Here is a 57671-nt window from a genome sequence, read left to right as displayed (position 1 = left end):
CTGCTGCCCGAGAACATCGGCAACGTGGCGGGCCTGCAGGCGCTGCAGAACGGATGGTACGGCGGATTGCAGGGCCAGCCCCTCGCCTCGGCGATCTTCGGGGACTACACCGCCCTCGTCTACCTGACGCCGATCCTGGGCGGGATCATCGCCGATCGCTGGCTCGGCCGGCGCACCACGCTGATCCTGGGCGGGGCGGTCATGGCGCTCGGGCACTTCCTGATGGCGTTCGAGGGCGCGTTCCTCTTCGCGCTGCTGTCGCTGGTGGTCGGCGTGGGGCTGTTCAAGGGCAACATCGCCACTCAGGTGGGCGAGCTGTATGGCCCCAGCGACCTCCGGCGTGCCATGGCATTCCAGATCTTCTACATCGCGATTCAGGTCAGCGTGATCGCCGCGCCGCTGGTTTCAGGCACGTTGGGCGAGGAAGTCGGCTGGCATTACGGGTTCGGTTGCGCCGGCGTGGTGATGGTCGCCGGCCTGCTGCTCTATCTCTACGCCAAACCCTGGCTGCCCGCCGACAATCGCGCCCGATCGGCCGCCAGGATGCCGGGCGACAAGCTGCAGCGCCGGGACGTGCCGCGCCTCCTGGTGCTGCTGCTCCTGATCCCGATCCTGGCGCTGGCCCTGATGGTCAACCAGGAGATATTCAACGCCTACCTCGTCTGGGCGGACGAGCACTTCCAGCTGACGTTCTTCGGCCGCACCGTGCCGACCAGCTGGATGATCACTCTCGACGCGACCGCCAGCTTCACCCTGCTCGTCGCCGTCACCGCCTTCTGGAAGTGGCATGCCAACCGCACCGGCAGCGAGCCGGACGAGCTGGGCAAGATGATCATCGGCAGCGCCTTCTCGGTCGCGGGCGCGATGTGCCTGGTCATCGCCGCCGCGACGCAGGGCGAGGGCAAGATCGGCCTGTTCTGGCCGGTCATGTTCCACATCCTCAACTCGATCGGCTTCGCGCATACTCTGCCGGTCAGCCTGGCGCTGTTCACCAAGGTGGCGCCCAAGGCACTGACCGGTACGGTTGTGGGCCTGTACTATCTGGCGTTCTTCGCCACCAACAAGATCGTCGGCACGGTCGGCGGGTGGTACTCGACGATGGACACGGTGCAGTTCTGGCTGCTCCACGCCGGTGCCGCGGCGGTGGGCCTGGTCGCCTTTGCGGTCCTGAAGCTGACGCTCGGCCGCGTCCTGGCCGACTGACGCCGGACACGCCCAAGCGCCCGCGGGCGAGTGCGGGGTACGCCGGAAGGAAGGCCTGAGGGAACATCGGGCCGGCGCCGGGGCGCTCTTCGCAGAGAGCGCGGTGAAAGCCACGTTCGTGCGACCGGCCGATAGGCGTGGGGACCTCGGCTCGACCCTTCGGAGTGCAGGCGGACCGGGCTCTGGGCTCGCAAGGAAGCGCCGGTCGGTGTGAGGCCTGCCTCCGGTGCCAAGCGCTTTGGGGAACGTGACACGATTTCGTCGCATCTCTCCGCCCGCGGCGCCGACCCGAAACGCCGATCCGGGCGTGTACTTTGCCCCGAGCGGATGCGGGGCGTATAACCTAAATGGTTCCAAATGTCAAGGTGTGCTTAGAGAGGGATTATCGCCGGGCAACATCATACGAGACATCCCCAAACCGCCGATGCTGGACAACTCGAAGCAGGAAGCAGGCCGAACCATTCCTCAACCCACCCGTCGCCCCCGCGCAGGCGGGAGCTCCGCTTGTTCTTCCGGAGTGGTCGCCCGCCCGCTACGTGAGGGCGACGAGGTGTTCGTTCAGGTGTTCGCCGATTTACGATTGCTCGGTGTCGCACGTCTATTCAAGAATTTTGCTCTTAATGAGCCCTCACCCGAACAGCGCGATCGACTGCGTGCCGGCAAGCACCGGCTCCCCATCGCTGTTCCACAGCTGCATGCGCTGGCTCGAACACCCTTGGCGCGCGAAATCGGCGGAGGAGCGCAGCAGCCACCACCCATCCTGCGTCTGCGGCGCGGCCGTCAGCAGGTTGACCTGCCAGTGCATGGTGCTGACGGGCACGTAGGCCGAGAGCATCGGCATGACCGCCGGCGGCAGGCCATCGGCAGTCAGCAACAGGGCAAGGGCCGGGTCGAGTCCTTCCGAACTCTTCGGCCGCACCCACCAGCACACATCGGCCGAGCGCCCGTCACGGCGCGGGCGCGCGAAGCGCACGTCGAAATGGTTGCGCAGGAAGGCGGGTGCATTCGGGTTGTCGAACGGCCGAGCCTCGTCGACCGCGATGAGATCGGTCGGCGGCGGAACGTCATCTACCGCGACGCTGCTCTCGACCGGTCGCATGAACACGAAGTTGGCAGCGGTGCCGACGCCTTTGTCGCCGGTGATCTCCGCCGCGATCCAGGTGGCGTTGCGCCCCTCGCGCATGACTCTGGCACTCACCTGCACTTCACCGAAGATCGGCGCCATCATCGCGATCTGGGCGGAGCGCAGCGGCGGCAAGTCGCCGCCGACGTGCATCGCCTGCGCCAAGGTGAGCGCGGACGAGAACCCGCCGTAGGCCGTCCGGCCCTGGTGCCAGCTCTCCGGAACGACGAACGAACCATCGCCGCTGGCGAGAAGCTCGGCGAAGCTCATCGAGCCTCGGCCGTGAAAACCGCAACACGCGCGTGAGCAGGCCGCTCGCTTGGTACCTCAACGATCAACGGCGAACTCCTTCAGAACAAGCGTGAGCCGTTGGGCACGGGCTTGTCGGGTGAGAACAGCACCACCCTGCCCTCCTCGTCCGCGAAGCCGAGCGTCAGCGCTTCGGAGAGCGCCTTGCCGATCTGGCGGGGCGGGAAGTTGACGACGGCCGCCACTTGCCGGCCGACCAGATCCTCGGGCGTGTAGAGCGCGGCGACCTGGCCCACGCTGCGGCGCTCGCCGATGCCCAGGCCGAAGTCGATCCGCAGCTTGAGGCTGGGCTTGCGCGCGCCGTCATGGACTTCGGCGGCGATCACCGTGCCCACGCGTACGTCGACCCGGAGAAAGTCGTCGAACGAGATCGTCTCGCCTGGCGGTGCCTCCGGGTCGTGGTCGAGGTGCATCCTATTCCAGCTCGAGGATCACCGCGTCGACCGCCAAACTCTGCCCGGCCTGTGCGTTGACCGCCTTCACCACGCCCGACTTCTCGGCGCGCAGGATGTTCTCCATCTTCATCGCTTCGATGACCGCAAGCGGCTGGCCCATTTCGACCTTGTCGCCCTCGCCCACGTTCAGCGAGACCAGCAGGCCGGGCATCGGGCAGATCAGGAAGCGCGACAGATCGGGCGCGACTTTCTCGATCATGTGGGCCGACAGCGGCGCGACACGAGTGGGCAGCACGCCGACCTTGTGGATGGCGCCCCTCGTGGTGAGCTTGAAGCCGCCGCGGGTCGGCTCGATCTTCAGGCCGAACAGTTCGCCGTCCACTTCCGCCTCGATCAGGCGATCGCCAGGCGTGTACTCCATTGCAAGGTCGATGCTCTGGCCGTTCACCAGCACTTCGTCCTCGTCGATCTCGACCTCGAAGGCGACCTTGTCGATCGTCACCGTCCATTGCGATGGCGGCGCGAGCGGACCGGCCAGCTGACCATCGACCCGGCGCGAACGATCGGCGCGGGCGGTGGCGACGAAGCCGGCGACCGCGGCGATCTTGGCCTTGATCTCGTCGGAAGCAGCGGCGCCGGTGAACCCTTCCGGGTACTCCTCGGCGATGAAGCCGGTGGTAAGCTCGCCCGAGCGGAAGCGCGGGTGCTGCATGATGGCCGAGACGAAATCGATGTTGTGGCCCAGGCCTTCGATCTCGAACGTGTCGAGCGCCGCGACCTGCTTGTCCGCCGCCTCGTCGCGCGTCGCGCCCCAGGTGATCAGCTTGGCGATCATCGGATCGTAGAACATCGAGACCTGGCCGCCCTCGTAGACGCCGTCATCGACGCGCACGCCATCGATGCCGCGGCGGCCGTTGGCCTCGCCGTCGTCGGTCCAGCCTTCCACCGGCGGCTGGTAGCGCACCAGACGTCCGGTCGAAGGCAGGAACCCACGATAGGGATCCTCGGCATAGACGCGGTTCTCGATCGCCCAGCCATCGATGCCGATGTCTTCCTGCTTGAACGCCAGCTCCTCGCCAGCGGCGACGCGGATCATCTGCTCGACGAGGTCGATGCCGGTGATCGCTTCCGTGACGGGGTGCTCCACCTGCAGGCGGGTGTTCATCTCGAGGAAGTAGAAGCTCTCGCCCGTCGGGTCAGCGCCCGAGACGATCAGCTCCACGGTGCCGGCCGAGTAGTAGCCCACCGCGCGCGACAGGGCGACGCACTGCTCGCCCATCGCCTTGCGCATCCTGGGCGTGACGAAGGGCGATGGCGCTTCTTCCACCACCTTCTGGTGGCGGCGCTGGATCGAGCACTCGCGCTCATTCAGGTAGAGGATGTTGCCGTGCTTATCGCCCAGGATCTGGATCTCGATGTGGCGCGGGTTGAGGATGAACTTCTCGATGAACACGCGGTCGTCGCCGAACGAGTTCAGGCCCTCGCGCTTGGTGGCCTCGAAGCCCTCGCGCACGTCCTGCTCGTTGTAGGCAAGGCGCATGCCCTTGCCGCCGCCGCCGGCCGAGGCCTTCATCATCACCGGGTAGCCGATCTCGTCCGAGATGCGCACGGCATGCTCGGTATCCTCGATCTCGCCGACGAAGCCGGGGACGACGTTAACGCCCGCGGCTTTCGCCAGCTTCTTGGACTCGATCTTGTCACCCATCGCCGCGATCGCGTTCACCGGCGGGCCGACGAAGGCGATGCCCTCCGCGGCCAGCGCCTCGGCGAACGAGGTCCGCTCGGACAGGAAGCCGTAGCCGGGGTGCACCGCGTCGGCGCCGGTCTGCTTGCAGGCGGCGATGATCTTGTCGGCGATCAGGTAGGATTGCGCGGCAGGGGCAGGCCCGATGTGGACGGCCTCGTCGGCCATCTGCACGAAGGGCGCGCGGGCGTCGGCATCGGAATAGACCGCGACGGTCTGGATGCCCATGCGACGGGCGGTCTTGATGACGCGGCAGGCGATCTCGCCGCGGTTGGCAATCAGGATCTTTTTGAACATGGCACCTCGAAGCCCCACTCGGGGTCATGCTTGTTGTCGGTCGGGAACAGGAATTGCAGCGCCTGCGGCGAAAGGGTGTGATAGGCCGTTGCGTGCGTCAGGTCGGTACGCGGCGCAAGGCACACAAGCGGCCCCGCAACGGCAGCGACGCGGTCGGCCGCATCGGACGTCTCCGGCCCCTCGTTGGAATAGGTGAGGAACAGGGCCCCGCGCGGCTGCTTGGCGGCGAGCAGACCGGCTGCCGCCTTGGACAGCGCCTGACCGTCCCACCACAAGCTGGCGTCGATGGCGGCATAGCGGTCGAACAAGGCGGGCTCGCGCAGCCAGGTCTCGACGATGAACAGCCCGGCGAGGGACTCTCCGAGCACGCCGTCCTGACCATTGGCGCGATAGTTCGCCTCGACCAGCGGCTTGACCTTGTCGCGCAGGAACGCACGGAACCGGGCGGACTGCCCGGCGGTGGGATATTGCTTGTGCTGTTCGGCAGTGCCTTGGCTGCCGATCAGTTCGGCGCGGCGATCCTTCGTTTCCACGCCCACGACGATGACCGGCAGCGAACGGCCCCACACGGCATTGAGCGCGCTGGTACCGGCGACGTGCAGGAAGTCCTGCTGAAGTCCGCCATCGATCACGTAGAGCACGGGATAGCGCTCCGTGCCCGTGCGATAGCCATCGGGCAGGTAGACGTTGATCTCGCGGCTGTCGCCGTCCGCGTATACCAGCGTCCGGGCCTCACCGATGGTCAGCGGCGCCGTATGCGGAGCCGGCGCGGCGGCATGGGCCGCCCCGGACAGGAGGCAGGCCAATGCCAGCAGCATCGATCCTGCCAACCGCATCATTCGGCGGCTTCCAGCTTCGCGCAGCCCTTGGGCATGCGCTGAGCTTCGACCTCGGCCGGCCTCAAGTCGATCGCCATCGGCTTGAGGCCGAGACGGGCGAACATCGCCATGTCGGTGTCGTCGCCCGCGTTGGGCGCGGTGAGCAGCTTGTCGCCGGTGAAGATCGAGTTGGCACCGGCGAGGAAGCACATCGCCTGCGTCATCTCGGACATGCTCTCACGCCCGGCCGAGAGCCGCACCATAGAGCCCGGCATGGTGATCCGTGCCACCGCCACGGTGCGCACGAACTCGACATCGTCGATCTTCGCCAGCGGTGTGTCGGCAAGCATGTCGCCCAGCACCGTGCCCTTGACCGGCACCAGCGCGTTGATCGGCACCGATTGCGGGTGATCGGGAAGCGTCGCCAGCGTGTGGATGAAGCCGACGCGGTCCGCGCGCGTCTCGCCCATGCCGACGATGCCGCCCGAGCAGACGTTGATCCCGGCCATGCGCACGTTCGACAGTGTATCGAGCCGGTCGTCCATGGTGCGCGTAGTGATCACCTGGTCGTAGCGCTCAGGCGAGGTGTCGATGTTGTGGTTGTAGTAGTCGAGCCCCGCGTCGCTCAGCATGTCGGCCTGCGCGGGCGTCAGCATGCCCAGCGTCATGCAGGTTTCCATACCCATCGAGCGCACCCCCTTCACCATCTCGATGATGGCGGGCATGTCGCGGTCCTTGGGGTTGCGCCAGGCGGCGCCCATGCAGAAGCGGGTCGAGCCCGCATCGCGCGCCTGGGCCGCGCGCTGGAGGACCTGCTGGACCTCGAGCAGCTTGGTCGCCTTGACACCGCTGTTGGCCGAGACCGACTGCGAGCAGTACCCGCAATCCTCGACACAGCCGCCGGTCTTGATCGACAGCAAAGTCGAGAGCTGAACCTCGGCCGGGTCGAAGCTTTGCCGGTGCACCTCGGCGGCGCGATAGACCAGCTCGGTGAACGGCAGGTCGAACAGCGCGGCGATCTCGTCGCGGGTCCAGTCGGTGCGGGGTTCGGTCATCGTCATTTCCATCACGCAGTTCGCTTCGCCAGCCAAACGCCGAGCGTCATGACCGCTATACCGAGAGCGCGGCGCGGCGTCAGGGCGAAATGGATCGCGCCGAACAGGCCGAAGTGGTCGATCACGGCCGCCGCCACCAGCTGGCCCAGCAGCACGAAGAACACCGCGTTGCCGACGCCGATCCGCGGGCTGAGAAAGGTCACCGCCAGACCGTAGAACACGATGAAGACAGCGCCGGCGAAGTATTGTGGCGGCACCGTGCCCAGCCGCGCCATCGGTGGCAGCGATCCCGTGAACGCCATCGCCGCCGATGTCACCACCAGAGCGACGACAAAGGTGATCACCATGGCCGCCACCGGATTGCCCAGCTGCCGGCCCAGGCCGCCGTTCAGCGCCGCGAAGACCGGAATGCCCAGACCCGACAGGAACATGATCCCGGCAGCTGTCGCAAAGGAGGGCTGAGCGGCCATCGGCGTGGTCTTACTCGGCGGCCTGCAGCGCGTCGCCCACGGGCGGCATATTGTGGCCGAGCAGGCGCAGCACGTCCGCGGCGCACTCGACGACGTTAGAGCCAGGGCCGTAGATGCCTTGCACGCCCGAGCTGCGCAGGTACTCGTAGTCCTGCGGCGGGATGACGCCGCCCGCGATCACCTTGATGTCGCTGCGTCCCGCCTCGCGCAGGCGCTGGATCAGTTCGGGGATCAGCGTCTTGTGGCCGGCCGCGAGACTGGAGGCGCCGACCACGTCGACGTCGTTGTCCAGCGCCAGCACCACGGTCTCCTCAGGCGTCTGGAACAGCGGACCCGAGACGACGTCGAAGCCCATGTCGCCGAATGCAGAGGCGATCACGTTGGCGCCGCGATCATGGCCGTCCTGGCCCATCTTGGCGACGAGCAGCTTGGGCTTGCGACCCAGGCGACGCTCCACCGCGGCGACGCCGTCCAGCACCTGCTGCCAACGGCTGTCGCCTTCGTACGGTGCCGAGTAGACGCCCTTCACCGGGGTGGGCTGCGTGCCGTAGCGATGGAAGCTTTCTTCCATCGCGGACGAGATCTCACCCAGGGTGGCACGGGCGCGGGCGCACTCCACCGCGAGCGCGAGCAGGTTGTTCTCGATGCTCGAAGGCGAGGCCGCACCCTTCCGCAGGGCGTCGAGCGCGGCCTGGCACTTGGCCTCGTCACGTGTCGCCTTGGTCTTGGCGATGCGGGCGATCTGGCCCTCGCGGACCTTGGCGTTGTCGACTTCCAGCGTTTCGAGCAGGTCCTCGCTGGCGAGGCGGTACTTGTTGACGCCGACGATCACGTCGTCGCCGCGGTCGACGCGCGCCTGTCGGGCAGCGGCCGCGGTTTCGATCATCGCCTTGGGCCAGCCGGCTGCGACCGCCTTGGCCATGCCGCCTTCGGCCTGGACTCGCTCGATGATTTCCCAGGCCTGGTCGACCAGTTCCTGCGTCAGCGCCTCGATGTAGTAGGAGCCGCCGAGGGGATCGACCACCTTGGTCATCCCGGTCTCTTCCTGGATGATGATCTGGGTGTTGCGGGCGATGCGCGCCGAGAAGTCGGTCGGCAGCGCGATCGCTTCGTCCAGCGCGTTGGTGTGGAGCGACTGGGTGCCGCCCAGCATCGAGGCCATCGCCTCGATCGTGGTGCGAATGACGTTGTTGTAGGGGTCCTGCTCCTGCAGGGACACGCCCGAGGTCTGGCAATGGGTGCGCAGCATCTTGCTACGCTCATCCTGCGCGCCCAACTGCGTCATCGCGCGGTGCCACAGCACGCGCGCGGCGCGCAGCTTGGCGACTTCCATGAAGAAGTTCATGCCGATCGCGAAGAAGAAGCTGAGGCGCCCGGCGAACTTGTCGATGTCGAGGCCCGAGGCGACGCCGTATTTCACGTATTCCATGCCGTCGGCGATGGTGAAGGCCAGCTCCTGCACCTGCGTCGCGCCGGCTTCCTGCATGTGATAGCCGGAAATCGAGATGGAGTTGAACTTGGGCATCTCGCGGCTGGTGTAGCCGAAGATGTCCGAGATGATCCGCATGCTCGGCTCGGGCGGGTAGATGTAGGTGTTGCGGACCATGAACTCCTTGAGGATGTCGTTCTGGATGGTCCCGTCGAGCAACTTGCGCTCTACGCCCTGCTCTTCCCCGGCTACGATGAAGAACGCGAGAATAGGGATCACCGCGCCGTTCATCGTCATCGAGACCGACATCTTGTCGAGCGGGATGCCGTCGAACAGGATCTTCATGTCCTCGAGCGTATCGATAGCGACGCCAGCCTTGCCGACGTCACCGGTGACGCGCGGGTGGTCGCTGTCATAACCACGATGAGTGGCAAGGTCGAACGCCACCGAGAGGCCCTTCTGGCCCGCCGCAAGGTTGCGCTTGTAGAAGGCGTTCGATTCCTCGGCCGTCGAGAAACCGGCGTACTGGCGGATCGTCCAGGGGCGACCCGCGTACATCGAGGCGCGCACGCCGCGCGTGAACGGCGCGAAACCCGGCAGGCCCGGATCGGCGGTCACGTCCTCGGCGGTATAGAGCGGCTTGACGGCGATGCCCTCGGGCGTGTGCCAGGTGAGATCCTTGCCCTTGACCTCCTTGTCGGCCGCGGCGCGCCACTTCTCGAGATCGGGATTGGACGAGGGCTCGGGCAGCTTGCGCGCATCAGGCGCGGCGCCGCTGTCTTCGCCCAGGTTCGTCTCGATCGTCGGCCCGGTCGTCTTGGGTGTGTCGCTCATCGCCCTCGTTCCTCAATATCGCCTTGGCCGGGAAGATCGCTCCTCCCTGCATCAACTCAGTGCGCCTCTTTGGGCGTTTCCATGATCTCGGTCAGCTGCCCGCCCATGTCCTTGGGGTGCACGAAGAAGATCATCGTGCCATGCGCACCGATGCGCGGCTCGCCCAGTACGCGCTTGCCCAGCTTTTCGAACCAGGCCTTGGCTTCCTGGATGTCGGGCACTTCGTAGCAGATGTGGTGCTGCCCCCCGAGCGGGTTCTTCTCCAGCCACTTGCCTACGGCACTGTCGGCGACGGTGGGCTGCAGAAGCTCGATCTGCGTTCCGGCTGTCCCATTCTCGCCCGGCGTGTTCACGAAGCACACGCGCACCTGCTGGCTTTCCAGCACGAACGGTTCGGTGATGTCAGTCGCGCCCAGCACGTCGCGATAGTGCGCGATCGCTGCGTCGAGATCGGGCGTGGCGACGCCGATGTGGTTGAGACGGCCCAGCTTCATGCCGCCTGCTCCAGCTCGGCTCCTGCCACATTCTCGATCACGAGGGCGATGCCCTGCCCACCGCCGATGCACATCGTGACGAGGCCATAGCGGCCGCCGATGCGCTTCAGCTCGTACATGCACTTGATCGTCAGCATCGTGCCGGTGGCGCCGACCGGGTGACCGATCGAGACGCCAGAGCCGTTGGGGTTGACCTTCTCGGGGTCGAACCCGAGCACCTTGGCGACGGCGCAGGCCTGCGCGGCGAAGGCCTCGTTGCTCTCGATCACGTCCATCTGCTCGAGCGTGAGCCCGGCGCGCTTCAAAGCGATGGGCACGGCCTTGATCGGCCCCTCGCCCATGTATTCGGGCTCGACGCCCGCGTGGCCCCAGGCGACTATCCTGGCGAGCGGCGCAAGGCCGCGCTTCTCGACCTCGCTGGCGGTCGCGAGCACGACGGCAGCGGCGCCGTCGTTGATGCCCGAGGCGTTGCCGGCGGTGACCGTGCCGTCCTTCTTGAAGGCCGCCCGCATCGCGCCAAGCACTTCGGCCGTGGTATCGCCCTTCACGTGCTCGTCGGTGTCGAACACGGTGACGCCCTTGCGCGTCTTGATCTCGACCGGGAGGATCTGCTCCTTGAACCGGCCCTCGGCAATGGCCTTCGCGGCACGCTGGTGGCTGGTGACGGAGGCCGCATCCATGTCGGCCCGAGTCACCTGGTGGCGCTCGGCGACGTTCTCGGCGGTGATGCCCATGTGGTAGCCGCCGATCGCGTCGGACAGGCCGACCGTCAGCGCGTCTTCCTGGGTGTTCGCGCCCATCTTCTTGCCCCAGCGCACACCGTGGTCATGGTAGGGCACGTTCGACATCGACTCCGCGCCGCCGGCCACCGTCAGCGATGCTTCGCCGGTCATCATCAGGCGGGCAGCCGAGACGATCGCCTCGACGCCCGAGCCGCACAGGCGGTTCAGCGTCAACGCGGGCACGTCGGACGGAATGCCCGAATTCAGCGCCATGACGCGGCTGAGCATCTCGTCCTTGGCGCTGGTCGGCATGACCTGGCCGACGACAACGTGCTGCACCGCCTCCGGCTCGACGCTCGCGCGCTTGAGCGCCTCGGTGACGACCATGGTGCCCAACTCCGAGGGCATGAACGACTTGAGCGAGCCGCCGAAATCCCCGACCGGGGTGCGTACGCCGCTGACGATATAGATGTCTTCCATGGCGATCCTCATTGTCCTTCGATTTGCGGCAACGACCCGGCTCCGCGGCTCGCGGCCTCGATCAATGTTTCCATCCTTACGATGCGCAGCTCGAGACCGCCCACCTTGTCGTTGAGGCGTCCAAGACGGCTCGAGATCTCCAGGATTTCGCGCCGGACGACATCGAGCCGCTCCTGCATGAGCACCACGTTCTTCAAGGCCGAAACGGCATCGCTCAAGGTGCTCAAGCCAGGGCCTCCCGATCCAGGAGCTTGTCCATATCCTCGCGAGTATGGCGAAGTGCCTCGATCATCTCGTCGATGGATGCGTTCATCTTGGGCACGGCCTCGTTCACGGCATCGATCAGCATCCGCAACTCGGCCTCCTGAGCCGGGGTGAGATCATCGTCATCCTCTACCTTGCGGCGGATGTACTCCCCGACCGACAGCCCTTGCGCGGCGGCGCGCGAGCAAAGCGCAGCCTTGGCAGCGGGCGTGGTCAGGAAAGTGACGCGTTCGGTCTGCATCGCGATGTCCTTAGCATTATAACCTCATTATAATGCTGCGAACGACCTCCTACAACGGCGGGTTACAACGGGATGTTGTCGTGCTTCTTCCAGGGGTTCTCGAGGCTCTTGTTGCGCAGCTTGCGCAGGCCGAGCGCAATCCGGCGGCGAGTCGAGTGCGGGTAGATCACCTCGTCGATGTAGCCGCGGCTGGCGGCGACGAACGGGTTGGCGAAGCGGTCCTCGTATTCCTTGGTGCGTGCGGCGATACCTTCGGCGTCCTGGCCGCGGAAGATGATCTCCACCGCGCCCTTGGCGCCCATCACCGCGATCTCGGCGGTCGGCCAGGCGTAGTTGAGGTCGCCGCGCAAGTGCTTGGAACTCATCACGTCGTAGGCGCCGCCATAGGCCTTGCGGGTGATCACGGTGATCTTGGGCACGGTCGCCTCGGCATAGGCGAACAGCAGCTTAGCGCCGTGCTTGATGATGCCGTTGTGCTCCTGGTCGGTGCCGGGGAGGAAGCCGGGCACGTCGACGAAGGTGACGATCGGAATGTTGAACGCATCGCAGAAGCGCACGAACCGCGCCGCCTTGCGCGAACTGTCGATGTCGAGCACGCCGGCCAGCACCATCGGCTGGTTGGCGACGACACCCACGGTCTTGCCCTCGACCCGGCCGAAGCCGATCAGGATGTTGCCTGCAAAGGTCGGCTGCAGCTCGAAGAACTCGCCCTCATCCAGGGTCTTACGGATGACCTCGTGCATGTCGTAGGGTTGGCTGGCGAGCGGCGGCACGATCGTGTCGAGGCTGTCCTCCAGGCGATCCCACGGATCGGCGCAGGGACGCTCGGGCACCTCCTCGCGGTTGGATAGCGGCAGGAAATCGAAGAAGTCGCGCGCGGCGAGCAGCGCCTCGATGTCGTTCTCCAGCGCGAGATCGGAAACCGAAGTCTTGCTGGAGTGCGTCACCGCGCCGCCCAGCTCTTCCTGCGTCACGACTTCGTTGGTGACGGTCTTCACCACGTCCGGGCCGGTGACGAACATGTACGAGCTGTCCTTCACCATGAAGATGAAGTCGGTCATCGCCGGCGAGTACACCGCGCCGCCCGCGCACGGGCCCATGATCAGCGAAAGCTGCGGCACCACGCCCGAGGCGAGCACGTTGCGCTGGAAGATCTCCGCATAGCCGCCCAGCGAGGCGACGCCTTCCTGGATGCGCGCACCGCCGGAGTCGTTGAGGCCAATCACCGGCGCCCCGACCTTGAGCGCGGTGTCCATGACCTTGCAGATCTTCATCGCATGCCGCTCGGAAACAGCACCGCCGAACACGGTGAAATCCTGGCTGAAGACGTAAACGAGGCGGCCGTTGATCGTGCCCGATCCGGTGACCACGCCGTCGCCGGGGATCTTGGGCTGCTCGTGCATGCCGAAGTCGACGCAGTTATGCTCGACGTAAGTGTCCATCTCCTCGAAGCTGCCCTCGTCAAGGAGGACCTCGAGCCGCTCACGCGCGGTCAGCTTGCCCTTGGCGTGCTGGGCATCAATGCGGCGCTGGCCGCCGCCCATGCGTGCCGCGGCCCGGCGCTTTTCCATTTCGGCGATGTTGGCTGACATAGCGATCCCCTTGACCCCGCGAGAACTGGTGCCTTGCTAAAGGCAGGAAGCCAACGACACGTCAACAGTTTTAATCGCGCGGTTAACACCCGCTGCTGCAGCGCAGCAGACGATATCGCCGGGGTGAAGGCTGAACTTGTATGCCCAGGCCCGGAGTCGGACCACCAGTCCCGGGTCGAGCCCGGGACGAGGTGGGGCCGGCAAGCCTGGAGGATGGCTACTTGAGCAGCACCAACTCCTCCGCCATCGTCGGATGGATCGCCACGGTGGCGTCGAAATCCGCCTTGGTGAGGCCCGCTTTCACCGCGACGGCAGCGGCCTGCATGATCTCCGGCGCTTCCGGGCCGATCATGTGGATGCCCACGATCTTGCCGGTGTGTTCGTCGCAGATCATCTTGTAGAGCGAGCGCTCGTTGCGCTGAGCCAGCACGTTCTTCATCGGCCTGAAATCGCTTTCGTAGACCTTGACCGAGCCGAGCTTCTGCTTGGCCTGCGCCTCCGTCAAACCGACTCCGGCGAGCGGCGGGTGGCTGAACACCGCGCTCGGGATGCAGGAATAATCGACCGTGTGCGGTTTGTTGCCGAAAACGGTGTCGGCAAACGCCTGCCCCTCGCGGATGGCCACCGGGGTCAGCTGCACGCGGTTGGTCACGTCGCCGATCGCATAGATGTGATCGACCGTGCTCCTGGAGTTCTCGTCCACCACGATCGCGTTCTTGTCGTCGAGCTTGACGCCGACCTCCTCCAGGCCCAGCCCCTCGACATTCGGCACGCGCCCGGTGGCGAAAAGCACAAGGTCCACGTCGATCGGCTCGTGGCTGGTCATCGACACGCGCAGGCAGCCCTCGTCCGTCTTCTCGATCCCGCGGAACTCGGCGTGGAAGCGGAAATCGATACCCTTCATGATCGAGATCTGGAGCAGGCGATCGCGCAGCGATTCGTCATAACCGCGCAGCAGCTGGTCGGTGCGATTGACCAGGGTGACCTTGGCGCCGAACTGGTGGAAGATGCCGGCGAACTCGTTGGCGATATAGCCCGCGCCGGCGATCAGCACGCGCCGCGGGATCGCATCCAGGTGGAACGCCTCGTTGGAGGTGATGCCCAGCTCCGTGCCAGGGCACGAAGGCACATGCGGCCGCGCGCCGGTGGCGACCAGGATCTTGGCCGCGGTCTTCCTGGTCCCGTCCGCGAGCGTGATCTCGTGCGGACCGGTGATGGTGGCACGCTGGTGGATCACCTCAACCCCGGCGTTCTCCAGCGTCTGCGTGTAGATGCCGTTCAGACGGTCGACGTCGTTCAGCACGTTGTCGCGCAGGCGCACCCAATCGAAGGTCGGATTGGGGATGTCCCAGCCGAAGTGCTTGGCGTCCTCCAGGTCCTCGGCGAAGTGCGCGCCGTAGACGAGCATCTTCTTGGGCACGCAGCCGCGGATGACGCAAGTGCCGCCGACCCGATGCTCCTCCGCCACGGCGACACGCGCGCCGTAAGCCGATGCGACCCGAGACGCACGCGTTCCGCCCGAACCTGCGCCGATGGTGAAGAGGTCGTAATCGAATTCAGGCATTTGCGCGCTCCAGCTGGTTGGCTGCGCATATGCGGCGAGACGGGCCGGAATGCCAGACTTCGCTCCCGCTTGCCCCATCGTTCCATCCGCCGCCGCCCGGTGCCAGTCAGACGCAAGAGTATTGTCTATAGTGGAACTAGAGTATATGGCGGTGCGTAGACGGAGGCAGACGCATGTCGCGATCGGTCACCATCGGAGAGCCACCATGTACCCGCGCCTACAGACCGCATCGCAGAGCCCGGCGATCCTCCTTGTGCCGGGACTGTTCGGCAGCGGTCCCGAGCACTGGCAGACGCGGTGGGAGCAGCAGGACGCCGACTGCACCAAGGTCGAGCTGGGCCGCTGGGACGATCCGCATCGCAACACCTGGATCAACAACCTCAACCTGGCGATCCGCCAGGCGGGGCGGCCGGTGGTTCTCGTGGCGCACAGCCTCGGCTGCCTGGCCGTCGCCTGGTGGGCCCGCTATGCGCAGCGCGACGATGAGCAGCCGGTGATCGGCGCGCTCCTGGTTGCCCCGCCTGAGGTCGACTTCTTCCCGCTCGACGAGCGCGTTGCCCGCTTCGCGCCGACGCCGACCGAGACGTTGCCCTTCCCCAGCCGCCTCATCGCCAGCCGCAACGACCCCTGGATGGGGCAGCACACCGCGCAGGCGCTGGCGCGGCGATGGGGCAGCCTCTTCGTCGATGCGGGTGCCTGTGGCCACATCAACGCCGATTCGGACCTGGGCGACTGGAGCTTCGGGCGCGAGCAGCTGGCCGCGCTGCTGAGCGAGGACCTCTCGGGTACCGGCCAGCCTCAGTTGGGACAGCGCAGCACAAGCGCCCAGCTCAAGGCCACGGGGCGCCCCCTTGCACGGCGTGGTCTGGAGCGGTCCGTCTCGAACTGAGCTGAGCCTGGCTCCGCCTACCGCAGCGTCATCCGCCAGGAGGCGAGTGCGCTCCAGTCGCCGCCGCCGGCGTTCGTCGCTGCGGCGAGGCGGAGCGACGAAGCGGCCCCTCCCCGCTCGTATCCCAAGCTCAGCACCGGATCGTAGCGCCCAGTCAGGCCGACACGCTCGCGAGAGTAGACCAGCGAGCGCGACCCCAGGTCGTAGCCGCTGGCATAAGTCAGTTCGCCCGAGCCGGAGAACGCCACCAGCGGCAGCGCCAACCCCATGCGCAGGCGACCGCCGAAGGCCGCATGGCTCGCCGAGAGACCCGCGCGTTGCGACAGGATCGGCTTTGCCGACGTCAGCAGCGTATCGCCGCCGATCTTGAGCCGGGTCGCACCCAGCGACGCATAAGTGTCGAGCGACCAAGCGCCTGCCCGCCACTGGCGCGACAACTCGAGAAAGGCAGTCTGCGCGCCATTGCCGAAGCGCAGCGCACCCGATCCCACGGGTGTGCCGAACAGCGTGCCGTCCTCGGTCAGGTATCCTGCCTTGACCCGTAGCGCCTTGCCGCTCCAGCCCAGCACCCCGCCTCGCGCCGAGCCATAGGCGCCCTCGCTGGAGAGCCCCGACAGGGAGAGGCGTCCACCGGCAAGCGAACGCTCCACGCCCATCGAGAGGTTCGCGCCCGGCGCATAGGCCAGCGTGACGTCGGAAGCCGGCGCGAGGCCCATCGCCTCGTCCTGCACCGCGTCCTGTCCGGCATAGGAACCGATCAACCGTGTGGTGCCCAGCGTCAGCGCGAACTCGCCCGAGGTCATGCGGCCACGCTGGACGGGAGTGTTGGGAATGGTTGCGAAAGTCGTGTAGCCGAAGCGTGCCGCGAAGCCCGGCGCGGCGAAGGAAGAGCTGCCAGCACCCGCGCCCGCCGCGACCTGACGGGCGAAGCTGCCCTCGCGGCGCTCCGGGTACGCGACGAGGCCGGCCAGGCTGCCACGAAAGTCGCGCCCGTAGGCATCGAGAACCGTCACCTTGCCGAGCATGCCCTTGACCGCTGCGCTCGTCGCCGCACCGCCGCCGAGTGCCTCCGGGATGACCATCGACGCCCCGTTGAGCGAAGTCTGCGCGATGCCGTTGGACAGCTTGGGCGAAACGGGCGAGAGCGCCGCCTCCACGTCGATCAGGCCGGCACCGTAGACCGGGTCGATACCCGCGGCGCCCAGGTCGTGCGCGGTGTTCAGGATCACCTGTCCCGCCTCGATGCCCGAGAGCTGCGGCCATTTGCTGAGGATCAGCGCCGCAAGTCCGCTCACCTGCCCGGCGGCCGAACTGGTTCCGCTGAACAGCACCAGTTCACCCTTCACGTCCATGGTCGCATTAGAACCCATGGCGGAGACGCAGCGTGCCATCGCCACCGAGCCGCACTGGTTGGCGTAGTCGGCGAGCGTAACACCCTCCTCGGTCGCATCCAGGGCGGTGACGAACAGCCAGCCGTCGCGGTTCGCGTCGTTGAGGTCGAGGTAGCCCTTTGCGTTCGCCTCGCTCTCGTTGCCGGCCGAGTTCACGAACAGCCCGCCCGAGGCCGCGTAGCGCGCGACCATGTTCGACCAGCCTGCGCTCGGCTGGCTGGCATCGACCTTCGCCAGCGAGGCATTGACGACCTTGATCCCGTTCGCGGCCGCATAGTCGAGCGCGGCCGGCAACGTGCGGCCGAGCGTCTCCTCGTTCGTGGTCGTGTTCACGTCGCTGACCCGCAGCGCGACGATCCTGGCGCCCGGCGCGATGCCCTGGATACCGCTCTCGTCATTGCGGCCCGCGATCACGCCGGCGACCATCGTGCCGTGATCGGAGAACTTGTCGCCCACCACGTTGCGCTGCGTGGTCGTGCTGCCGGTGGTCGTGGTGCCGAAGTCCTTGCTGAGCGCGGACAATTGCCCGGTCAGCTCGGCGTTCTCGAACACGCCATCGTCCACCACGCCGACCAGCACGCCCTGCCCGGTCCAACCGTGATCCAGCGCGTAGAGGGCGTGCACATATTCGAAAGCGTCGTAGTTGCGGCGGAACTCCTCGTCATCGTCCCTCGATCGCACCGCCACGTCTGCCTTGGGCACCAGCGCCGCGATACCGCCCGCGGGGGCCGGAGTGGGCGTGGGCGCTGGTGTCGGACTCGGCGTGGGTGTGGGCGCCGGAGTTGGTGTCGGTGTCGGCGTGGGCGCTGGGGACGGCGCCGGTGTTGGAGCGGGCTTCGGCGTCGGAGCGGGCGTCGGCGACGGTCCCGGAGCCGGCGTGGGGCTCGGGGGCGGAGCAGGCGTGGGAACCGGGGCAGGAGCGGGACCCGGCGTCGGCGTGACACTCGGCGACGGAGATGGCGTGGACACCGGCGCGGGCGTCGAGGCCACCGATCCGCCGCCACCCCCTCCCCCGCCACCGCAAGCCGAGAGAGCCATGGCGCCGGCGCCACAAAGCGCGAAGCTACGAACCGAAGCGAAGTGAATCTGCATAGAACCCAGGTCTCAAGGCTGATGAGCGTTGAGCAGGACCTACCGGGTTATGTTTGCCCCCCGGTTGGCTGGGTTCTACGCGGAATCACAGCAACTTGGTAAACGCTGCTCGCAAATCCGGGGCCTTCTCAGGCGATGCCGGCCAGTTCCAGCAGCGCCTCGGTAGAGGGATCGAAGGTGGTGCCGCCCTTCTCGATCTGCTTGGCGATCTCCTTGCCGAGTTCCACACCGAACTGGTCGAAGGGGTTGATCCCCATCAGCACCGCGTTCGCGAACGTGCGGTGCTCGTGAAAGGCGATCAGCGCGCCGAAGCTGGCGGGCGACACTTCGTCGAGCAGGATGGTCGCGGAAGGGCGATCGCCGGGATAGGCGCGCGCCGGATCGTCGCTCGGCTTGCCGGCCATCAGCGCCGCGCCTTGCGCGAAGCAGTTGGACAGAAGGATGCGATGGTGTGCAGGGTCCAGATCATGGCCGGGCACGATCGCGGCGATGAAGTCGACCGGCACCAGGTTGGTGCCCTGATGCAGCAACTGGAAAACCGCGTGCTGCGCATCGGTGCCGACGCCACCCCAGGTGATCGGCGCCGTCGGCCCATCGACCGGCGAGCCGTCCGCCTTCACCGACTTGCCGTTCGACTCCATCTCCAGCTGCTGGAGATAGTCGGGCAGCAGCGCCAGCCGCTCGTCATAGGCGAAGACGCCGCGCGTCTGGCACCCGCGCAGGCGCGTGTAGTACTGGTCGGCGAAGGCGGCGCGAAGCGGCAGGTTGGCCGCGCCATCGGCGTCGCGGAAATGCCGGTCGATCGTGGCGGCGCCCTCCAGCAGCTCGGCGAAGTCCGGCCAGCCCAGCGCCATCGCCACCGGAAATCCGATCGAGGACCACAACGAATAACGGCCGCCCACGCTTTCCGAAAACGGCAGGATGCGTGTCTCGTCCACGCCCCACTCGACCGCCTTCTCGGGAGAAGCGGTCAGCGCGACGACGCGCCCGTAGGGATCGGTGACGCCGTTCTCCTGCAGCCACTCGATCGCACTCGCGGCGTTGACCATCGTCTCGGTGGTCGTGAAGGTCTTGGACGCGATCGCCAGCATCGTCGTCGCCGGATCACAGGCGTCGAAGGCGGCTTCAAGCGCGGTGCCATCGATGTTGGAAACCACGTGCACGTCGACCATCGCGCCATCGCGCGCCAGCGCCGACACCGCCAGCGCCGGCCCCAGAGCCGAACCGCCGATGCCGATGTGGATCAGATGCCTGACGTCGCCCATCGCACCCTGATGGATCGCCTCGACAACCGCCGCCATGCGCGAGTGATAGCCGTGCGCCAGGGCGACGCTCTCGTCCTTGCCGACGCCCCGCTGTGCCGTATGCTCGGCGGCGCGGCCTTCCGTGGGATTGACGATCTCGCCCGCGAACAGCGCCCGGCGATGCTCGTCGAAGCCGGCCACCTGCGCCAGCTGCTCGAACGCGGCGATATGCGCATCGTCCAGGTGGGTCTTGGACCAATCGAAGCGGATGCCCTGCTCACCCAGGTCGAAGCGGGTCGCCAGTTTGTCGAGCCGCGCGGGATCCTCGGCGAACAGCTGTGCCAGAGTGGGCTTGGGGAGATCCGCCAGCTTCTTCCACACCGAACCCGTAGCCTCGCTCATGCCATTCCCCACTTTGCGCCAGACACGCTGCCCCGCATACGCGCCGCCTTATGCCTGTTGCACCTGCGAGGGCCAAGGCCGATCTTGTGCGGGATCGGCACCACCGTGGTGTCGTTCGCCCGCGCACGCCGCTTGACGAGAGCCATGGCGAGCAACATGGACAGCTTGATGACCGACACGCACAACCTCGCCGATAGCCCGCCCCCCAGCGCGCAACCGATCGGCGCACCGGCCGCTCCCCCCAAGAAGGAGGAAAGCCAGGAAAACTTCTTTGTTTTCCTGCTCAAGCTGGTGGTGCTGGTGGTGGTGTTCCGCAGCTTCATCTTCTCGCCGTTCAATATCCCGAGCGAGTCGATGCTGCCGCGCCTGCTGAACGGCGACTACCTGCTCGCCTCCAAGTGGTCCTACGGCTACTCGAAATATTCGCTGCCGTTCAGCCTGCCGCTGATTCCGGGGCGGATCTTCGCCAGCCAGCCCGACCGCGGCGACGTGGTCATCTTCAAGGCGCCGCCCGGCAACGATATCGACTACATCAAGCGGGTGATCGGCCTGCCTGGCGACAGCGTACAGGTCCGCGGCGGCCAGGTGTTCCTGAATGGCAAGGCCGTGCCCAAGAAGCGCGTCGGCAACTTCATCCTGCCGCTCACGCCGAACACGCGCTGCTATGCGATCGAGTTCGAGACGCAGACGCCGGACGGCCAGATGGCGTGCTCCTACCCGCAGTTCCAGGAGACCCTGCCCGAGGGCAAGAGCTACAACGTGCTCGACCTCGGCACCCAGCCGCAGGACGATACGCAGGTGTTCAAGGTGCCGGCCGGCCACTTGTTCCTGATGGGTGACAACCGCGACAACTCGCTCGACAGCCGCTTCCCGGCGATCGAGGGCGAAGGCATCGGCATCGTCCCCCAGGCGAACCTCGTCGGCAAGGCGTCGGTTATGATGTTCTCCACCGACGGCGGCGCGGAATGGATCAAGCCGTGGACCTGGTTCACCGCCGCGCGCTGGAGCCGGATCGGCGGGACGTTCTGATCTTGCAGTCTTTTCTTGCCCGATCCTCTTGCCCCCTGTCCTCCTTCCTGTCCGGGAGCCTGGCCGAGGATCGGGTCGTACGATGACCCTTTCTCCTGAAAACCTGGACTTCCTTCGCGCGCAGACTGGGTGCGAGCCGCTCGACACGGCTCTGTGGGAAGAGGCGCTGACCCACGCCAGCACCGCGGACAAGCGGAACTACGAGCGGCTCGAATTCCTGGGCGATCGCGTGCTCGGCCTGTCCATCGCCGACTGGCTGTTCGAGCGCGGCGACGGCCCGGAAGGCAAGCTATCGCAGCGCCTGAACGCCCTGGTCAGCCGCGCCACCTGCGCCACCATCGCGCGCAGCATCGGCCTTGCGCCGCACATCCGCCTCGGCAAGCAGGCGCGAGACGACGGCGGCCAGGAAAGCGACAACATCCTCGGCGACGTCATGGAAGCGCTGATCGGCGCCTGCTTCCTGGAGCGTGGCTTCGACGCGGCCCGTGTCATGGTGCGCAAGCTGTGGGAAGAGCCGGTGCTGGGCAAGACCGGCAGCCGCAAGCATCCCAAGTCGGCGCTGCAGGAATGGGCCGCGGGCAACCGCCGCCGCGTGCCGGAATACAAGCTGCTCGACCGCTCGGGCCCGGATCACGCGGCACGCTTCACCGTCGCGGTATCGGTCCACGGTGTCGGCGAAGCGCAGGCGACGGCGAACAGCAAGCAGGACGCCGAGACGCAAGCCGCGGCCGAGTTCATGGCGAGGTTCGGGTGATCCTGGGCGGCATTCGATCCCTTCCCCCAGGCGGGGGGAAGGATACGAAGGCTTGGCGGTTCAGCAGCCTGGCCGCAGTGGGATGGGGGGGCTCCACCCTCTCGGCGTCGAGCCCCCCCATCCAAGCTCCGCTAGCGCCCGCTGGGCGTGAGCTGCGCTATCCTTCCCCCCGCCGGGGTGAAGGGCTTTTCTTCAATCGAAAGCTTTTCCAATGACCCAGAAATGCGGCCTCGTCGCCGTGATCGGCGCGCCGAATGCGGGCAAGTCCACGCTGGTCAACGCACTAGTCGGCCAGAAGGTGGCGATCACCTCGGCCAAGGCGCAGACCACGCGCGCGCGGCTGCTCGGCATCGCGCTGGAGCACTCCGGAGCGGACGAAGTGCAGATCATCCTCGCCGACACGCCCGGCATCTTCGCGCCCAAGCGCCGGCTCGACCGGGCAATGGTCGCCGCCGCCTGGGAAGGCGCGCAAGAGGCCGACGCGATCCTGCTGGTGGTCGACCCTATCAAGCTGCGCAAGCACGAGCTCGAGCCGCTGCTGGAATCGCTCAAGGACCGAAAGGAGCGCAAGCTTCTGGCGCTCAACAAGGTCGACGCGACCGCCAAGGAGCCGCTGCTGGCACTGGCGCAGGACCTGACCGGCAAGGTCGCGTTCGAGGAAGTGTTCTTCGTCTCCGCGCTCACCGGGGACGGCGTGCCGCAGCTCAAGGCGCATCTCGCCGGCCTGATGCCCGAGAGTCCCTGGCACTATCCGGAGGACCAGGTGTCCGACGCCAGCGAGCGCCTGCTGGCCTGCGAAGTGACGCGCGAGCAGCTCTACCGCCAGCTGCACGACGAGCTACCCTACGACACGGCGGTGCGGCACGAGGCCTACACGCCCAAGAAGGACGGCTCGGTGGAGATCCGCCAGCAGATCGTGGTCGCGCGCGAGAGCCAGAAGTCGATCGTGCTGGGTAAGCGCGGGGCCATGATCAAGTCGATCGGCGAGGCCGCGCGCAACGAACTGGCGACGATCCTGGGGCACAAGGTCCACTTGTTCCTCCACGTGAAGGTGGAGGAAAACTGGGCCGAGTCCAAGGACCTCTACGAGGAACTGGGACTCGACTGGGTGAAGTGAGGTTGGACTTCTTGCGTGACGTAGCGCGGTTCCGAGGGTTGGGCCTGAGTGGCATTGACTTGGGCGCCTCCAGACCCATGCAGCTTTAAGAGGAACGAAGCCTCAAGCATTCCACTCCGTCGCCCCCGCGTAGGCGGGGGCCCCGCTTCTTCGACACAAGCGCTGCTTGAGAAAGTTTAAGCGGGGCCCCCGCCTGCGCGGGGGCGACGATGAATAGCTCTTGATCGATAGTTGGGTCGAGCTCGATGGTCTTGGTCACAAACTATTCGCAGACGACGACCTCGATCGAAGTCAGGGCAATTGCTCGGGTAAAGTTAATCCCTGCCCTCGAAGGCTAAGCCCCGTACCGAAGCTCACGCCACCAGCCGCAAGTGGCTGCCGCTGCCCTTGATCGGCTTGATCGAGATCTCGCTGAGGCCCGGTATCTGAGCGAGTTGGTCGGCGAAGTCGCCATCGAGCGCGAAGTCTCGTCCGAGGCGAACCTCCTGCACTTGCTCGTCGTCGATCTGCAGGCGCGCGATGACCTCGCCGCAGCCCTTGAGCCCGGGGCGCAGCAGCAGCGCGAGCTCCTGCACCGCCTCGACCGTGGCGACGTTCAGCTTGAGGCACATCCGCGCATCGGCCTTGAGTTCGGATAGCGGCCGCGCGCCGCGCACGGTGACGCGCGGCGGCTCGTCGGGGCTGGGGCTGTCGAGTTCGACGGTTAGCAGCACGCAAGTGCCATCCTTGGCCCACTTCACGAAGCTGTCGACCAGGCTCTCCTCGAAGCATGAGGCGCTGAACTGGCCGGACTGGTCGGAGAAATCGCCCAGGATGAAGTCCTTGCCCTTGCGCGTCTTGCGCTTCTGGACGTTCTCGACGAGCACCGCCATCGCCGCTCCGGCCCGGCCCGATGTGCCGCCTGCGACCAGGCTGGCGTGGGTGCGCGCGCCGTTCGCAGATGCGACGTTGCGCCATTGCTCGACCGGATGCGCGGCGAAATAGAAGCCGAAGTTCTCGCGCTCCTTGGCCATCTGGTCCATGCGGTTCCACGGCGGGCAATCGACAAGGCGCAGGCCCTGCTTCTCATGCTCGTCACCACCGAACAGCGCGTGCTGGCTGCTCACCCGCTCTCGCGAGGCGCGGTCGGCTTCGGCCAGCAACGTGTCGGCATTGGCGAGCACCTTGGCGCGGTTGGGCTCCAACCCGTCGAACGCACCGGCGGCGGCCAGGCTTTCCAGCTGCCGGCGGTTCATCGAGCCGGCGGGCGCGCGGCGGAACACGTCGTCCAGGCTGACGAACTTGCCGTTCGCCTCTCGCTCCGCGACGATCGCCTCCATCGCCTTCTCGCCGACGTTGCGGATGCCGGCGAGCGCATAGCGCACGGCGTGGCTGTCCGGTGTCTCCTCGACGGTGAACTCGGCTTCCGACATGTTGATGTCGGGTGCGGCGAGCTCGACCCCGTTGCGGCGCGCGTCGTCGACAAAGATCGCCAGCTTCTCCGACTGATGCATGTCGAAGCACATCGACGCGGCGTAGAACTCGTGCGGGTAGTGCGCCTTCAGCCAGGCCGTATGATACGCCAGCAGCGCGTAAGCCGCCGCGTGCGACTTGTTGAAGCCGTAGCCGGCGAACTTGTCGATCAAGTCGAACAGCTCGTTGGCCTTGGCCTTGTCGATCTGCGAGTGCTCGCGGCATCCATCGACGAAGCGCTGGCGCTGCGCGTCCATCTCGGCCTGGACCTTCTTGCCCATGGCGCGGCGCAGCAGGTCGGCATCGCCCAGCGAGTAGCCGGCCAGAATCTGCGCGGCCTGCATCACCTGCTCCTGGTAGACGAAGATGCCGTAAGTTTCGCCGAGGATCACCGCGAGCTTTTCATGCGGGTACTCGATCGGCGCCAGGCCGTTCTTGCGCTGGCCGAACAGCGGGATGTTGTCCATCGGGCCCGGTCGGTAGAGCGAGACGAGCGCGATAATGTCGCCGAAGTTGGTCGGCTTCACCGCCGCCAGCGTGCGGCGCATGCCTTCCGATTCCAGCTGGAACACGCCCACGGTGTCGCCGCGCTTGAGCAGGTCGTAGACACCGGCATCGTCCCAGGGCAGCGTGGACAAGTCGATGTAGATGCCGCGTTTCTCGAGCAGGTCGGTCGCCTTGCGCAGCACCGACAGGGTCTTGAGGCCCAGGAAGTCGAACTTGATGAGCCCGGAGTCCTCGACATATTTCATGTCGAACTGCGTCACCGGCATGTCCGAACGCGGATCGCGGTAGAGCGGCACCAGCTGAGACAGCGGTCGGTCGCCGATCACCACGCCGGCCGCGTGAGTGGACGAGTTGCGCGGCAGACCCTCCAGCAGACGGGCCAGGTCGACGAGGCGTTTCACCTCGTTGTCGTTGTCGTATTCGCGGCGGAAGTCGGCGGCGCCGTTCACCGCACGATCGAGCGTCCAGGGATCGGTCGGATGGTTGGGCACCATCTTGCACAGCGAATCCACCCGGCCATAGCTCATCTGCAGGATGCGGCCGCAGTCACGTAGCACCGCGCGGGCCTTCATCTTGCCGAAGGTGATGATCTGCGCGACGTGGTCATGGCCGTACTTGGCCTGGACATAGCGGATCACCTCGCCGCGTCGCGTTTCGCAGAAATCGATGTCGAAGTCCGGCATCGAGACGCGTTCCGGATTCAGGAAGCGTTCGAACAGCAGGCCGAGCTTGAGCGGATCGAGATCGGTGATGGTGAGCGCCCAGGCGACCACCGAACCGGCGCCCGATCCACGGCCCGGGCCCACCGGAATGCCGTTGTCCTTGGCCCACTTGATGAAGTCGGCAACGATCAGGAAGTAGCCGGGAAAGCCCATCTTGATGATGATGCCGGTTTCGAAATCGAGCCGGTCGGCATAGACGAGGAATTCGTCCGGCACGCCGTGCGGCTGCAGCCGCGCCTGCCAGGCGGCCTGGCGCTCGGCCTGGGGCAGAGCCATGACCGCATCGAGTTCCTCGACCGTCGTCTCGGGCCAGTACGGCGCCAGCCGCCGCGCGAGGCCAGCGCGGGCGTCATCGGCCAGCATGCGTTCTTCGCCTTGCTTGTCGCCGGCCAGGCTGGGCAGGATCGGCTTGCGCTTGGGAGGTGCGAAGGAGCAGCGTTGCGCGACCACCAGCGTATTCGCGAGCGCTTCCGGCAAGTCGGCGAAGAGTTCTGCCATCATCTCGGCCGGCTTGACCCAATGCTCTTGCGAGGAGCGGGGCCGGTCAGCGGCATCGATGTGCGTGGAGTTGGCGATGCACAGCAGCGCATCGTGTGCCGGGTGGAAGTGCTTCTCGGCATATTGCGCGGGATTTGTCGCGACCAGCGGCACGTCGCGCGCATAGGCAAGATCGATCAGCGCGTCCTCGGACGCATCCTCCACCGGATCGCCGCTGCGGGCGATCTCGATGTAGAGCCTGGCGGGAAACAGCCGCTGCAGCGCGTCGCACATCTGCCCGGCCGCGATGTCCCGCCCGTCCGCCAGCAAGCGGGCGAGCGCCCCCTCGCCTGCGCCGGTGAGACAGATCAGACCCTCGGTGTAGCCGTCCAGGTCGGCGAAGGCGACGTGCGGGTCACGCTCAAGCGGACGATCGAGATGCGCGCGGCTGACGAGGTGGCACAAGTTGTTCCAGCCGGTTTCGTTCTGCGCGTAGAGCGCGAGCCAGTCGATCGGCGCATCGGATGCGGTGTCGCGCGCCACGGCAAGGAACGTGCCGATAATCGGCTGTACGCCCGCACCTTTGCAGGCGGGTGCAAAGGCCGACGAGCCGTAGAGCCCATTCCGGTCGCAGATCGCCGCGGCGGGGAACTTGCGCTCCTTGGCCAGCTTGGCAATCACCTTGGGCTCGATCGCGCCATCGAGCATGGTGAAGCTGGAGAAGATCCGAAGGGGCACAAATCGCGCAAAAGCCATGGGGTGGTTCTGGCCCTCGTGGCGGACAGTATCAAGGTTGGTCGGGACGGAAGTCGTGGATTGAAGGCCGGCGTCGTCACAGGCAAGGGCCGGGATCGGTTTCGCCATGTCCCGCACTCAGCGTAGCGCCCTCACAAGGGGATCGTCGCCCTCGAAACTCTCAAGGGTCCAGTCCGGAACGCCGCGAGGCGCGTCAGCCCAGCAGCGCCTCGATATCGCGGCTGATGCTTTCCGGCTTCACCGCAGGCGCATAGCGGCGCACGACCTTGCCGTCGCGGCCGATCAGGAACTTGGTGAAGTTCCACTTGATCCCCCGCGTTCCCATGATCCCGGGCGCTTCGCTCTTCAACCACTCGAACAGCGGCGCCGCATCGGGTCCATTGACATCCACCTTGCTCATCAGCGGAAAGCTCAGGCCGAAGTGGATGTCGCAGAACGTGGCGATCTCCGCATCGCCTGCCGGTTCCTGATTGGCGAACTGGTTGCACGGAAATGCCAGGACCTCGAACCCGCGATCCCGATATGCCTGCCACAGGCCCTCGAGCCCGGTATATTGCGGCGTGAGGCCGCAGCGGCTGGCGGTGTTGACGACGAGCAGGACCTTACCTGCCTTGTCGGCAAGCGAAACCTGCGCGCCGTTTCCGGCCGTTACCGCGAAGTCGGCGATCGTCTTCACTGCTGCGCCTTCCCCTTGATGCAGGAACCTGCGCTGAAACGTCGCTTGCTTGCCGGAGAGATCGCTCGTCACGACCCCATCACCCGGTGCAATCCCGACGAATCTACGCTTAATCTTCAGATATTTAGTAGCTGCAAGCCGGATGTTTGTCAGTGGGCACGCGCCGGAAAGTCGGCGCGGCGCGACAAGTTGCGGATCTCGCCGATGCGCATCTGGTGATCGCCTTCCTTCTGGATGGCATAGTCTCCCTGATCTTCCTCGGGCAGGGTGAGGACGAAGCTGATCAGCTCGGCCAGTGTGCCGCGGCGGATCGTCTTGAGGCGATGGAACAAGCCGCCACCATCTTCGCACTTGTGAAGCTCGGCAGCGTCGTTCCAGCCTGCGCTGGTCGGCTGGCTGGGCTCGCCGTCGATGGTGGTGGGGGTGTCGCTCATCGCTTTCTCCTGATGCGTTTTGCCGCTGTGTTTCTGAACTTGGCGATTGGCTTAACGTATATCAACGCAACTGCGTTGCCTCGGGCAAGCCCTCGTGGAGCAAACCATCGTGGAGGCGGACCACGCGATCCATCGCCCGGGCCAAGCGCTCGTTGTGAGTCGCCACCAGCGCCGCCGAGCCCTCGCCGCGAACCAGCTCGAGGAACTGGCCGAGCACGCGATCGGCGGTTGCCTCGTCGAGGTTGCCGGTGGGTTCGTCGGCCAGCACCAGCTGCGGTTTGTTCGCCAGCGCGCGGGCGACCGCGACACGCTGCTGCTCGCCGCCCGAAAGCTGGCTGGGCCGATGGTCCAGGCGAGCTGCGAGACCCAGTGCCGACAGCAGCTCGCCGGCCCGCGCCTGCGCCTCGGCGTGGGTCTTGTTCGCCACGAGTTGAGGCAGCACCACGTTCTCGATCGCCGAGAAGTCGGGGAGCAAGTGATGGAACTGGTAGACGAAGCCGATGTGGTCCCGGCGCACGGCCGCGCGCTGGTCCTTGCCGAGGCGCGAGGCGTCCACTCCGGCGATCTCGATCCGGCCGCCGAACCCTCCTTCGAGCAGGCCGATCGCCTGGAGCATGGTGGACTTGCCCGAGCCGGAAGGCCCGAGCAGCGCGACGATCTCGCCGGGACGGATCGCCAGGTTGACGCCGCGCAGCACGTCGATGCGCACGCCGCCCTGCTCGAAGCTGCGGGTCAGATCGTCCAGGACGACGACTTGGCCAGAAAGCGAACGGTCATTCATAACGCAGCACCTGCACGGGATCGGTGCCCGCCGCACGCGAAGCAGGGTAGAGCGTCGCCAGGAAGCTCAGCACCAGAGCCAGCACGCAGATCACGGTGACCTCGACAGGGTCAGTGCGGCTGGGCAACTCGGTCAAGAAGCGGATCGAGGGATCCCACAGGTTCTGCCCCGTCAGGATCTCGACCCCGCGCACGATCGGCTGGCGGAAGAACAGGAACACGAAGCCAAGCAGCACGCCGGCGAGCGTGCCCATGGCTCCGATCAAGAAGCCGGCGGTGACGAAGATCTTCATCAGCGACCGCCGCGTCGCGCCCATCGTGCGCAGGATCGCGATGTCGCGCGTCTTGGCGCGCACCAGCATGATCAGCGAGGACAGGATGTTGAACACCGCCACCAGCACGATGATCGAGAGCACCACGAACATCGCCACCCGCTCGACAGCCAGAGCCTCGAACAACGAGGCGTTGATCGTCCGCCAGTCCTGAACGATCGCCTGCCCTGCCAGACGCCGGGTGAGCGGCGCCATGATCTCGCCCACCTTGTCAGGATCGACGGTGGTCACCTCGATCATGCCGATGGTGTCTCCCGTCAGCAGCAGTGTCTGCGCATCGGGTATCGGCATGACCACGAATGCCTGGTCGTAGTCATAGACGCCGATCTCGAAGATCGACGCCACCTGGTAGGCGATCTGGCGCGGCACGGTGCCGAAGGGCGTCGAGCGGCCTTGCGGGTTGATGATCGTGATCGTGTCACCGACCTGGACGCCGAGGTTCTGCGCCAGGCGCGAGCCGATCGCGACTTGGTCCGCGCCCGGCCGCAGCGGTGCCAGACTGCCCGCCTTGAGCTGCGGCTGCAGGCGCTGGATGTCCTCGGGCGTGTTGCCGCGCGCCAGGATGGCCTCGACCCGGCCATTGAACGTGGCGAGCAGCGGCTGCTCGATCAGCGGCGAGGCACGAGTGACGCCGGGCGTCTTGCGGACCTCCTGCAGCACTGTCTGCCAGTTATCCAGCCGGCCGCCATAGGCCTGGATGATGGCGTGACCGTTCAGGCCGACGATCTTGTCGAACAGCTCGGCACGAAAGCCGTTCATCACGCTCATGACGATGACCAGCGCGGCGACGCCGAGCGAGACCGCGACCAGGCTGATCCCGGCGACGAGCGCGATGAATGCCTCGCCTCGGCCCGGCAGCATGTAGCGCTTGGCGATCATCCATTCGAAAGGGGAAAGCAGCAAGCGAGTGTCCGGTGACAAGAAAGATGCAGGGCGAATAGGTCGTCCACGCGGCAGTGGCAAGCGAGCAGCCGGGCGGGATGATCGGGTGTAACGACGCGACAGGTTTGTGGTTCCTGCTGAGCCTACCGGGGCCGCGCAGTACCACGTCTCTCTCAACAATCGACGAAGCGAGTGGTGGAGGGGAGTGGTGCATCGCTGTCATACCGGCGCAACATCACTCTGCCGCGCAACGCGCCCCTGCCCTCTTGCTTTTTCAACCCACATCCATCACATGCGCCGACAGCGAAAACGCGCCGCGCGGGTCGGAAAACATCCATGAACATGACACACCCCTTCCGTGATGCCGACGGGGACAAACTGCGCGAAGAGTGCGGCGTCTTCGGCGTGATCGGCGCCCGTGACGCGGTCAACATCGCCGCGCTCGGGCTCCATGCGCTGCAGCATCGTGGCCAGGAGGCGGTGGGCATCACCACCTTCGACGGTCGAGAATTCTATTCGCACAAGGGCCTCGGCCACGTCGCGCAAGTCTTTGCGGACAAGTCTATTTCCGAGACGCTGCCGGGTGAGATGGCCTCGGGCCACGTGCGCTATTCGACGACCGGCGGCTCGGGCCTGCGCAACGTCCAGCCGCTGTTCGCCGATCTTTCCGCCGGCGGCTTCTCGATCGCGCACAACGGCAACATCTCGAACGCCACGGCGCTGAAGCGCGAACTGGTGCGGCGCGGGGCGATCTTCCAGTCGACCTCGGACACCGAGGTGATCATCCACCTCGTCGCGACCAGCCGCTATCCCACCCTGCTCGACCGCTTCGTCGATGCACTGCGCATGGTCGAGGGTGCGTACTCCCTCATCTGCATGACCGACCAGGGCATGATCGCCTGCCGCGATCCGCTCGGCATCCGGCCGCTGGTCATGGGCCGTTTGGGCGAAGCGACGATCTTCGCCAGCGAAACCGTGGCCCTGGACGTGGTCGGCGCCGAGTTCGTCCGCTCGATCGAGCCGGGCGAGATGGTCCAGGTCGACCACAAGGGCACGATTTCCAGCCACCGTCCCTTCGGCAACCCGGCACCGCGCCCCTGCATCTTCGAGCACGTCTATTTCAGCCGCCCCGATTCGGTGATGGACGGTCGTTCGGTCTACGAAGTGCGCAAGCACATCGGCGTCGAACTGGCGAAGGAATCGCCCGCACTCGCCGACATCGTCATTCCGGTGCCAGATAGCGGCGTTCCTGCGGCGATCGGCTATGCGCACGAATCGGGCATTCCGTTCGAGCTCGGCATCATCCGCTCGCACTACGTGGGCCGCACCTTCATCCAGCCCTCGGAAGGCGCGCGCCACGCCGACGTGAAGCGCAAGCACAATGCCAACCGCGCCATCATCGAAGGCAAGCGCGTCATCCTGATAGACGATTCGATCGTGCGCGGTACCACTTCGATGAAGATCGTCGAGATGATGCGCGATGCCGGCGCGGCGGAGGTGCACATGCGCATCGCCAGCCCGCCGACAGGGCACTCGTGCTTCTACGGCGTCGACACGCCCGAGCGCTCCAAGCTGCTCGCCGCGAACATGGACACCGAGGCGATGGCCGCCTTCATCAAGGCTGACAGCCTCGCCTTCGTGTCGATCGACGGCCTGTACCGCGCGGTCGGCGAAGCGCAGCGCAACAACAAGTGTCCGCAGTTCTGCGACGCCTGCTTCACCGGTGAGTACCCGACCTCGCTGACCGACCTGGCCGAGCGCGAATCGCCCGACCTGCTCACGCTGCCCGTCCACAAAGTCGCGTGAGTTCACCGATGTTCGAGGGGCAGACCGCGCTGGTAACCGGCGCGAGCAAAGGCATCGGTGCAGCGACAGCCAGGGCACTGGCGGCAGCCGGCGCGCATGTCGTTCTGACCTCACGCGATACCAAGGGCCTTGAGGCCGTCGAGGAGGCAATCTTCGCCGCCGGCGGTTCGGCAACGATCGCACCGGTGGACTTGGCCGAACCCGACGGCATCGCGCGCCTGGCGACGGCGGTGGGCCAACGCTGGGACAAGCTGGACATCCTGGTGATCAACGCCGCCCTCCTGCCGGAGCTGACGTCGGTGGCGCAGATCGACCAGAAGGCCTGGAACAAGGCGATGACGGTCAACGTCCTGGCGACCCAGGCGCTCATCGCCAACTTCGACCACATGCTGCGCGCCAGCCCGGATGGTCGGATCGTCGGCCTGACCAGCACTGTCGCGACGGCGCCGCGGCCGTTCTGGGGCGCCTACGCCTCCAGCAAGGCGGCATTCGAGGTTCTGCTCGATTGCCATGCTCAGGAAGTGGCGAATATTTCCAAGGTCCGCGTCGCCATCGTCAATCCCGGCGCGACGCGCACGGCGATGCGCGCGCGCGCCTACCCCGGAGAGGATCCCGGCTCGGTCAAGCCGCCCGAGGTGGTCGCGGACCGGATTGTTTCCCTTTTGTCAGAGCCATTTATGACCGGACACCGCGAAACCGTTAACCCTGCGCGGTAAGATCGCGGCAACCTACCCTCTGCCATGTCCTGTTAGGAGAGGGTGACCTGAGTGTCACCGTGGCAGAGCGGACGGCGATGATGAACAGCACGCAGACCGACAAGTACGCCTATGCAGCGCAGGAAGACCGCAGCGCTCACCGCACGCGGCTATCCATCCCCGCAACGCTGCGGCCGGCCGGTGGCAAGAAGATCCAGACGGTCGTGCGCAATCTCTCGCTCTCGGGCTTCTCGGCCACGGCGATCTCGCGCATCCCCGGCAGTACGATGTGCTGGCTCACGCTTCCCGATCAGGACGCGCTGCAGGCGCGGGTGATCTGGTGGGAGCAAGGCCTGGTCGGCTGCGCGTTCGAGGACCTTTTGGGGCCGATGCTCTACGAATCGATCCTGCTGCGCTGGCAGGGCGAGAGCGTTTACCGGGGCTGAGGCCCGGTCCTGTCGCTCGCGTCCGTCGAGGGGTCGGATCTACATGCAGGGCTGAAAATCCGCACTTCGTCATCCTGAGGTCGCGTAAACGGAACCAACTAAAGGTGGATTGCCGCTTTCGCGGGAATGACGAGCAACGTGAAATGGAGGACGGACTACCACTCGGATCCGATCACCTATACCGGTTTGCGCAGGGTCACTTGCGCCACATCGATACCGCCGCCCAGGAACCCGCCCTCGCAGTACATCAGGTAATAGCGCCAGAGACGGACGAAGTGCTCGTCGAAGCCGACCGGCAAGCGCCCTTCCTCCACCGCATCGTCGAACCGCGCGCGCCACATCGCCAGCGTGCTTGCATAATCAGGGCCGAACGCCTGATGGTCCTCCCAGGTGAGCCCGCGCTCCTCGGCTAGTGTGCGGAACTCCGGCTCGTTCAACAGCATGCCGCCGGGAAAGATGTAGGTCTGGATGAAGTCGGCGCTGTGCGCGTAGCTTTCGAACAGCTCCTCGCTGATCGAGATGTACTGCAGCGCCGCCCTGCCCCCCGGTCGCAAATTGCGGGCGATGCAGTCGAGGAACTCGCCCCAGTACTCGCGCCCCACCGCCTCGACCATCTCGACGCTGACGATGGCATCGTACGTGCCCGCGACATCGCGATAGTCCTGCTTGCGGAAATCGACCGCACCCTGCCGCGGCGTCCAGCGCGTGCCGGCGTAGTCCAGCTGCTCGTCGGAAAGGCTGATCGCATCGACCAGCACGCCGCGCTCTTCGGCCAGGCACGCGGCCAGCGTACCCCAGCCGCAGCCGATCTCCAGCACGCGCTCGCCCGGCGACAGTGCGAGGCGCTCGTCCAGCGCGGCGACCTTGGCAGACTGGCCGGCGTCGAGTTCGCTGAAGAACTGCGCATGCTGGCTTGGCCCATTGCGCCGGCTGAACATCGCGCTGGAGTAGAACATCGTCGTTCCCAGCCACTGCGCGTAGAAGTCGTTGCCCAGGTCGTAGTGCGCGTGGATGTTGCGCTCGGCCCCCTTGCGCGAGTTGCGACGGAGGCGGTGCAGCCAGCGCGCGGCGAGGCGCCAGGGTCCACGGGCCCGAGCGGCATCACCCAGCCCCGTCGCATTGTCCATGAACAGCGCGAACAACGGCACCGGATCGGGACTGGTCCATTCACCCGCTTCCCACGCCTGGTACCAGCCGACCGAACCGCCCGTGGCGAGCCGCAGCAGCGCGCGCGGGTTGCGCAGTTCGACCACGCAGTCGAACCCCTCCTCGCGACCACCCAGCAGCCGCGTCGACCCATCCGGCAGCGTCGCCATGATCCACCCGCGTGTCAGTCCCGCATCGATGCGATCGAGTACGCGATTGAGCCCGCCCGACCATAGCCGCGCCAGCCATTGCGGCCCGATGCCGAGCGACCGCCCGGCGGTGACGAGTTTGTGCCCTCTGCCAGGAACTTGCGCGTTCATTTCCGGGATATGGAGCGCTTGAGGCCGGCTGGCAATCGGGCGGACGCAGCTGCCGCAAACGCGTGGTCTACGCCCTGACCTTGCGGTACGCAGCCAGCGCCCGCTCGCGCGCCTCGCGGTGTCCGATGCGCCTTTCTGGATAGGCTTTCGGCCGTTCCTCGTCATCAGGATCGTGGATCGAGGCATCGGACAAGGCGGCAAGCTCGGGCACCCATTCGCGGATGTAGTCGCCTGCGTCGAACTTGTCCGACTGGCTCAGCGGGGCCATGATCCGCGTGAACATGCTGGAATCCACGCCCGAGCCGGATACCCACTGCCAATTCACCCCGTTGTTGGCATAGTCGGCGTCGACCAGAGTGTCCCAGAACCAACGTTCACCGTGGCGCCAGTCGATCAGGAGATGCTTGATCAGGAAGCTTGCGGCGATCATCCGCACGCGGTTGTGCATCCAGCCCGTAGTCCACAGCTGCCGCATTCCGGCATCGACTATAGGATAGCCTGTGCGCCCCCGCTGCCAGGCGCGCAGGTCGGCGGCAGCAGCCTTGTCCTTGGCGGGATCGCGCCAGGGAAACCGGGCGAAGCCGTCGCGGTAGCTCTCCTCCGGATAGCGCGGGCTCTGAAGAATGACGTTCTGCGCATAGTCGCGCCAGACGATCTCGCCGCGGAAGGTGTCGGCGCCCGCCCCATGCTCGCCTTCCAGCGCATGCCAGACTTGCGTGGGGGACAGCTCGCCCCAGTGCAGGCGTGGAGAGAGGCGCGAAGAGCCATCGACCGACGGCATGTTGCGCGCATTCGCATAATCCTTCGCGTGGCTTACGAAGTGCTCCAGCCGTTCTTGCGCCTCATCCTCGCCGGGCACCCAGGCCTCGCGAAATCCGGCCGCCCAGTCCGGCTTGGTCGGAAGCAGGTGCCAGTCCGCCAGGCGGTCCGATTGCGGCCAGCGCGATGGTGCGCGAAGCTTCGGCTCCGGTAAGGGGTCGCGCAAAGGCAGCAGCGGCATCAGCGCGCGAGCGAACGGGGTGTAGATCTTGAACGGCTGCCCCGAACCCGTCGTCGCCGTGCCGGGTGGCGCCAGGTAATTGCCGTCGTGCAGGTGCAGCTCGAGCTGGCTGGCCAGCTGCTCCTCGGCCTCGCGCCACCAGTGCTCGTAGTGACGGATGGCGTCGATGCCGCTGGCGCCGGCCTCGCGGGCCAGGCTCACCAGCTGCTCGACGCTGTCGCCACGCCGCAGCACCAGCCGCGAGCCGGCGTCCCGCAACCGCTTGTCCAGGGCTTCCAGGCTGCCGTGGAGCCACCATCGCGACGCGCCGCCCAGCCTGCGATCGCCCGCCCGCTGGTCATCGAGCACATAGACCGGGATGACCGGCCCTTGCTCGGCAGCGGCACAGAATGCCGGCTGATCGGCCAGCCGCAAGTCGCGCCGCAACCAGACGATGCGCGGCGGTTTGGTCGAACCAGTCATCCACGCGCAACGAGCTTGCCTGCGGCGCGTTCCCTGCCCTTATGGCCAGTCAAACCGAAATTATCGCGGTGCCCAAGTACGGGCATCGGCTCGATCCACGCAAGTCGCTGGGCGTGGCGCTGGTCTGTTGGACCGCTTTCGTCGCGATCGCCTGGTCTGTCGCGCATGGACAGACCACCGCGATCGACGAGGCCGGCATGCTGCTGTGGCGTGGCGCGGACCTGCTCCCGGGGGGGCCTCGCGGACTGGCGGAAGGCGTGCGCGACCTGACGGCGCTCGGCGGTGTCCTGCTGCGCAACCTCATTGCCATCATGGCGGTCGTAGCGCTGCTTTTTATCGGCTTGCGCCGGGAGGCGCTGCTGCTGGCGCTGACGGTGGTGCTCGCCTGGGTCGTGAACAGCGGCATCAAGCACCTGGTCGGCCGCCCTCGCCCGCAGATCGTGCCGCACCTGATGGAGGCGGGCGGAAACAGCTTTCCCAGCGGGCACAGCTTCAACTCCGCCGTGGTCTACGTCAGCATCGCGCTCGCCTTGGCAGCATTAAGCCGGCGCCGGTCGGTACGCATGACTATCACCATGGCGGCGCTGGCGATCAGCCTGGTGATCGCGTGGAGCCGTGTCTGGCTCGGCGTACACTGGCCCAGCGACGTGCTGGCCGGTTGGCTCGGCGGCGTCGGTTGGGCCTTCCTGGCGAGCGCTCTGCTATACCGGCCCGCCAAGGCTGCGGTGGAAGCAGTCAGCGAACCGGAGGACAGCCCGTCGCCGCCGACGGTACACTAGCCGAAACCTCGAAGTTGCGGCCTATGGTGGGGCCGCTGAAGCGCGCATCGGCGAAGGTCACCCTGGCGATGCAACCCTGGCGTTCGATCCGGGCGATTGGGAGTTGCGACCAGGCGAGGAACTTGCGCACCTCGGCTGTCGCCTGAGCTGCGCTTCTTGCTTCCGGCTCGGCCATGCGATCGGGCACGCTTTGGCCCAAGCCATCCAGCCCGAACGGATGACGCAACGGATTGTAGTGGCCGGAAGTGATCGTACCCTCCTGCCGCCAGACCAGGTTTCGCCGCCAGAACGCCAGCGGCTCGGGCGCCGCGAAGATACGGTCGGGGCTCGCGTACGGAACCTCCATCGACGACGCCTTCCAGGCCAGCGTGGAGATGCCGACGTTCGTGCCGATAAAAACTATCGCCGCTGCCAGCGAGAGCACGGCCGGCTTGCCCGAACCGCGGCGTCTTGCCCGCCAGATGCCTAGCCCCAGCATGGCGAGCAGCCAGGGCGAGACGATGAACAAGCCGTCCGTGTGGAACCACTCGGTGCTGGATGGCGAGAACAGCTGGACGGCGTATGTGTTCTGGAGGTCGAGCAGCGGGTGCGTGAGCGCGCCGAGATAGCACAGCACCACCAGCCAGCCGAAGCGCATCGGCAACCCGCTCTTGAAGGTCGCGCCCTGCCGGACCTGCCAGCGGTCGAACAGCCAAAGCAGCCCGGCGAGCAGCGGCGGCATCAGCAGCACGCCGCCGACGAGGCCATGGGTAAAGCCGCGATGCGTCGCGAGCGGCTCCCAGGGCGCCCAGCCGAAGAACACGTCGATGTCCGGCATGTTGGCCGCGAGCACGCAGGCAGCCAGGCCCTTGCGGCTGCGGCGCTTCAGGCCGGTTTCGGCGAGCGCCCAGCCAACGAGGCTGTGGGTGAGATTATCCATTGTCCTCGCCTGCCCTCTCCCCGGACGGGGAGAGGATATGGAGGCTTGCGAGCTTGCTCGCTAGCCGGAGTTGGAGAAGGGCTTGTGCGCTCCGACGGAGTAGGCCCCTCTCCAAGCTACGCTAGTCCCTGGCGGGACAAGCTGCGCTATCCTCTCCCCGACCCGGGGAGAGGGCCAGGGTTTCAGTCCATCAGTCCGTGCGCGGCTTCGGGCTCGACCGTCCAGGTCTGGCCCTTGCTCAGCAGCTTGCCGAGGTCCGCCGTCTTGCCCGCGGTCGCCTGCTGCCGCTCCAGCGCGACCGAGCCCTCAAAGGTCGGTGCGGGATCGTCGTAGATGACGCCCAGCGCCATCGGGAACGGGCCGAACGGCATCTCGACCAGCATGTGCGCCATGCCGCGATTGCGCACGTTGTGCACCGCCACCCCGGCAGCCTGCCAGTCACCGTCGATCACGTCGACGACCTTGAGCGACAGCGTGTCGAGATCGAGCGCCAGGCCCTTGATCGATCCGGTCTTGGCATTGCCGAACAGCAGCGGCTCGCCATGCTTGCACCACAGCTGCTTGTCGTCGGTGCCCTTCGTCGTGAAATCGTCGAAGCGGTCCTTGTTGTAGACGATGCAGTTCTGGAAAATCTCTACGAACGCCGCGCCCTTGTGCGCGTGCGCCGCGATCAGCGTGTTCGACAGCTCCTTGGAGACATCGAAGGCCCGCGCGATGAAGCGCGCGCCCGAGCCCAGCGCGAAGGCGCACGGGCTGGCCGGACGGTCGTAGGAACCCAGTGGCGTCGTCGGCGAAGTCGTGCCGGGGCGGCTGGTGGGCGAGTACTGGCCTTTGGTCAGGCCATAGATCTCGTTGTTGAACAACAGGATCTGGCAGTCGAGATTGCGGCGCAGCACGTGCATCGTGTGATTGCCGCCGATCGACATGCCGTCACCGTCACCGGTCACGATCCACACGTCGAGATCGGGGTTCGCCAGCTTGATGCCCGTCGCGAACGCCGGCGCGCGACCGTGGATCGTGTGGAAGCCGTAGCTCTCGACATAGTAGGGGAACCGGCTCGAGCAGCCGATGCCCGAAACGAACACCGTGTTCGCCGGATGGGCGCCGATCACCGGCAGGGTGCGCTGCACCGCCTTGAGGATCGCGTAGTCGCCGCAGCCCGGGCACCAGCGCACTTCCTGATCGGTTTCCCAGTCCTTGAGCGTGGTCTGGATGGGGGTCATGTCGTTCATCTGGGTTCGTCCCAATATCAGTCGTTGTGCGCTTCGGGGCTGGGCAGCTGGCCTTCGTTGACCAAGACCTCTCCGCCCTCGTTGCCCGGCACGGAGTCGAAGAACTTGGCGATGGCCGCCTCGATCTCGGCGATGGCGAAGGGCTGACCGGAAACCTTGTTCAGCGGCACCGCGTCGACCAGGAACTGATCGCGCAGCACGGTCTTGAACTGACCGGTGTTCATCTCGGGCACCAGCACGTTCTCGTAACTGGCCAGCAGCTCGCCCAGGTTCGCGGGGAGCGGCCAGATGTGACGCACGTGGATGTGGTGGACGTCCAGACCCTTGCGGCGCGCGCGGCGCACGGCCTGATGGATCGGGCCGTACGTGGAGCCCCAGCCGACGACCGCCAGCTTGCCCGAGGCCTCGCCCAGCGTGACCTCCTGCGCCGGGATGCTCGCCGCGACGCCGTCGACCTTGGCCATGCGGGCGTCAGTCTGCGACTGGTGGACGGCGGGCGAATAGTCGATGTTGCCGCTGTCGAGCGCCTTCTCGATGCCGCCGATGCGGTGCATCAGGCCCGGCGTGCCCGGCTTGATCCACGGGCGCACGCCCTTGTCATCGCGCTTGAAGGGCAGCACGCGCCCTTCGGCGTTGTTCGTTTCCTCCAGGAAGGTCTTGGGAAACGGCGTAAACGTCGCCGGATCGGGCACTTTCCACGGCTCGGACGCATTGGCGATGTAGCCGTCGGTCAGCAGCATGACCGGGGTCATGTATTCGGTGGCAATGCGGACTGCCTCGATCGCGCACTCGAACGCATCCGAGGGCGAGCGGGTGGCGATCACCGGCATCGGCGCGTCGCCGTTGCGGCCGTAGACCGCCTGGTAGAGGTCCGACTGCTCGGTCTTGGTCGGCAGTCCGGTCGAGGGCCCACCGCGCTGCGAGTTGACGATGACGAGCGGAAGCTCGGTCATGATCGCCAGGCCCATCGCCTCGCCCTTGAGCGCGATGCCCGGACCCGACGAGGAGGTGACGCCCAGCTGCCCGGCATAGGACGCCCCGATCGCCGAGCAGATCGCCGCGATCTCGTCCTCGGCCTGGAAGGTGGTGACGCCGAACTCCTTCATCCTCACCAGGTTGTGAAGGATCGCGGAGGCCGGCGTGATCGGATAACCACCGAAGAACATCGGCAGGTCGGCCAGCTGCGCGCCCGCGACGAGGCCAAGCGAGATCGCCTCGGCGCCGGTGACCGTCCGATAGAGCCCCGGCGCGCTCGGCACCGGATCGAGATGCAGCTTCTTGAGCGGTCCGGCGACTTCGGCCGTCTCGCCATAGGCATGGCCGGCGTTCAGCGCGGCGATATTGGCCTGCGCCAGCACCGGGTTCTTGGCGAACTTGCCGTTCAGCCAGTCGATCAGCGGCTGGCGATCGCGGTCGAACATCCACAGGGCCAGCCCCAGCGTCCACATGTTCTTGCAGCGCAGCGCTTCCTTGTTGCCGAGGCCGAACGGCTTCACGGCCTCGAGCGTCAGCGCGCTGATGTCGAAGGCCATGACCTCCCACTTGGCGAGGCTGCCATCCTCGAACGGCGAAGCCTCGTACTTCGCCTTTTCCATGTTGCGCTTGTTGAACTCGCCGGTGTCGGCGATGATCAGGCCGCCGGGCTTCAGGGCCTGAACGTTGGTCTTGAGCGCCGCCGGGTTCATCGCGACGAGCACGTCGGGCGCGTCACCGGCGGTGGTGATCTCGCTGGAGCCGAAGTTGATCTGGAACGCCGAGACGCCGAACAGCGTGCCCTGCGGCGCGCGGATCTCGGCCGGAAAATCGGGGAAGGTCGACAGGTCGTTGCCCGCCAGCGCCGTCGAGAGCGTGAACTGCCCGCCGGTCAGCTGCATGCCATCGCCGGAGTCGCCGGCGAAGCGCACCACGACGGCTTCGGGAGTCTCGGTTTCCGCCACGGTCGCGATATCCTGATCGGCGGGAATGGTAGCCATGATCGTCCTCTATCACCGAGCGCGGCGCCGCGTTATCGATTGCGCCCCCGCCCTGTCCAACTAAGTGAGACCGCCTCTGTGCGCGATCAACCCACGCGGCAATTTAGAAAATCCATCGCCGGCCAAACTCCAGCCATGCTAGAGGCGGATAAATCCGGCTGGTCAAGAGCCGGTGGCTGCGCCATTGTCGATACCGCGCACGGTGGCGGATGCCGTTCCGCCGCTCGCGCCGGCCCTTCCACAGATCGAGATCACCCACACCGATGACCGACTTCTCTCGCCTGCCCTATCGTCCCTGCGTGGGCGTCATGCTGGTGAACGCCCACGGCAAGGCGTTCGTCGGCAAGCGCATCGACAATCGCGAAGGGGACTGGTGGCAGATGCCCCAGGGCGGCGTCGACAAGGGTGAGGACTTGCGCGCCGCCGTGCTGCGCGAGTTGTGGGAAGAAACCGGGGTGAAGGAAGAGCACGTCAGCCTGATTGCCCAGACCAAGGAGGAGCTGCTCTACGATTTGCCCGAGCACCTGATGGGCAAGCTGTGGGGCGGCAAGTACCGTGGCCAGCGCCAGACCTGGTTCCTGGCGCGGTTCGAGGGTCAGGATGCCGACATCGACCTCAACGCCCACAAGCCGCCGGAATTCTGCGAGTGGCAGTGGCTGGAGCCAGAGCTGCTGCCCGAAATGATCGTGCCGTTCAAGAAGCGCGTCTACCGCACCGTGCTGGACGAGTTCCGCCCACTGATCTGAGCGCACCATCGCCCGGGCTCGGACTGGCCACGGCGCGATCTCTCCTGCTTACGCCTTCCCGCCTCGTCAGTTCTCGGAAACGATCGGCTTGGGAGTGATCGCCGCTGCGCTCACCACGCGGGGCGCGGGGCCACGCGCGATCACGGCCGCGAGTTGGCGCGTCTCGGCGCAGTCGCCGCCACACAGCGTCTTGAGCCGCGCGAGGTTGCGGTTGGCCTTTTCCGTAGCCCCCTTCTCCGCCAGCGCGGCGCCTTCACCGGCGATGGCCGAGAGGTTGCGCGGGTCAGTCTCAAGCGCCTGGCGATAGTAATGGATCGCCTTGCCTTGCAGTCCCATGCGACGGGTGGCCGCCGCCAGCTCGACCAGGATCTGCACGTTGCCAGGCTGGACCGTCAACGCGGCTTCGAAGGCATTGACGGCACCCTCGACCCGGCCTGCGGTCAGCTCGCCGCGCCCTTGCGCCAGAAGCGCCGCTGCCCGTGCGTCGAGCGCATCGGCGGGAGCGGAGTGGAGAACGCTGGAACTGATCGCGACGGCCAGCGAAAGGGCGAGGGCAACGGGGGTGTAGCGCATCAAGATGTCCTTGGCCGAGAGCGATGTCTTGGTCATTTCCCCTACCGCTATCACAGCAGGCGAAACCGCGCGATGAAAAACCCGTCGGTGCCGTCATGGGCAGGGGTGAGGCGCAAACCGGGGCCACGCGGGCGGCCGGCCGGCAGTACGGGCGGCTCGGCGGTCCAGCCGGAGCCGGCCCGATCCAGGAAAGCTTGCGCCTGCGTCGCCCCCTCGTCGTCGAGCAGCGAGCAGGTGACGTAGACCAACCGACCTCCCGGGCGCACCAATCCCGCCGCTACGTCGAGCAACCGCGCCTGCACTGTCACGTAGCGCTGCAGCTGCGCCGGCGTCAGGCGCCAACGCGCCTCCGGATTGCGGCGCCAGGTGCCGGTGCCCGAACATGGGGCGTCGACGAGCACGGCATCGGCCTGGCCCTGCCAGTCGCTCAATTGCTCGGCCTCCCGGTTGGGATCGAGCAGGCGCGTCTCGATCATGCCCGCACCGGCGCGTTCGGCGCGGGGCGGCAGGCGCGACAGGCGGGTGCGGTCGGTGTCGGTCGCGAGGAGCCGGCCCGAACCGTCCATTGCCGCCGCGAGCGCCAGGGTCTTGCCCCCGCCCCCGGCGCACAAGTCGATCACGCTCTCGCCCGCACGCGCCGCCACCGCCTCGCAGGCGAGCTGCGATCCGGTGTCCTGCACCTCGATCGTCCCTGTCGTCCAGGCGGGCGTGGCCTCGATCGCCGTACCATGCGGGTAGCGCCATCCGTTCGGAGCCGCTGTGCGCTCGCCTCCGGGTGGGACCTCGGCGCTGCCTGACCGCAGCGTGTTGACGCGAATGTCGAGAGGCGCGCGATCGAGCAAGGCGCTCGCCTCGGTGCCCTCGATGCCGCTCCGCTCCAGTGCGTCGACGAGCCAGGCCGGCGCGATGCCACGTTCGGCCGCGGGCTCATCTGGGCGGATCGGCTCGGGTGCATGGCGGGAACCGTCGAACAAGCCGGACAGGGTTGCGTCGTCTTGCGCCAGCAGCAGCATGGCGGCCCGGCCTGTCATGGGCACTTCGCCGCAACTGCGGATGGCGCGGAAGACCAGGTCGCGCACCGCGCGCCTGTCTCCGCTTCCTGCGAAACGGCGCGACTTGAACCAGTCGGACACGATCCGATCGGCCGGCGCGCCGTTGTTGCGGGCAGCGGCGATGACCAGATCGAGGATCTCGATGGCAGCCTGGACGCGGGCGGCGGGTGTCATCGCTGCAATCGAGCCCTCGATCCCGTTCGTGTCGAGCGAAGTCGAGACACGAGAGCGCAGCGCCGGCGTGTCTCGACTTTGCTCGACACGAACGGAGGACGTGCTTGGGCGGGCAAGCTCAATGTTTACCGCGTCGGGTAATTGGGCGCCTCGCGGGTGATGGTGACGTCGTGGACATGGCTCTCACGCAGGCCTGCACCGGTGATGCGGATGAACCTGGAGTTGCGGCGCAGGTCCTCGATCGTGGCGGAGCCGGTATAGCCCATCGCCGCCTTCACCCCGCCCACCAGCTGGTGAATGACCTCGCGCGCCGGCCCCTTGTAGGGCACCTGCCCCTCGATGCCCTCGGGCACCAGCTTCATCTGGTCCTTGATGTCGCCCTGGAAATAGCGATCGGCCGAGCCGCGCCCCATCGCGCCGACCGAGCCCATGCCGCGATAGGACTTGTAGGAGCGGCCCTGATACAGGAACGTCTCGCCGGGCGCTTCCTCGGTGCCCGCGAGCATCGAGCCGATCATGATCGTCGATGCGCCGGCCGCGAGTGCCTTGGCGGCATCGCCAGAGGTGCGCAGGCCGCCATCGGCGATGACCGGCACGCCGGACTTCTCGGCCTCTTCCGCCGCTTCCATGACAGCGGTGAGCTGTGGCACGCCGACACCGGCGACGATGCGGGTGGTGCAGATCGAACCAGGACCGATGCCGACCTTCAGCGCATCCGCGCCCGCATCGATCAGCGCGCGCGCTGCTTCGGCGGTGGCGATGTTGCCGGCGATCACTTGCACCGAGTTCGACAGGCGCTTCACCCGCTCCACCGCGCGGGCGACATCGGCGTTATGCCCATGCGCCGTATCGATGACGATCACGTCGCACTCTGCCGCGAGCAGTGCCTCGGTACGCTCGAAGCCCTTGTCGCCCACGGTGGTCGCGGCGGCGACGCGCAGGCGGCCGGCGGCGTCCTTGGTGGCGCTGGGGTACATCACCGCCTTCTCGATGTCCTTGACCGTGATCAGGCCGATGCAGCGGAAATCGTCGTCGACCACCAGCAGCTTCTCGATCCGGCGCTGGTGGAGCTGGCGGCGCGCCTCCTCCTGCGTGACGCCCAGGCCCACCGTCGCGAGATTGTCGCGCGTCATCAGCTCGGACACCGGCTGCAGCGGATTGGCGGCGAAACGCACGTCGCGGTTGGTGAGGATCCCGACCAGCTTGCCGCCCGGTTGCTCGACCACGGGGATGCCGCTGATGCGGTGCTGGCTCATCAGCGCCTGAGCGTCGCCAAGCGTGGCGTTGGGCGAGATCGTGATCGGATTGACGACCATGCCGCTCTCGAACCGCTTGACCGAGCGCACCGCGGCGCATTGTTCCTCGATCGTGAGATTGCGGTGAAGCACGCCGATGCCGCCCATCTGCGCCATGACGATGGCCATGTCGCCTTCGGTGACGGTGTCCATCGCCGAGGAGACGACCGGGATGTTCAGCCCGATCTCGCGTGTCAGCCGCGTGCGGGTGTCGGCCTGCGTCGGAACGATGTCTGACTTCGCCGGGCGCAGCAGGACATCGTCAAAAGTGAGCCCGAGCGAAATTTCCATGATGTGCCTTGTCTCCGGTCCGGATTCGTGGCGGCCCATGTAAACAAGCCGGGCGCCGACCGCTAGGGCATCATTTCACCTTTGATGGCACCCGGCGCGGATCGGCGAACCTGCGAGTGAGCGCGGTCAGCATCCGCACGTCGTCCGCCGCGCCGCCAAGCTCCAGCGGGCGGGACAAGTCGTCGCTGGGCCGATGATAGTCGCCATCGAAGAACGCGCGCATGCGGTCGATCTTGCTGTAGGCGGTGGTCACCATCACGGCGGGAATGTCGTGCTGGAGCAAGGCCCAGCCATCCTGGCGCTTGACGAACTCGTTGGCCTCGCTGCCGGGAAGCAGCATGACTCGCTCGGCCTTGGCGACTTCCGCGATCTGGGCATCGAGGCCGGTCAAGCCACGCCCGACGATGGCGAACGGCGAGCCGCGCGGGGCAACCGCCACGCTGTCGATGTTGAAGGCGGCGACGATCTGGTCGGGCGGCAGCGGCGGGTTCTCGGCAAAGGCATGCGCGCCGATCAGCCCCAGCTCCTCCGCCGTCGTCGCGAGGAAGTACACATCGCGGTCCATCTGCGGGCCGCGAGACAGTCGGCGCGCCACCTCGGTCAGGGCCGCGACGCCGCTGGCATTGTCGATCGCGCCGTTGCAGATCAGGTCCTCGGCCGGCGGCTCGGCGCAGATGCCGAAGTGATCCCAATGCGCCAGCAGCAGCACCGCGCCTGTCTCCGGTCTGCGCCCCGGCAGCTTGCCGATCAGGTTGTGGGTCCGGATCGTGGTCTCGCGCGTGGTGGCCTCCAGCGTCACGGAGATGTCCAGCGGCACCGGCACAAAGCCGGGCTGGGTCGACGCCTTCGACAAGTCGTCCAGCGTTCGCCCCGTGCCCTTCAGCAAGGCCGTCATCGCATCGCGCGTGACAAACGCCTCCAGGTCCCCGCCCAGTGTCTCCTCGGCGAGGGCATAGCCCGTCCGCTCACGGCGAGCGGCCACTTGCTCCAGCGAGCGCTCGCCGTCGAGCACGGTCAGCACAGCCGAAGCGCCCTGGGCGAGCAGCTGGTTCTGCCGGGCGCTGACCTCCGGATTGTTCTCGCTAACGATGCCGTCGAGCAGAACCGCGACGCGCCCCGCCAGTTCGTTGCGGGTGAGTTCGGGGCTGCTCGCCTTGCCGACGAACAGCAGCGGCGCCTCGCGCACGAGGCTGCGCTTACCCGAGGTCAGCACCAGCACCTGGTCCTTGGCCACAGCGAAGCGGCGGCCCTTGACCTGGAACTGCGCGACATGGTCCGCCGGCTCCCTGGCGATCAGGGTCACTGGGGCGAACCACTCGTGGCCCGGATCATTCGTGCCCGAGACCAGCCCGATGTCGAACCATTCCTTGCCGAGATAGCGCAGCGTCTTCGCTTCGCCCTCGGTGCCCGGTTCGCGACCTTCGAAGTCATCGCTGGCGAGCACCTTGATGTGCGCGCGCAGCCGGTCTTCGAGTTCGCGATCGGCTCGGGACGATGGAGCGGGCAGCACGGGTTCGCTGCCGATCGCCAGGGCAAGCGCCAGCATCGCGCATTTCAGCGCTGCCTTTCCGGCGAGTCTCGCTTTGCCCCTGTTCATGCAGTCCAGTCGGATTGACGCTTGCAGACTAGGACGATTTCGGGAGCATGAATCAAGAGCGGGCGACAAATAAACCCCCACCGATGCATCATTGTCGCACGGGCGGGAGCCGATCGGCCGGTGCGTGCGGGAACCTCCCGCGTACCGCTACGCCCGCGCGCTGCGCGGGTAGGGAACAAAGCCGCACCGCCGCGCTTTGACCGACGCGCCGGACGTATCGAGCAACAAGGGGCAGTATCAGCGTGAGACTCAATCCCTTCGACCCCAACAACATACGCGTGACCGAGGGTAGCTCCGGGTTTCCGGGCGGCGGCGGGGGCAAGCTGGGCTGCGGCACGCTGGTGATCGCGCTGATCGGCGCGGTGGTCTTCGGGGTCGATCCGGGGCAGATGATCGGCGCGATCGAAGGCACGCAGCAGCAAGTCGGCCCTTCGCAGAGCGAACCAATCACCAGCGATGCGAACGCCATCTGCAACCGCAACGCCTATGCACTGGAATCGTGCAACGCGCTCGATTCGCTGAACCGCACCTGGTCGCCGCTGTTCCAGAAGGCGAACATCGCGTTCGAACAACCGACCCTGCACTTCTACCAGGGCGGCACCGGTTCGGGGTGCGGCGCCGCGCAAAGCGCGATGGGGCCGTTCTATTGCCCGGCCGACCAGGGCATCTACATCGATACCAGCTTCTACGATCAGCTGGACAAGCAGCTCGGAGCAGGAGGCGACTTCGCCCGCTACTACGTGATCGCCCATGAGTACGGCCACCATGTCCAGAAGCTCACCGGGATCGCCGACCAGGTCCGCAGCGCCCAGCAGCAGGCCGGCGGCAGCCAGGCCAATGCGCTGCAAGTGCGCATGGAGCTGCAGGCAGATTGTTACGCGGGAGTGTGGGCGGGACAGCACCGCGACTTGATCGAAGCCGGCGACATGGAGGAAGGCCTCACCGCCGCCAGCGCGATCGGCGACGATACCCTGCAGCGCAGCGCCGGCCAGCAAGTCTCGCCCGAAAGCTTCACCCACGGTTCAAGCGCGCAGCGTATGCAGTGGCTGAAGCGTGGGTTGGAAACGGGTAACGACGAAGCTTGTGACACCTTCGCCGATCTGAAAAGCTGATCTTTAGCTTACCGATCATGGAGCGGCTGGGTTCGAGGAGCATGATGCGCACTGGCTGGGTCTCGATCGTGGTTCCCGCGCTGATCGCAGCACCGGCGCTTGCTCGCGATGAGCCACGCCCGATCACGGATCGAGAGCCGGATGTGGTGGACGTCGCCAAGACGCCGATGACCGACCTAAATCTCAGCCGCACCGAGATTCCAGCCCTGCTGGCCGAAGCCGAGTTGCGCCCCTACGCGCTGCAGAACCTCGAGACGTGCAAGCAGCTGAGTGCCGCCGTCAGCGAACTCGACGCGATCCTGGGTCCGGACCTGGACCTGCCTCAGGCCGAGCGCGCGCGACTGAGCAAGGGCCGTATCGCGCAATGGGCGGTGGGCACCTTCATCCCGTTCCGTTCGCTGATCCGCGAAGTCTCTGGCGCCAACCGCCAGGAGCGCGCCATACGCGGGGCGATCCAGGCCGGTCTCGCCCGGCGGGGGTTCCTCAAGGGCGTCGGCGCGGCGCGCAACTGCCCGTATCCCGCGTCCCCGGCTACCGAGACGATCGTCGCGCAGCACATCGAGCAGGAGAAGCGCGCAGACGACGCCAAGGGGACCGACGCCCGCATCACGCCTGACACCGCAGTCGTAGCCGCGCCCTCGCCCTCGCCTACGAAGCGTACGCCTGTGTTCACGTCGGAGCCTGTCGTCCAACAAACCCGGTGAGCGCGGCAAGCTTTGGCGACGATCTTGCGGAAGGTCCGAGAGATCCGCTGCGGCGCCGACGTCGTAAACCTGCTCAAACGCTGATGCGCGTATCCTGCGGCCCGCAACTCACTCGGGATAAGCTCCGCTGGAACTGAGAGCGCAGAGCGCTGGTGACCGTGACCGTGACCGTAGATCCTCCCCTGCAAGGGGAGGGGGACCGCCAGCGTAGCTGGTGGTGGAGGGTGTAACCCTATCGGTCGCGCACAGCCTAAGCGGTGACACCCCTCCGTCACGCGCTCCGCGCGCGCCACCTCCCCTTGCAGGGGAGGATCTTGCCGGGGCAATCAGTCGGCCCCACCCTACCCTTCAGTCGTGCCCCTGCGTCGCCTCGGCGATCTCCTCATCCAGGTCCGCAAGGAGGTCGCTGCGGACCTTGGCCGGCATGTGCCCGTTTGCGGCGACCGAGGCGCGTGCGCGACGAAGCGCCAGGGCGACATGGCGCGAGGTGTCGGGCGCGCCGGTGCATACGCGCGACTCAGCCATTGCCCGACCGGCGGCCGCGCGAGCCTGGTGCTGCTGGTCCGCCGGACAGTTGCCGTCCAGAACCATGGTGCGCGTGAACCGGGGCCGCCCAGCACGCGCCGGCGTGACGATGCGCAGTGTCTGCACGTTGCCGTCCGGCGATACCGTCTCCAAGACCTTGGGCGCCTGCGCCAGAGCCAGACGCGATTGCCGCGCCGCGTCGTGCTCGGCACGAGCGGCGGCGCGCTCGGCATCGCGGCCCAACCGCTCCGCCTCGCGCTCAGCCCGGACGGCATTCGCCGCGGCGAGGTCGGCATCCGCAGCGGCCAGGTCGGCGCCAGCGATGGACCGCGCGACGGTGCGCTCCAGTTCGGCCTCGAAGACAGGGTGCTCGGAGCCGGCCTGAACCGCCGCCTGCTCGTGCCTGGCGGACCGGTGCTGCGACCACCGCTGCTGAGCCTCGCCGGCCTCGGCCGAACCATCGTGCTCCACCGCATGCGACGAAGCAGGTGCGATCGGCGCGTCGTTCGCAGCCGGCTGGATCGCGGCGAGAGGCTCGGCCACGTTCTCTTCCGCCTCCTGCGCCGCGTACGTCACCGAGGCGGTGAGCGGCACCGCGACGATCGAGATGGCGAACAGGCTTCGGCCCAGCAGGCGGTGCCGCTCGGGCACGTCGTTGCGCACCAGGGCTTTCAGGCGATGGATGATCGGCTTGTCGCCCTTGAGCGGCCCCGCCATCGGTGCGGCCAGGGCAAAGCGCGATCCGGCGGCGAAGGAAGCGATCAGCCGGCCATAGCGTTCGCGTTCTCGCCGCGAACGCCCAGCCATGACCCGCGCATCGCAGGCCGCCTCCTGATCGCTGCGCAACGCGCGCCACGCCACCCAGGCCAGCGGATTGAACCAATGCAGCGCGAACAGCGGCTGCACCGCGATGTTGGCGACAAGGTCGTTGCCGGCATGATGCTCCAGCTCATGCGTGATCGCGAAGTCGGACGCATCCGAGTCCGCTTCGGCCAGGAACCCACGAGGCAGCGCCACCACTCGGTCGATCACACCGAACGCCACGGGCGCACTCACCGCGCTGCTCTCGACGATCCGTACGGCGCCCGAGTGCCCGATCACACGAGCCTCGCGCAACAACTCGCGTCGCATCGCGTGATACGAGAAGAAGCGGTGGACCAGGAACACGACCGCACCCGCAAGCCATACGGCCACCAGGATCGTCGCCCAGGGCAGCCCGGTCACGCCCGCATCGGCGACGGAGGACGCGTTGCCCTCATCGTAGGCGTAACTGGCCGCGGTCACCTCCGCTACGGCATCCGCGGGAGGCGTCCAGGAGTGCGTCGGCGTGGCGATGGCCAGGCTTTGCGGCAGGACGAGGGGTGGCAGCAGCAGCCGGATCATCGGCAAGGCCCACAGGGCATAGGCCGCGCTCGGCCCGAACCATCGCCCGACCGGACGTCGCACGAGCAGGATCAGGGCCATCAGCACGCCAGTCATCACAAGAGTGTCGGTCAACCACGCGATCATGACTTGAGCTCCTTCAAGAGCGCCTCGATCTCGGCGATGTCATCCTCGGTCAGGGCATCGGCCTGGGCCAGATGCGCGAACAACGGCGCGGCGCGTCCGCCGAACAGGCGATCGACCAGCCGGCGGCTTTCCGTGCCGACGTAGGACTCGCGTGCGATGCCGGGTGAGTAGAGAAAGCGCTTCCCGTCGGGTTCCGTGACCACCGCTCGCTTGGCGACGAGGCGTGAGAGCAGCGTCTTGACCGTGGCGAGGCTCCAGCTCCGCTCGTCGCAGACCTTGTCGCACACCTCGGACGCGGTCAGCGGTGCCCGGTCCCACAAGGCTTCCATGACGGCGTGTTCGGCATCGGAGATCCTCTCCGGTTGTTGCGGTGCATCGACCATGGAGTTCTCGCTTAGCTGTTTACATGTGTAAACGACTACGTCTGTAAACATGAACGCCAGATGAATCTCGAGGAAGGCCGCTCGCTCCGTGAATATCTCGGGGTGACCCCTTGGTGCACCCGAGGAACCTGCGACGGCGACAACCGATTGTTATTCCGCAGCAAGAGAGGCCGCCATGACCGAGCACAAGCATGCCGCGGCAGAAGACCTGGATCGCGATGCGATCGCCAACGAGTTCGACGCGGCCGTCAACATGACGGCGTCGGAGTTGGAGACATGGCTCAAGACGGATGACAGCAAGGCCGTCGGCTGGAAGGCCGATGGCAGCAAGGAGTCCGTCGGTCACGATTCCGGCCGCAAGATCGTCGCGATCAAGCGCAAGAAAAAGGCGGATCTCACCACCGCCGACCTCGAGCATATGCGCAAGGTGACCGGCTACGTGCACCGGCACTTGGCCCAAGGCGGTCCCGCCAAGGACACCGAGCATTCGCGATGGCGCTACTCCCTGATGAACTGGGGACACGATCCCCTCAAGAAGCGAGGCTGACTATGACGAAGACATTCAAGAAGGGCGACAAGGTCGAGTGGGACACGAGCCAAGGCAAGACGCACGGCACGGTCGAGAAGAAGCTCACCAGCGAGACGCACATCAAGAAACACAAGGTGGCCGCCTCGAAGGACAATCCCGAATACCTCGTCAAGAGCGCGAAGAGCGGCAAGGAAGCCGCTCACAAGCCTCAGGAACTTCGCAAGACATCGTAGCGGCATTCGACCGACCGAGGCCGGCTCGCATCGTACGATCGCGACCGGTCGTTTGGGCCTACGGTGCCGGAAAGCTTCCCAGGCCCAATCACTCGATCGGTCGGCATCAGCTCTCGAGGCTGGAGCAGATGAGCGCTGCCCGGCCCAGCGGGTGCGATGATCGGTCGCTTGGCGAAAGCACCCCGCCACATGGTTGCCGCAAACATTTTTACCCGGTCGATGCCGATCACCGCGGATGTAATGACGACGTGTCGAGTGCCTGCATCAGCGCAGAGATCTTCGGCACTCGGGCAAGCGTTTCCTCCGCATGCTTGATCGCGATGGCATAGCGCAGCCGACTGCCCATCCGGATCGCCGTTTCGGCAAGGTTGGTGGCGGTGATCGGGTGGCCGCGCTCGGCCATGATGCGCGCCATCATGGACCGGAGCACGATCTTGCGCAGCTCCATGCCGTAACGGGTCGCCACCATCATGGCATCCGATACGGATCGGAGCGCGCCCTCATGGTCGCCCGAGGCCTGCTGCGCGCCCGCGAATGCCATGCTTGCTTCCACCCGAACACGATTGACCGCCGTCTGCAAGGCATAGGTCTGCGCGTCCTCCAGCACCTGGCGAGCAGCCTTGCGGGAATCGCGGTCGCTGTCGTTCGCCTCCAGGATGATGGTCGATCGCATCACGCGCAGCTGGTAGACCAGATCCATCTGCCGCGTCGCCAGCGCTGCCGTCAGCACCGCGTTCAGCGAGCGTTGTGTGTTGCGCCCCGCCCCATCGTCATGCGCTTGCGAAAGAGTATGGCGTAGCCGCTCGAAATAGATCGTGGCCCGTGCTTCCTCGGCCGCCTCGAACGAGGCGATGGCCGCGTCGTAATCGATCCGCGCCGCCCGCTCGTTGCCATGAAGCTGGTGGGTCCATCCGCGATATCCCGATGCCACTGCAATCGCGAGGCGGTCCTCGCGGCTGCCGATGGATTCTGCCCCCTCGCTGACCGCCAGGATCTCATCCGCCTTGCGCCGCGCCAAGTCGATCTCGCCGCTCTCGATGTCGACGGCGAGCTGGTTGAGGCGGATCCGACGCCAGTTATGAGAGCGGTCGGTGCGCTCCACATGGAGGCGATTGATGTCCAGCGCGCGCAGGAAGGATGTGCGTGCCTCGTAGAGGTCGCCCATCGCCAGCCGGATCACTCCTCGCTCGTTGTGGAGCCAGACCAGTTCGTCGGGATAGAGCGGCTCGACCATGCCGAACTTGGCGCCGAATTTGTCCCCGAACTGCGTGCGCAGCCGCTGACGAGCGAGCGCGATCTTGCCATAGGCGTCGATCAGACGGTCCAGTCGCTCGGCATGCTCCTGCAGGATGGGGTCGCGATCCTCGCGGATCAGCCGATCGCCGACATCCAGGGTCAGGAGATCCGTGGTCGTGTAGTACCCGCGGATCAAGGCCAATGCGGCGCGGAAACACTGCATGTTGGCGACGCTGGCCAGAGTCTCCAGTTCCCTCGCCAGATCGCGCCGGTGTACGCCGTGGGCGACGGTGGCGCGATCCTCGTGCGGCATGAGTTCGGCACTGATCGCCACCAGCGTCTCGCGCTCGTCCGGATGCACCAGCTTGGGCTCGCGAAGCGCCACGTCGCGATAGGCGCCAAGCAGTCGATCCACCATCTGGCCGAGTTCGTCGTGGATCTCCGGTTCCGGGATGTAGCCATCCACCGGCTGCGCCACGTAGAGCGACATGTTGTAGGCAGTCGAAAGCTTGGCTTCCGAAAGAGGCACCGAGAACCGCGCGCGCATCTCGGTCATCAGCAGGCGTGGCAGCGTGAACCTCGCCGCGGTCTCGGTCGCACCCGATATGCGCGGTTGATGTCCGCGGATACGCAGGACCAGGCCTAGCCCCTCCAGAACCGTGAGCACCGCTTCCACTTCGGACACGGATCGAGGAGCGGGTTGGCGCAGACGCGGCACATGAACCAGCACCGCGGCTTCCGCCGGCAGGCCGATAAAGGCAAGCGCGCGGATCACGTCGGTCGCCAGCCCCAACTGCTTGCCCAGCGGCTGCCCCAGAACGGCAGGATCGAGGTAGAGGTCGAAGAAGGCGCGCCGCAGCTCCGCCAGATCGCCGCTGATCCGCGCCGCGCCCATGGCGCGCGCATCCAGCACCGCGCGATCGAGCCGCCGCTTCGATCCGGGGGCGATCTTTGCCGGATCGACACCGTGATTGCAGAACGCCCGGCGAATGATGTCGAAGCGCTGGATGGGCGGCAGTTCCTCGCTCCAGCTTGGCTCCAGCCCGATCTCCGACGCTTCCAGCACGGGTGGACCGAGCGTCTCGATGTAACTGCGGGTACGCGAGGTGCCGAGCAAGACCAATCGCACGAACGGCAGCTTGCCGGTTGCACAGCGCCAGAAGAGTTCGTGCAACTCCGCGCTCAGCATCTCGCCGCGGACGCTGAAGAAACGCTCGCATCCGTTGACGATGATCAGGATGGGCCGGTGATGGGCCGTGCTCAAGGACCGGAAGAAGGCATTGCGGCTCATCTTCGGCACGCCGCCTTGGCCACCTTCGAGATAGGTGCCGATCGTGCGTTCATCGAGGAACCGGGCCACCGCGTCGAGCACGCTGTCGGTGTCGAAGCTGAAGCTGGCATTGATCAGGATCGTGTCTTCCGGCGCGACGCCGATGACCTGCGCATCGTGTGCCAGCCGCCAGGCGAGAGAGCCCTTCCCGCAACCCTGCCGGGCGATGATCCCCAGTGCGGGGGCGGATCGATGGTCTTTGATCCATGCAGTCAGACGCTCGAACGCCTGCTGGTTGACGGCGCCCTCCTCGATCCCGAGCTGACGCGACGTCCCCGCCACCTGCCACACTATGGTCGGCTCGCCTTTCGCGGGCGAGCGCATCATGTGACGCCACGCGGGACCTCCGGTGTATTCCTCGCGGCTGCCGATGCAGGCGGCACGCTCCGCCAGCTTGTTGATCATGCTGGCGAGCCGCGCCGGCAGGTCCCCCGCCGGCGGGATCTCGCCCGAGGGCATCAGATCGGTATCGAAGATGGTGAGGACACCGAGCCGATGCAGCCGGTCCAGTCGGCGCATCTGCGCGCCCGACACCGTGCTCGCCGGCTCTCCGAACGCCGTGTTGGCGCCACGGTCCTGCTCCTGCGTGTTCCACAGCAGGAAGGTCGGCGCGGCGCGCTGGTAGGGGCTGCTGCTGACGAAGTCCTGCAGCGTTGCGTTCAGCTCGTTTTCCGACATGCCCAGGCCGACGAACAGGACCGGGTTGCCGCCCATGAGGATGCGCTGCGCGAACTCGAACGGCAGCTTGGACAATCCCTGGCGACGGTACAGCCGGTCGTAGTCGCGATAGGAGAGGATCATCGACTCCGCGGAACACGCGCGCCCGTGCAGATGCAGGACGTGGCGGTCGACATCGTCCGCACCCACCGCGAACTCCAGCATCCGGTCGATCCGCTCGCGATTGAGGATGTCGCTTTCTATGGCCTGACCGTTCGGCATCAGGCGGCGGATCTGTCCGCTCGACAAGTGCCAGTCGAACAGGTCCTGCTGACCCATCGCGCGCAACTTGCGCAGCTGATCGAACGGCGAGTCTCCGTCGGCCTGCCGATCCGCAAGCATCAGGCGGCGCTCCACTTCGAAGTCGTAGTTCAAGGTGGCCACGCGCCTTACGCCCAGCCCGTTCAGCAAGGCCCCCAGCACGTCTTGCGCCGAATCCGTCGCCACCTTGCGATAGGGTTTGCGGAAGTAACGAGCCATGGCGATGGACAGCAGGTGAAGCGGCTCACGAACCTGATCCAGCTCCCAGTGTCCCCATTGCCGGGAGATCGGCATCGTTCCCCTGTCAGGACCGGCAAGCGGTTCCTCGAACAGGCCAAGCGTCACCCGGGGGTCGATGTGCGCCCGCTGTTCCGGAGGCAGAGAGACATACGCGCGAAACGCGGCGATATGGCCGACCTGGGTCGCTGACACCGGCTTGCCCTGCCGGATCGCCTCCAGCTCCGCTTCCATCCTCTCGTGCGCGTCTTCGCAGCCGTGCGCATCCTGGGCGACTTGCGCCAATCGTCCGTACGCATCGATGAGTTCGTCCCACGTACCATAGCCGCAAGGCTGCGTGGTCAGGGAACCGGTAAACGCGACCAGGCGGCCAGAGTTCAGCGCGCGATGGAGTTCCAGCAGCGCGCGCTGGGCAAGCTTCGCATCGTTCAGATAGTGGCGCTTGAGGAAGGTCGTCATCGGTGCCCCTCCCGCTTACCCGCGATCATGCCAGCGCCGCCCACACCCATCGAGCGACCTCCGGATTTTTGACATCGTTGTGATCGGCGATGATCGCGTCGGCTAGGACGTTGTGAACCTTGCCGCTTGCAAACCGAGGCGTCGGCGCATCGGGCAGGGCGACGTGGTCCGCCCACTCTCCCGACAGAAGCGACAATGCGCCGTTTGCGCCCAGCCCCCCGTGGCGGTCTTCCGGTCCGCCGATCAACCGACCCGCGACATCGGCCAGACCGCTGGCGACCTGCTGCGACAGCGTGGATGCAAGCGCGTAGGCGAGGCCCACCGCGGTGTCGTTGCGCGTATGTGTGACCATGATCGGCCCGCTGATCCGCTGGTCCGCAACCACCCGACGGAAGGCCCCGTCCACGCCGGCAGCACCGCCATGCTTGCTGCTCTTGTCCCCGAAGCCGTTGTGCGAAAACGCGCCCTGCAGCAGCGAAAGCGACGCGGGGCGCACCGTGGTCAAGGTGTTGGCCAAGGACGTGACCAGCCGCGCCCCGAAGCTGTGGCCGATCAGGTGGACTCGCACGCTGGCGGGCACCGCCTGGTCGATAACCGGAGCGATGGCCGCGCCGACCACGCCGGCCCTTGCTTTCATCTCGTAGTACGTGGCCTGGTTCAGGACGCTGGCGACCGCCGCCCGGCCGCCCCGGCGCCACTGCCGAAGGGTCGCGACGACCTCCTTGTAGCCGGCGGCGTTGCCGCCCTCGCCCCGCTCCGGCTTTTCGAACAAGAGTGCGGCATCGGTGCCCTTGCGAAGCGCGTTCACCAGCGAGGATCCGCTTTGCTGTCCGAGCAGGTCGGCATGGTCGGCGTGCAACTCGGCAGCCGGGGTCAGGAGGCAGCGCAGCCGGTCCACGAAGATGTTCGCCTCCTCCCCGCCGTGTGCCGCTTTCACAGCCCCGTCCGTGAAGTCGCCCTCGTCCACGTCCAGCATCACGGCGATCGCGCCGGCCAAGCCGGCCAACTCCTCGCGCGAGAGATCCTGCCCGGCTGCATCGACGGAGGCCGCCGCCACGTCCTGTGCACGCCCGTCCTCTGCCAGCAAGGTAAGGTCGGGCTGGAACCGAAAGGCGGGCCAGAACACCCCGGCTACAGCCCAGCGCCTTCCATCTTCCCCGAACGCCGGCCCGGCCGCACGCTGCACGCTCGTCAGCAGCGTGTCGTAGAGATCGCGCGCGTCGCTCTCGTCGTTCTTCCAGCCATGGCTGATGATGATGAGGTCGGTCGTGCCCCCGGGCATCGCGAATGGTTGAGACAGCACGCCGGTCTTGCTCGCCCGCAAGCTTGCAAACGGCAGGGAGGAAAGCGTTTCCATGGTAACTCCTATACCGACTGCACTGCGCGCATCAGGTCGATCAGACCCGCGCCTTGGAAGTCGCGCTTGCGTCCAAGGTCGGTGCAGCTGGCCATCAGGACCCGCTTCAGCCGCTGCGGTTCGTTGATGAATTCGGTCTGGATCGACAGAAACGCCGCGACCGCGCCCGAGACATGGGCCGCCGCCATGCTGGTGCCGCTGTCCTCGCGATAGCAGGCTGCCCCTTCGCCGATCCCATCGTCGGTCGCGCGCAGGTCTTCCAGCTTCTTCGCACCGGTCGCGCAGGAAAGGATCTTCTCTCCCGGAGCGAGCAGATCCGGCTTCATCCGCCCGTCGGCAGTGGGACCACGCGACGAAAAGAACGACACGCCGTACATGTGCGGCGCCTCGCCATGCGTCGATCCCACGGTGATCGCATCCTCCGCATTGCCGGGATCGTTGATCGTCTGGTCGACCGTGAAGCTCTTGTCGCCCGCCCCCTGCATCGGCAGCGTACCATGGTTGCCCGTGACGTGACCCCCGAGTTTTCCTCCAAGCTTGATTAGAGTCCGGCCTGATGGAAGGACGGACGAATGAAGCGAGCAAGGTTCACAGAAGAGCAGA

The 57671-nt window shown here is 66.5% G+C and carries 49 protein-coding genes (1 of these 49 running past the window's edge); 15 read left to right on the top strand and 34 right to left on the bottom strand.

The features are described 5' to 3' along the window. A protein-coding gene (locus HNO88_RS15335) for a peptide MFS transporter (RefSeq protein ID WP_184247384.1) crosses the window boundary here: on the top strand, positions 1-1203 show its 3' portion. 165 nt of this gene lie to the left of the window's left edge; 1203 of the gene's 1368 nt are visible here — the last part of the coding sequence; its start codon lies beyond the left edge, outside the window; the stop codon is at positions 1201-1203. Positions 1204-1831: 628 nt separating this feature from the next. Here HNO88_RS15335 and HNO88_RS15330 read toward each other — a convergent pair. The 13 genes from HNO88_RS15330 to gor form a co-directional block, all read right to left on the bottom strand. Continuing rightward, the gene (locus tag HNO88_RS15330) at positions 1832-2596 is read right to left on the bottom strand and encodes a thioesterase family protein (protein WP_184247380.1); all 765 of its coding nucleotides are present in this window, start codon (positions 2594-2596) and stop codon (positions 1832-1834) included. Between the two features lie 80 nt (positions 2597-2676). After that, positions 2677-3048, bottom strand: a complete 372-nt coding sequence (locus tag HNO88_RS15325; RefSeq protein ID WP_184247375.1) for a tRNA-binding protein — start codon at positions 3046-3048, stop codon at positions 2677-2679. A 1-nt stretch (position 3049) separates the two neighbouring features. Further along, entirely contained in the window at positions 3050-5071 is a 2022-nt protein-coding gene (locus HNO88_RS15320; RefSeq protein WP_184247372.1) for an acetyl-CoA carboxylase biotin carboxylase subunit, read from the bottom strand. Next, on the bottom strand, positions 5053-5910 hold the full coding sequence (locus HNO88_RS15315) for an alpha/beta hydrolase (protein ID WP_184247369.1): 858 nt from the start codon (positions 5908-5910) through the stop codon (positions 5053-5055). The genes HNO88_RS15320 and HNO88_RS15315 overlap by 19 nt, the downstream gene beginning before the upstream one ends. Next, positions 5907-6950: a biotin synthase BioB gene (gene bioB, locus HNO88_RS15310; RefSeq protein WP_184247595.1), complete on the bottom strand. Its 1044-nt coding sequence runs from the start codon at positions 6948-6950 to the stop codon at positions 5907-5909. The genes HNO88_RS15315 and bioB overlap by 4 nt, the downstream gene beginning before the upstream one ends. 5 nt (positions 6951-6955) lie before the next feature. Further along, positions 6956-7414 carry a DMT family transporter gene (locus tag HNO88_RS15305; RefSeq protein ID WP_246381854.1) on the bottom strand — a complete coding sequence of 153 codons (459 nt, stop codon included), beginning with the start codon at positions 7412-7414 and terminating at the stop codon, positions 6956-6958. Positions 7415-7424: 10 nt separating this feature from the next. Next, entirely contained in the window at positions 7425-9677 is a 2253-nt protein-coding gene (scpA, locus tag HNO88_RS15300; protein WP_246381852.1) for a methylmalonyl-CoA mutase, read from the bottom strand. A 56-nt stretch (positions 9678-9733) separates the two neighbouring features. Continuing rightward, positions 9734-10171: a methylmalonyl-CoA epimerase gene (gene mce / locus HNO88_RS15295; protein ID WP_184247366.1), complete on the bottom strand. Its 438-nt coding sequence runs from the start codon at positions 10169-10171 to the stop codon at positions 9734-9736. Further along, complete coding sequence (gene bktB, locus HNO88_RS15290; RefSeq protein ID WP_184247363.1) at positions 10168-11373, bottom strand: beta-ketothiolase BktB; 1206 nt, start codon at positions 11371-11373, stop codon at positions 10168-10170. Before bktB ends, mce begins: the two co-directional genes overlap by 4 nt. A gap of 8 nt (positions 11374-11381) precedes the next feature. Further along, a complete protein-coding gene (locus tag HNO88_RS15285) occupies positions 11382-11591 on the bottom strand; it encodes a hypothetical protein (RefSeq protein WP_184247360.1) in 210 nt (69 codons plus the stop codon). Between the two features lie 5 nt (positions 11592-11596). After that, positions 11597-11878 (bottom strand): hypothetical protein, encoded by a 282-nt coding sequence (locus HNO88_RS15280; RefSeq protein ID WP_184247357.1) that lies wholly within the window; start codon positions 11876-11878, stop codon positions 11597-11599. Between the two features lie 62 nt (positions 11879-11940). Then, entirely contained in the window at positions 11941-13470 is a 1530-nt protein-coding gene (locus HNO88_RS15275) for an acyl-CoA carboxylase subunit beta (protein WP_184247354.1), read from the bottom strand. A 217-nt stretch (positions 13471-13687) separates the two neighbouring features. Further along, a complete protein-coding gene (gene gor, locus HNO88_RS15270) occupies positions 13688-15034 on the bottom strand; it encodes a glutathione-disulfide reductase (protein ID WP_184247351.1) in 1347 nt (448 codons plus the stop codon). Between the two features lie 205 nt (positions 15035-15239). On the opposite strand from gor, the gene HNO88_RS15265 reads away from it, so the two are divergent. Beyond that, positions 15240-15923, top strand: a complete 684-nt coding sequence (locus tag HNO88_RS15265) for an RBBP9/YdeN family alpha/beta hydrolase (protein ID WP_184247348.1) — start codon at positions 15240-15242, stop codon at positions 15921-15923. 17 nt (positions 15924-15940) lie between these two features. Here the strand turns inward: HNO88_RS15265 and HNO88_RS15260 are convergent, their stop codons facing one another. After that, a complete protein-coding gene (locus HNO88_RS15260) occupies positions 15941-18016 on the bottom strand; it encodes a S8 family peptidase (RefSeq protein ID WP_312857089.1) in 2076 nt (691 codons plus the stop codon). 37 nt (positions 18017-18053) lie between these two features. Between HNO88_RS15260 and HNO88_RS22865 the strand changes: the two genes are divergently transcribed. Next, on the top strand, positions 18054-18398 hold the full coding sequence (locus HNO88_RS22865) for a hypothetical protein (RefSeq protein WP_312857088.1): 345 nt from the start codon (positions 18054-18056) through the stop codon (positions 18396-18398). 136 nt (positions 18399-18534) lie between these two features. On the opposite strand, the gene pgi is transcribed toward HNO88_RS22865, so the two are convergent. After that, the gene (gene pgi / locus HNO88_RS15255) at positions 18535-20052 is read right to left on the bottom strand and encodes a glucose-6-phosphate isomerase (RefSeq protein WP_184247345.1); all 1518 of its coding nucleotides are present in this window, start codon (positions 20050-20052) and stop codon (positions 18535-18537) included. 168 nt (positions 20053-20220) lie between these two features. Between pgi and lepB the strand changes: the two genes are divergently transcribed. From lepB to era, 3 genes are all read left to right on the top strand, one after another. After that, positions 20221-21081: a signal peptidase I gene (gene lepB, locus HNO88_RS15250; protein ID WP_184247342.1), complete on the top strand. Its 861-nt coding sequence runs from the start codon at positions 20221-20223 to the stop codon at positions 21079-21081. A gap of 82 nt (positions 21082-21163) precedes the next feature. Then, positions 21164-21835, top strand: a complete 672-nt coding sequence (gene rnc / locus HNO88_RS15245) for a ribonuclease III (protein ID WP_184247339.1) — start codon at positions 21164-21166, stop codon at positions 21833-21835. A 211-nt stretch (positions 21836-22046) separates the two neighbouring features. Then, a complete protein-coding gene (gene era / locus HNO88_RS15240; RefSeq protein ID WP_184247337.1) occupies positions 22047-22952 on the top strand; it encodes a GTPase Era in 906 nt (301 codons plus the stop codon). A gap of 353 nt (positions 22953-23305) precedes the next feature. On the opposite strand, the gene dnaE is transcribed toward era, so the two are convergent. The 5 genes from dnaE to HNO88_RS15215 all read right to left on the bottom strand — a co-directional run bounded on the left by dnaE (position 23306) and on the right by HNO88_RS15215 (position 29991). Beyond that, the gene (gene dnaE / locus HNO88_RS15235) at positions 23306-26866 is read right to left on the bottom strand and encodes a DNA polymerase III subunit alpha (RefSeq protein WP_184247333.1); all 3561 of its coding nucleotides are present in this window, start codon (positions 26864-26866) and stop codon (positions 23306-23308) included. 193 nt (positions 26867-27059) lie between these two features. Continuing rightward, the gene (locus HNO88_RS15230) at positions 27060-27542 is read right to left on the bottom strand and encodes a glutathione peroxidase (protein WP_184247330.1); all 483 of its coding nucleotides are present in this window, start codon (positions 27540-27542) and stop codon (positions 27060-27062) included. A gap of 149 nt (positions 27543-27691) precedes the next feature. Further along, on the bottom strand, positions 27692-27976 hold the full coding sequence (locus HNO88_RS15225) for a hypothetical protein (RefSeq protein ID WP_184247326.1): 285 nt from the start codon (positions 27974-27976) through the stop codon (positions 27692-27694). A 61-nt stretch (positions 27977-28037) separates the two neighbouring features. Beyond that, positions 28038-28757 carry an ABC transporter ATP-binding protein gene (locus HNO88_RS15220; protein ID WP_184247323.1) on the bottom strand — a complete coding sequence of 240 codons (720 nt, stop codon included), beginning with the start codon at positions 28755-28757 and terminating at the stop codon, positions 28038-28040. Further along, positions 28750-29991: a lipoprotein-releasing ABC transporter permease subunit gene (locus HNO88_RS15215; protein WP_184247320.1), complete on the bottom strand. Its 1242-nt coding sequence runs from the start codon at positions 29989-29991 to the stop codon at positions 28750-28752. Before HNO88_RS15215 ends, HNO88_RS15220 begins: the two co-directional genes overlap by 8 nt. A 315-nt stretch (positions 29992-30306) precedes the next feature. Between HNO88_RS15215 and purF the strand changes: the two genes are divergently transcribed. The 3 genes from purF to HNO88_RS15200 are packed head-to-tail and all read left to right on the top strand — an operon-like array spanning position 30307 to position 32917. Continuing rightward, a complete protein-coding gene (purF, locus tag HNO88_RS15210; protein WP_184247317.1) occupies positions 30307-31776 on the top strand; it encodes an amidophosphoribosyltransferase in 1470 nt (489 codons plus the stop codon). Between the two features lie 8 nt (positions 31777-31784). After that, positions 31785-32492, top strand: a complete 708-nt coding sequence (locus HNO88_RS15205; RefSeq protein WP_184247313.1) for an SDR family NAD(P)-dependent oxidoreductase — start codon at positions 31785-31787, stop codon at positions 32490-32492. 59 nt (positions 32493-32551) lie between these two features. Next, the gene (locus HNO88_RS15200; RefSeq protein WP_312857087.1) at positions 32552-32917 is read left to right on the top strand and encodes a PilZ domain-containing protein; all 366 of its coding nucleotides are present in this window, start codon (positions 32552-32554) and stop codon (positions 32915-32917) included. A gap of 176 nt (positions 32918-33093) precedes the next feature. On the opposite strand, the gene HNO88_RS15195 is transcribed toward HNO88_RS15200, so the two are convergent. Together HNO88_RS15195 and HNO88_RS15190 are read right to left on the bottom strand one after the other, a co-directional pair. After that, on the bottom strand, positions 33094-34383 hold the full coding sequence (locus HNO88_RS15195; protein WP_184247310.1) for an SAM-dependent methyltransferase: 1290 nt from the start codon (positions 34381-34383) through the stop codon (positions 33094-33096). A 67-nt stretch (positions 34384-34450) separates the two neighbouring features. Continuing rightward, complete coding sequence (locus tag HNO88_RS15190) at positions 34451-35845, bottom strand: cryptochrome/photolyase family protein (RefSeq protein WP_184247307.1); 1395 nt, start codon at positions 35843-35845, stop codon at positions 34451-34453. A gap of 41 nt (positions 35846-35886) precedes the next feature. Between HNO88_RS15190 and HNO88_RS15185 the strand changes: the two genes are divergently transcribed. Continuing rightward, a complete protein-coding gene (locus HNO88_RS15185; RefSeq protein ID WP_184247304.1) occupies positions 35887-36624 on the top strand; it encodes a phosphatase PAP2 family protein in 738 nt (245 codons plus the stop codon). Here the strand turns inward: HNO88_RS15185 and HNO88_RS15180 are convergent. The 3 genes from HNO88_RS15180 to HNO88_RS15170 all read right to left on the bottom strand — a co-directional run bounded on the left by HNO88_RS15180 (position 36581) and on the right by HNO88_RS15170 (position 40748). Next, positions 36581-37543, bottom strand: coding sequence for a metal-dependent hydrolase (locus HNO88_RS15180; protein ID WP_184247300.1), 963 nt, complete (start codon positions 37541-37543; stop codon positions 36581-36583). The two genes, HNO88_RS15185 and HNO88_RS15180, sit on opposite strands and share 44 nt — an antisense overlap. 182 nt (positions 37544-37725) lie before the next feature. Continuing rightward, the gene (locus HNO88_RS15175; RefSeq protein ID WP_184247297.1) at positions 37726-38775 is read right to left on the bottom strand and encodes a 2-oxoacid:ferredoxin oxidoreductase subunit beta; all 1050 of its coding nucleotides are present in this window, start codon (positions 38773-38775) and stop codon (positions 37726-37728) included. Between the two features lie 17 nt (positions 38776-38792). After that, positions 38793-40748, bottom strand: a complete 1956-nt coding sequence (locus HNO88_RS15170) for a 2-oxoacid:acceptor oxidoreductase subunit alpha (protein WP_184247295.1) — start codon at positions 40746-40748, stop codon at positions 38793-38795. A 263-nt stretch (positions 40749-41011) separates the two neighbouring features. On the opposite strand from HNO88_RS15170, the gene HNO88_RS15165 reads away from it, so the two are divergent. Then, entirely contained in the window at positions 41012-41494 is a 483-nt protein-coding gene (locus HNO88_RS15165) for an RNA pyrophosphohydrolase (protein ID WP_184247292.1), read from the top strand. A gap of 66 nt (positions 41495-41560) precedes the next feature. Here HNO88_RS15165 and HNO88_RS15160 read toward each other — a convergent pair whose 3' ends face one another. The 4 genes from HNO88_RS15160 to HNO88_RS15145 form a co-directional block, all read right to left on the bottom strand. Beyond that, a complete protein-coding gene (locus tag HNO88_RS15160; RefSeq protein ID WP_184247289.1) occupies positions 41561-42103 on the bottom strand; it encodes a tetratricopeptide repeat protein in 543 nt (180 codons plus the stop codon). Between the two features lie 14 nt (positions 42104-42117). Beyond that, entirely contained in the window at positions 42118-43293 is a 1176-nt protein-coding gene (locus HNO88_RS15155) for an RsmB/NOP family class I SAM-dependent RNA methyltransferase (protein WP_184247285.1), read from the bottom strand. 125 nt (positions 43294-43418) lie between these two features. Then, complete coding sequence (gene guaB / locus HNO88_RS15150) at positions 43419-44879, bottom strand: IMP dehydrogenase (protein ID WP_184247282.1); 1461 nt, start codon at positions 44877-44879, stop codon at positions 43419-43421. A 70-nt stretch (positions 44880-44949) separates the two neighbouring features. Next, entirely contained in the window at positions 44950-46476 is a 1527-nt protein-coding gene (locus tag HNO88_RS15145) for a M28 family peptidase (RefSeq protein ID WP_184247279.1), read from the bottom strand. Between the two features lie 242 nt (positions 46477-46718). On the opposite strand from HNO88_RS15145, the gene ypfJ reads away from it, so the two are divergent. Together ypfJ and HNO88_RS15135 are read left to right on the top strand one after the other, a co-directional pair. Then, a complete protein-coding gene (ypfJ, locus tag HNO88_RS15140) occupies positions 46719-47588 on the top strand; it encodes a KPN_02809 family neutral zinc metallopeptidase (protein WP_184247276.1) in 870 nt (289 codons plus the stop codon). Between the two features lie 44 nt (positions 47589-47632). After that, the gene (locus tag HNO88_RS15135; protein WP_184247273.1) at positions 47633-48292 is read left to right on the top strand and encodes a hypothetical protein; all 660 of its coding nucleotides are present in this window, start codon (positions 47633-47635) and stop codon (positions 48290-48292) included. 348 nt (positions 48293-48640) lie between these two features. Here HNO88_RS15135 and HNO88_RS15130 read toward each other — a convergent pair whose 3' ends face one another. Both HNO88_RS15130 and HNO88_RS15125 read right to left on the bottom strand, forming a co-directional pair. Beyond that, on the bottom strand, positions 48641-50326 hold the full coding sequence (locus HNO88_RS15130; protein WP_184247270.1) for a M56 family metallopeptidase: 1686 nt from the start codon (positions 50324-50326) through the stop codon (positions 48641-48643). Continuing rightward, positions 50323-50709, bottom strand: coding sequence for a BlaI/MecI/CopY family transcriptional regulator (locus HNO88_RS15125; RefSeq protein ID WP_184247267.1), 387 nt, complete (start codon positions 50707-50709; stop codon positions 50323-50325). Before HNO88_RS15125 ends, HNO88_RS15130 begins: the two co-directional genes overlap by 4 nt. 175 nt (positions 50710-50884) lie before the next feature. Between HNO88_RS15125 and HNO88_RS15120 the strand changes: the two genes are divergently transcribed. Together HNO88_RS15120 and HNO88_RS15115 are read left to right on the top strand one after the other, a co-directional pair. Beyond that, entirely contained in the window at positions 50885-51256 is a 372-nt protein-coding gene (locus tag HNO88_RS15120) for a DUF3140 domain-containing protein (RefSeq protein WP_184247264.1), read from the top strand. Between the two features lie 2 nt (positions 51257-51258). Further along, the gene (locus HNO88_RS15115; protein WP_184247262.1) at positions 51259-51471 is read left to right on the top strand and encodes a hypervirulence associated TUDOR domain-containing protein; all 213 of its coding nucleotides are present in this window, start codon (positions 51259-51261) and stop codon (positions 51469-51471) included. A gap of 226 nt (positions 51472-51697) precedes the next feature. Here HNO88_RS15115 and HNO88_RS15110 read toward each other — a convergent pair whose 3' ends face one another. From HNO88_RS15110 to HNO88_RS15100, 3 genes are read right to left on the bottom strand one after another with little or no spacing between them, the layout of a single operon-like run. After that, complete coding sequence (locus tag HNO88_RS15110) at positions 51698-55711, bottom strand: SIR2 family protein (RefSeq protein WP_184247258.1); 4014 nt, start codon at positions 55709-55711, stop codon at positions 51698-51700. Positions 55712-55736: 25 nt separating this feature from the next. Continuing rightward, on the bottom strand, positions 55737-57068 hold the full coding sequence (locus HNO88_RS15105; protein WP_184247254.1) for a hypothetical protein: 1332 nt from the start codon (positions 57066-57068) through the stop codon (positions 55737-55739). Positions 57069-57076: 8 nt separating this feature from the next. After that, a complete protein-coding gene (locus HNO88_RS15100) occupies positions 57077-57559 on the bottom strand; it encodes a S8 family serine peptidase (RefSeq protein WP_281384033.1) in 483 nt (160 codons plus the stop codon). Positions 57560-57671: the final 112 nt, after the last annotated feature.

Source organism: Novosphingobium chloroacetimidivorans (assembly GCF_014204535.1).
Lineage (GTDB): Bacteria > Pseudomonadota > Alphaproteobacteria > Sphingomonadales > Sphingomonadaceae > Novosphingobium > Novosphingobium chloroacetimidivorans.
This window is presented reverse-complemented; position numbering and strand designations above follow the sequence as displayed.

Excerpts from the sequence above, each read along its gene's own strand:
- HNO88_RS15105 (WP_184247254.1), bottom strand. The coding sequence starts at position 57,068 with ATGGAAACGCTTTCCTCCCTGCCGTTTGCAAGCTTGCGGGCGAGCAAG.
- HNO88_RS15120 (WP_184247264.1), top strand. The coding sequence starts at position 50,885 with ATGACCGAGCACAAGCATGCCGCGGCAGAAGACCTGGATCGCGATGCG.
- gor (WP_184247351.1), bottom strand. The coding sequence starts at position 15,034 with ATGCCTGAATTCGATTACGACCTCTTCACCATCGGCGCAGGTTCGGGC.
- HNO88_RS15305 (WP_246381854.1), bottom strand. The coding sequence starts at position 7,414 with ATGGCCGCTCAGCCCTCCTTTGCGACAGCTGCCGGGATCATGTTCCTG.
- HNO88_RS15220 (WP_184247323.1), bottom strand. The coding sequence starts at position 28,757 with ATGAATGACCGTTCGCTTTCTGGCCAAGTCGTCGTCCTGGACGATCTG.
- HNO88_RS15195 (WP_184247310.1), bottom strand. The coding sequence starts at position 34,383 with ATGAACGCGCAAGTTCCTGGCAGAGGGCACAAACTCGTCACCGCCGGG.
- scpA (WP_246381852.1), bottom strand. The coding sequence starts at position 9,677 with ATGAGCGACACACCCAAGACGACCGGGCCGACGATCGAGACGAACCTG.
- HNO88_RS15185 (WP_184247304.1), top strand. The coding sequence starts at position 35,887 with ATGGCCAGTCAAACCGAAATTATCGCGGTGCCCAAGTACGGGCATCGG.
- bioB (WP_184247595.1), bottom strand. The coding sequence starts at position 6,950 with ATGACGATGACCGAACCCCGCACCGACTGGACCCGCGACGAGATCGCC.
- dnaE (WP_184247333.1), bottom strand. The coding sequence starts at position 26,866 with ATGGCTTTTGCGCGATTTGTGCCCCTTCGGATCTTCTCCAGCTTCACC.
- mce (WP_184247366.1), bottom strand. The coding sequence starts at position 10,171 with ATGAAGCTGGGCCGTCTCAACCACATCGGCGTCGCCACGCCCGATCTC.
- purF (WP_184247317.1), top strand. The coding sequence starts at position 30,307 with ATGAACATGACACACCCCTTCCGTGATGCCGACGGGGACAAACTGCGC.
- HNO88_RS15170 (WP_184247295.1), bottom strand. The coding sequence starts at position 40,748 with ATGGCTACCATTCCCGCCGATCAGGATATCGCGACCGTGGCGGAAACC.
- HNO88_RS15320 (WP_184247372.1), bottom strand. The coding sequence starts at position 5,071 with ATGTTCAAAAAGATCCTGATTGCCAACCGCGGCGAGATCGCCTGCCGC.
- HNO88_RS15115 (WP_184247262.1), top strand. The coding sequence starts at position 51,259 with ATGACGAAGACATTCAAGAAGGGCGACAAGGTCGAGTGGGACACGAGC.
- pgi (WP_184247345.1), bottom strand. The coding sequence starts at position 20,052 with ATGAGCGAGGCTACGGGTTCGGTGTGGAAGAAGCTGGCGGATCTCCCC.
- HNO88_RS15225 (WP_184247326.1), bottom strand. The coding sequence starts at position 27,976 with ATGAGCGACACCCCCACCACCATCGACGGCGAGCCCAGCCAGCCGACC.
- HNO88_RS15165 (WP_184247292.1), top strand. The coding sequence starts at position 41,012 with ATGACCGACTTCTCTCGCCTGCCCTATCGTCCCTGCGTGGGCGTCATG.
- HNO88_RS15145 (WP_184247279.1), bottom strand. The coding sequence starts at position 46,476 with ATGAACAGGGGCAAAGCGAGACTCGCCGGAAAGGCAGCGCTGAAATGC.
- bktB (WP_184247363.1), bottom strand. The coding sequence starts at position 11,373 with ATGGAAGACATCTATATCGTCAGCGGCGTACGCACCCCGGTCGGGGAT.
- HNO88_RS15160 (WP_184247289.1), bottom strand. The coding sequence starts at position 42,103 with ATGACCAAGACATCGCTCTCGGCCAAGGACATCTTGATGCGCTACACC.
- rnc (WP_184247339.1), top strand. The coding sequence starts at position 21,164 with ATGACCCTTTCTCCTGAAAACCTGGACTTCCTTCGCGCGCAGACTGGG.
- era (WP_184247337.1), top strand. The coding sequence starts at position 22,047 with ATGACCCAGAAATGCGGCCTCGTCGCCGTGATCGGCGCGCCGAATGCG.
- HNO88_RS15315 (WP_184247369.1), bottom strand. The coding sequence starts at position 5,910 with ATGATGCGGTTGGCAGGATCGATGCTGCTGGCATTGGCCTGCCTCCTG.
- HNO88_RS15175 (WP_184247297.1), bottom strand. The coding sequence starts at position 38,775 with ATGAACGACATGACCCCCATCCAGACCACGCTCAAGGACTGGGAAACC.
- HNO88_RS15205 (WP_184247313.1), top strand. The coding sequence starts at position 31,785 with ATGTTCGAGGGGCAGACCGCGCTGGTAACCGGCGCGAGCAAAGGCATC.
- HNO88_RS15330 (WP_184247380.1), bottom strand. The coding sequence starts at position 2,596 with ATGAGCTTCGCCGAGCTTCTCGCCAGCGGCGATGGTTCGTTCGTCGTT.
- HNO88_RS15110 (WP_184247258.1), bottom strand. The coding sequence starts at position 55,711 with ATGACGACCTTCCTCAAGCGCCACTATCTGAACGATGCGAAGCTTGCC.
- HNO88_RS15130 (WP_184247270.1), bottom strand. The coding sequence starts at position 50,326 with ATGATCGCGTGGTTGACCGACACTCTTGTGATGACTGGCGTGCTGATG.
- HNO88_RS15280 (WP_184247357.1), bottom strand. The coding sequence starts at position 11,878 with ATGCAGACCGAACGCGTCACTTTCCTGACCACGCCCGCTGCCAAGGCT.
- lepB (WP_184247342.1), top strand. The coding sequence starts at position 20,221 with ATGACCGACACGCACAACCTCGCCGATAGCCCGCCCCCCAGCGCGCAA.
- HNO88_RS15275 (WP_184247354.1), bottom strand. The coding sequence starts at position 13,470 with ATGTCAGCCAACATCGCCGAAATGGAAAAGCGCCGGGCCGCGGCACGC.
- HNO88_RS15190 (WP_184247307.1), bottom strand. The coding sequence starts at position 35,845 with ATGACTGGTTCGACCAAACCGCCGCGCATCGTCTGGTTGCGGCGCGAC.
- HNO88_RS15180 (WP_184247300.1), bottom strand. The coding sequence starts at position 37,543 with ATGGATAATCTCACCCACAGCCTCGTTGGCTGGGCGCTCGCCGAAACC.
- HNO88_RS15265 (WP_184247348.1), top strand. The coding sequence starts at position 15,240 with ATGTACCCGCGCCTACAGACCGCATCGCAGAGCCCGGCGATCCTCCTT.
- HNO88_RS15125 (WP_184247267.1), bottom strand. The coding sequence starts at position 50,709 with ATGGTCGATGCACCGCAACAACCGGAGAGGATCTCCGATGCCGAACAC.
- HNO88_RS15155 (WP_184247285.1), bottom strand. The coding sequence starts at position 43,293 with ATGACACCCGCCGCCCGCGTCCAGGCTGCCATCGAGATCCTCGATCTG.
- HNO88_RS15135 (WP_184247273.1), top strand. The coding sequence starts at position 47,633 with ATGCGCACTGGCTGGGTCTCGATCGTGGTTCCCGCGCTGATCGCAGCA.
- HNO88_RS15325 (WP_184247375.1), bottom strand. The coding sequence starts at position 3,048 with ATGCACCTCGACCACGACCCGGAGGCACCGCCAGGCGAGACGATCTCG.
- guaB (WP_184247282.1), bottom strand. The coding sequence starts at position 44,879 with ATGGAAATTTCGCTCGGGCTCACTTTTGACGATGTCCTGCTGCGCCCG.